The following is a 55,939-nucleotide window of genomic DNA, read 5'->3' on the forward strand; positions in this document are numbered from 1 at the left end:
TCGCGGAGGGGCCTGATGACCTGTTCATCGCTGGAGACACTCACCAGCGGATCTACGACAGCCGGGTGTCTCTCGGCTCCCTGGGCATCCATGTCGCCGGGCGGTCGACGCGTCTCACCGTCAACTACCGAACCACCGCCGAGATCCTCACATGGAGTTGCGCGATGCTGTCCGGCGAGCGGATCGAGGATCTGACCGGGGATCCTGCCTCACTCACCGGATGTCGTTCTGAGGTGCACGGCCCCGAGCCGGTTTCCTACGGCGCCGCCACCCGCAACGCCGAGCTGAACCGTCTGGTGGAGACGGTGCGGGAGTGGCTCGATGCGGGCGTACTGCCCGAAGAGATCGGAGTCGCGGCCCGATCGGCTCCGCTGGCGCAGGACGCGGCTGCAGCCTTGGAAAGGGCGGGCCTCCCGGTGGAGCACCTGAGTCGGGATCGGACCGGCGGCGAAGGTCGAGTCCGGACCATGACGATGCACAGGATGAAGGGGTTGGAGTTCCGCTGCGTGGCGGTCATCGGAGCGGGCTCCAATCTTCTTCCTCTTCCCGGTGCCGTCACTCCGTTGACAGAGGACGCCGTGACTCATCGGGCTGATCTGCAACGAGAGCGTTGCCTGCTCTTCGTAGCCTGCACCAGGGCCAGGGAAAGGCTGACGGTCTCCTGGCACGGCGAACCGAGTCCCTTCCTCGCCTGAGTCACAAACCTGTCGACAGCCCGTCGAGGACCGTCTTGATGTCGGTGTCGGAAACGACACCGACATCAAGCTTCCGTGGCCTCGACGCCGCCGTCGCCTTGAACAGTCCCTCGCCCAGCCTGAGAGATTCCGCACCCGATCCGTCGAGCATGCGAAGGCTCATGTCGTGCGAGGGGACTGCCAACCCCAGCCGCGCGGGTACGTAAGACCTGATATGCGGCGTGACCACCTGCTCCGTAGGTCGAGTGGTGCGCAGAACCAGATGGATGCCGGCAGCACGGCCGACCTTCGCGAGTGAGACGATCACGGCTTCCGCTGCCGCCCCTTCCGCGCGAAGGACTTCAGCCAACTCGTTGACGAGGACCACGATGACCGGGTAGGAGACGTCGTCGGCTCCGTCGAGGGAGCCTGTCGAGGGCGGCACGACTCCGCTCTGCATCTTCTCGTTGAGCTGGTGGACGTGGCGGCACTTCGCCTGCCGGAGAGCCGCGTAGCGGCGCTCCAGCTCGCTCGTCGCCCACTGCAGGACCTTCGGTCCCGCGATCGGCAGCACATGAGGAGCCTCCGCGAACCGGGAGAGTTCGCCAGCGTGAGAGTCGATGAGGGCAAGGCGAACCTGAGTCGAGGGCGTGCGAGCGAGCATGGTAGCCACGACCGCCCGAACGGGATCGGACTCGTGAGTTCCGATGGAACCCCCGATGAGGAAGTGAGTTGACTCCTGAAGATCCAGGACCACCATTGCGCCCTGGTGGTCCTGTCCGAGGGGAACTGTCAGTGGACCAATGCTGTCAAGCCGCCGGAGGAGGTCGGGAAGCCTGGCGCTGGACCGTGAATCCGTTGCCTTGGGCGGCGTCGCCATGACAGTGGGAAGTGGAGCCGGCCGGTCGTCGGTCGAATTCTTCCGCTCACTTGCCCGCAGGCCGCGGAACGCGCGCAGTCGTTCACTGACCTCCCCGGCGTGCTGTGGCCGCTCGGCGGGGTCCTTGGCCATCAGCTCAAAGATCAAGTCCTCGATGGCAGAGGGCAACGTGGGCCGAATCAGGCTTGGAGCTGTAGGCATTTGCGTCATGTGTTTGTACATGAGCTGGGCGGAGTCGCCCAGGAACGGTTGTTCGCCGGTGGTCATCTCGTACATCACGCATCCGAGGGCGTAGAGATCGGAGCGGGCGTCCACATGCCCCTCGAACTGCTCAGGAGCCATGTACGCAGCGGTGCCGATTCCCGAGGTCACCTGCTGTTGCGCCGACTGGATGACCCTCGCCACTCCGAAGTCGCAGATCTTGGGCCGATCGCCGGGCAGGACGACGATGTTGGCGGGCTTGATGTCTCGATGGATGATGTTCCGCTCATGGGCGACTGCGAGAGCGTCGGCCGTTCGTTCACCGAGTAGCGCAGCCCGGTCGTACGAGAGCCCCTGCCGGCGGTGGGATGCCATGACCTGAGCCAGGTTTTTGCCGTTGAGCAGCTCCATGACGAAGAACATCCGCCCCTCGTGCTCGCCCACGTCGAAGACCACGACGATGCCGGCGTGCTGGAGAGGAGCGACGATCTTTGCCTCGGCCAGCAGCCGGTCGATGTTGGACTGGTCCTCCGCCATGTGACTGAGCACGATCTTCACCGCGACGGGTCGTGCGAGAAGAGTGTCGAAGGCCTTCCAGACCTCACCCATACCGCCCGCGCCGAGCTTCTCCTCAAGTCGGTATCTGTCAGCCAGCGACACTCCGCTTCGCACTATGCCCTCCGCCGTCGATGCCGGAACCGCGACTCGACCACCTGATTGATGTCGGGATCCTACCCATTAGGGGCCTACCAGCACGAACCGCGTACTGCACCGTGAAGAGTATTCGAAAACAAGTTTGGCTTGAGAGCCCGCCCTGAAGAGCGCGCAGGCCTTTATGGTCCATGGTAAATCGAGAAGAATACTTTTCGTGTCGCATCACGGGAGAGCCGTAATGAATTCACGTTTCACCAGCCTGGAGGTCTGCGCAGGCGTCGGCGGCCAGGCATTGGGGCTCGAGCGCGCCGGATTCGACCCCGTCATGCTCGTTGACGACGACCCTCAGACGTGTGCGACCCTGCGTGCCAACCGACCGGACTGGCGGGTGCTGCAGGCCGATCTCAACGATTTCGTGGGGACGGAGCACGGCGGGGTGGCCGACGTGGATCTCCTGTCCGCAGGAGTGCCGAGCGCACCGTTCGCCACAGCGGGCCGACAGCACGGGATCTCCGACCGTCGCGACCTGCTCCGTACCGTGATCTTCCTTGTCATGGACGTACGGCCACGGGTCGTCATGCTGGAGAGCACACCCAACCTGCTGACGAATTCAAAATTCGAGGCCGTCCGACGCTTCGTGAGCAATGAGTTGGAACACATGGGCTATTGCTGGACGTCATCAGTTCTGGATGCGCAACATTTCGGTGTCCCTCAGACCCGGCGGAGTGGAATCATCATCGCCATGCGTCCCGACGACTTCGAACGGTTTTCTTGGCCCGTGGGGAATCGCCACGCCCCCACGCTGGGCGAGGCTCTCCGTGAGTCCATGGCAAGCCGAGGATGGTCAGGAGCGGACGAGTGGGCCCGTATCGCGAATCAGGTCGCTCCGACGATTGTCGGTGGATCGAAGAAGCACGGCGGCGCGGATCTGGGCCCCACCAGGTCGAAACGCTCCTGGCAGGCCTTGGGCGTGGACGGCGGGAGCTTGGGCGACCAGGTGCCCGGCCCCGAGTTCGTGTTGGCGCCCGAAGCCGGCCGCTCCGGCCTGCCCAAGCTGACCATTGCCCAGGTGCAGCTCCTGCAGAACCTTCCGACCGACTGGGAGGTGACGGGTCGGAAGACCGCCGCCTACCGCCAAGTGGCGCAGGCCATGCCGCCTGCTGTCTCGACCGCTGTCGGACGACACATCGCCCAGGCCCTCGCCCGCTGAGCATTTAGCTTGATTCACACCTCTCTCCTCCGGATAGTGTGAGGGTCATGCCCAGCCGCACCACCGACACCATCAAAGTCATGGACCTCTTCGCGGGGTGTGGCGGATTCACCGAAGGCTTCCATCAGTTTCGCGTCAACGGCGCGAAGACCTCCCCCTACCGCACCGTCGGTGCGGTCGAGTTCAACCTGGCGGCAGCGTCCACCTACGCCGCCAACTTCGGTTCCGAGGCGAAGGCGTTCGCCGGGGACATCAAGGACTGGACGCCCGATCCAGTGACGTCCCAGGTCGACGTCATCCTGGGTGGACCCCCGTGCCAGGGCTTCTCAGGGCTGGGCAAGGAAGATCCCGACGATCCTCGGAACAGTCTCTGGCGGGAGTACGTGAAGATCGTCAGGGCCTTACAGCCGAAGGTCTTCGTCATGGAGAACGTGGATCGGTTCCTCCGGTCCGTCGAGTACACCCTGTTGCAGAAGGCCACCGAGAAGGGCGGCGAGCTCAGCGACTACCGCGTCGAAACCCGCATCCTCAACGCAGCCGACTACGGGGTGCCACAGTTCCGCCGTCGGGTCATCGTTCTGGCGGTCCATCGCGACCTCGTCGCCAAGCACCCGAACCGGCTGTGGCTCACGCACCCCGAGCCGACTCATCGACGCCCGAGCAAGGTGAAGGAAACGGACGAGCTGGCTCTGTTCGAGACCGATCATCCGACGTGGCTCACCGCGCGGGCAGTCTTCGACCGGACACCCGCGATCACCGAGAGCACCACTCTGCCGAAACGAGAGATCGACCTTCTCGGGAAACTCGTGCCCGGAACCTTCAGGACCAGTGAGCTTCACATCGGGCGCATCCCGACAGAGCTCTCGATAGCCCGCTACGCCGCCATCCCGCCGGGCGGGAACCGTCACAGCCTCGCCGACAAGCCCGGACTGTCCACGGAGAACTGGCTGAGGCACCGCACCGGCGCAGGAGACGTCATGGGCCGCGTGCGGTGGGACGAGCCCTCGGTGACCATTCGCACGGAGTTCTACAAGCCGGAGAAGGGGCGGTATCTCCATCCTGAGGCCAACAGGCCGATCACGCACATGGAGGCGGCTCTCCTCCAGGGTTTCCCCGACGATTTTCTCTGGTGCGGGTCCAAGGTCGAGATCGCCCGGCAGATCGGCAACGCCGTACCTGTGGGGCTGGCTCGAGCAATCGCGGGGGCCTTGTACAACTATCTCGCGGAATGCGGCGAGGTTCAGCGGTGCGGTTTGGACGCGTAATGACGGCAGAACGGTGCCGATAGCTCCCAGCGGTCGAGTGGAAAGGCCCAGCCCGCCAGCAAGAGTCGTACTTGTCTGGCAGCAGGTGCGAAACTGGCTGGAAAATAGGCCTGAGCAGCAGAGCAGTGAACCACGCCGGTTTTGTCGGGAGCCGCGTTACCTGGCTGGGTGAAAGTAGCTGAGCTGTTCTCTACTCGGCAGAGGGCCTCGAATAGAGCGTTCGGGAGATATTGAAACCTGCTGCGAATTCGCTGGCTATTGTACCAACCGACCCATTCCGTTGTGGCGATCTCAAGGTCGTCTACCCTTTCAGGGAGCGCGGCGGTGGATCAGTTCCGCCTTGTACAGCCCGATGGTCCTCTCAGCCAGGGCATCGTCGTAGCCGTCCCCGGGCGAGCCCACGAAGCTGACCACGATGGCATCGGCAACCGATCGACGTAGCGGAGGGACACAGATATTGGCATCCGCGATCGGAGTGGTGCACCAACCCAGCCAGTACGTCGGCCTACCCGCCACGGCGCCAGATGGCATCTCCAGTGCGTCATGAGCGGGGGAGCGCCCAACGATCGCCATGCTGTGGCAGGTGTAAGGGACGTGGCTGGGGGCGATCGGCGCCGCAGGGCTTTCCGCACACCACAGAGGGAAGCTGAAGCCGCGTTATGGCCGTCATCTGGATAGACCCCGGTTACGAGGCTGAGGGGCAGTGGTGCGGGATATGCGTGGGATGATCTTACGCGTGGCTTGTCCCTCGTGAAGCGTTCACGCAGCTCACAGCATGAATGTCATCCGTACGACTCGCGCACTCCTAAAGCGGGTGCCGCAGGTTCGAATCCTGCCGGGGGCACCATGTGATGTCTCAGGACATCGGAAACCCTCGAACCTACGGTTCGGGGGTTTCGTCTTGATGGGGTTTGCCTGGCGTTGGTAGTCGCGGGTGGGGTCGAGGATCAGCTCGCGCAGGAGTTCTCCGGTGACGGCGTTGGCGACGCGGACGTGCAGGTCGTCTATCAGGAGGATGACGTGGGTTCGGGCGTGGGTTCGTCCGATGCCGATGTGGTGCAGCCGGCCGTTCATGCGCAGGGTGACCACACCGGAGGGGTCGTGGCGGACGCGGGGCGTGGGTGTCGGCGTCGCGGCTGCCGTCGGGCAGGGCCTTGGGCGAGGCGGCGTAGACGGCTGCCGGGGTGGCGCGGTGTGGCAGGGACCGGTGCGGGCGGTGGTGGTGGTAGGCGTCGCAGAAGCGGTCGAGCAGCGCTTGCAGGTCGGCGAGGGTGGCCGGCTGGCCGGGCTGAGCGCGTAGCCAGTTCTTCATCGTCTGCTGGAAGCGTTCGACCTTGCCGCAGGTGGTGGGGTGGTGGGGGGTGGAGTTCTTCTGCCGCACGTGCAGGCGGCGTAGCTCGTGTTCGAGGGCGTTGCGGCCGCCGCGACCACCGGCCAGCCGGGTGGTGAAGACCATCCCGTTATCGGTCAGTGTGGAGGCGGGCACGCCGTGGCCGGCGACAGCGGTGCGGAAGGTGTCGCGCACGATCGGGCCGGTGACGCGGGCGTGCGCGGTCACCGACAGGGCGTAGCGGGAGTGGTCGTCCAGCCAGGACAGGATCTCGGTGTCGGTGCCGTCGGCCAACCGGTAGTGGGTGAAGTCGGCCTGCCAGGTCTCGTTCGGCAGCGCTGCCTGGAAGCGGATGTAGGACGAGCGGGGCCGCTTCTTGGGCTCGGGCACGACCAGGCCGCGGCGAGTGAGGTAGCGGCTGATCGTGGCCCGCGACACCGTCCGCCCGTGATGGTGGGCAAGGTGCCAGGCGATCGTGTCCGGGCCGGCGTCCAGTCCCTGCTCGGCGAGTTCCTTGCGGAGCCGGACGATCAGCTCGACAGTGTCGGCGTCGATCGCGCTCGGTGAGATGTGCGGTCGTCGTGATCGGGGCTCGAACGCCGCCTCGCCCTCGGACCGGTAGCGCGCGACGAGCTTGGACACCCAGCCCTTCGACACCCCGTAGGCGCGGGCGACCTCCGCCTGGGAGCGGCCCTCGACGACAACGGCGGTGATGACAACTCTGGCCTTGGACACACCGCCCACGCTGTTGACCGCGGCAGTTGCCTATGTCCCGAGACACACTCTGTTGAAGTTTCCTATGTCCTGCGACATGGGTTTCCTATGTCCTGAACCAGCACACTGCCGGGGGCACCAGGTTTGACCAGCAGCGGAGCGCCCTTGACCAGCGGAAACGTTGGTCAAGGGCTTGTTCATGTGTCCGGTGATGTATCGTGCACGGCGACGCATGGACCGGCAACGTGGTGACCACCGACGACGGCGAAGCGGTGTTGCTCGACCTGGAACGCTGCTCGATCGGCCCGCCCGAGTGGGACCTGACCTCCACAGCAGTGAAAGCCTTCACACTGGCCGGCATCACCGCCGACGACTACAACACCTTCGTCGGGACGTACGAGCACGACGTCACCGCGTGGCCATGGTTCGAGACGCTCAGGGACATCCGCGAGTTCCGCATGACCTGCATGGCCGCCCAAGTGGCCAGCGAGAATCCCCAGCGGCATGACGAGGTGCTGCTGAGACTGGCCTGCCTGCGTGGCGAGCACGGCCCACGGCCGTGGCCCTGGACAGCCGTTCCGTAGTGACCTACTTCTGGTTCCTCACGTCGGCTCTTGGTGCCCCGAAGGGCCACCGCCATCTCGTCCAGGGTGCCGCCGAACATCTGCTCGAAGTTTCGACTCTCGGGCACCAGCGCTCCTACGATCATGTTGGGGACGACCGCGATGAACGGGATGAACATCTTCGGGAAGGACGCGATGATCGGCGTACTGCGCCAGCGGTCATCGCACGGGTGGCCATCGCCCGCTGCACCTCGACGAAGTTCGTGGTCCAGTACGCCGAAGGAGAGCACGAAGCCCAGGCCGAACATGATGCCGACGACTCACAGCACCGAGCTGCTGAATCCCGTCAGCTCGGTGCGCGGCCAGGAGTCGAGCTGCTCGGCGCCGCCGGCGACGGCCGTCCGCACCCTGTCGATCAGCCCGTTGAACACCGCCGACGCGGTGCAGCCCGATGAGGGTGAGCGGCAGCAGCGCGGCGACTATGACGAGTACTGCAGAACCTCGTTGTAGATGACCGCCGCGAGCCCACCGGAGATGATACGGCTGGGGACGATGGCCGCCGCGAGCAGCGGCGCCACCCACGGCGGCCAGCCGAGCAGGCCGTTGACCACCGTGGCGAGCAGGAAGAGGTTGATCCCCGCGATAAGCGCCTGGGCGAGCGCGAAGCTGATTGCGATCACCAAGTGCCTGCCGGGCCCAAAGCGGCGGCGCATGAACTTGGGGACGCTGCGCACCTTGGATCCGTATAGAACAGCAGCATCACGACGTCGCGGGGACCGCGTCGATCCAGTGGTAGATGATGGTCGGCATGCCGTACGCGGCGCCGTTGGCTGACATCCCGATGATCTCATCGGCGCCGAGGTGCGAGCACGGTGATCCAGGCCGGGCAACTAACTCCCTGAGAACAGGAAGTCGAGGCTGCCGGAGACCCTCCTGTGCGCGGCCACCCCGACCAGCAGGATCACCGCGAGGTAGACCGGGATCGCCACGTGGTCGACGACACCGGCGCGGATTCTCGCCGAGAGTCTCCGGCTTTCAAGGCGGTCTTGAGGACGTCGATGGCCTGGGCCATGGCGGCGCTGGTGGCCTCGGTGGCGCGGACGGGGTTGAGCATCATGAAGTCGTGCAGCGTGCCGTTGTAGCGGACGCTGGAGGTGGGCACCCCGGCCGCGATCAGCTTGCGGGCGTAGGCCTCGCCCTCGTCACGCAGCACGTCGTTCTCATCGACGATGACGAACGCGGGCGGCAGGCCCTCGAGGTCGTCCAGGGAGGCGCGCAGCGGCGACGCGGTGATCTCGGCGCGCTGAGCGGGATCTGTGGTGTAGGCGTCCCAGAACCAGGCCATCGCCTTGGCCGTCAGGTATGGCCCGTCGGCGAACTCTCGGTAGCTGTCGGTGTCCTGGCCGGCGTCGGTGACCGGGTAGTACAGGGACTGGTGCACGAAATGCACGTCACCGCGCTGCTTGGCCAGGATGGTCAGGGCCGCTGTCATGTTGCCTCCGACCGAGTCGCCCGCGACGGCCATCCGGGAGGGGTCCAGCCCCTCCTCGGCGCCGAACTTCACGATCCACTGGGCGGTGGCATAAGCCTGCTCGATGGCCACCGGGTAGCGGGCCTCGGGCGAGCGGTCGTACTCGACGAAGACGACGGCCGCACCCGCGCCGACCGCGAGCTCGCGCACGAGCCGGTCATGGGTGCCCGCGTTGCCGATGACCCAGCCGCCGCCGTGCACGTACAGGACGACGGGGAGCATGCCCGTCGAGCCGACGGGCATGACGATCCGCACCCGCACGTTGCCGACCCCGGCGGGGACGACGATCCACTTGTCGTCCACGTCCGGCTTGGCGATCGGGGCGGCCTGGAGGTCGTCGAGGACCTTGCGGGCGCCCTCGGGGCCGAGCTCGTACGGGAACGGCGGCTTCGAGGTGGCCTGCGCCAGTTCCCAGGCGGCGGGCTCGAGGATATGCCTGTTCATGCTGCGCCTTCTTTCGCCGTGGAGGAGCTACGTGCTTCGCGAGGCACGTAGGCGAACGTGGGACCGGCGCCGCCGGGCAGCGCCATCAGGGCCTGCGCCTGGGCCCTGAGCGTGAACATGGCGCGGGTGGCGTCCGTGAGCCGCTTCGGGTCGCCGTTGAATGCCTGCTCCAGCAGGTTCAGCAGGGTGCTGTAGGTGGTGTCGAACAGATCCTGCGCCGCCCGTACGGCACTGCCCGGCTCGGCGGCCCGCGGGTTGGGTGTCATCGGCAGCACGCCGTCCGGGTCGACGCCGATCTTCTCGCCGGTCGGGCCGGTTCTCGGGGTGTCGCCCCGCTGGTAACGGCGGCCGAGCTTGAGCTCCTGAAAGCGGTAGTAGTGGGCGACCTCTTTCCGCTCGGGGCGGAGGACGTCCTGGTCACCGTCCCAGACCTCGCCGCGGGCGTTGCCTTCCCCCTGCTCGACGATCTCCTTCAGCGCGCTGAGCGCGGACTCCAGATCCTCGACGGCGAACAGCGATCCGGCAGTGTGGCGGAAGTGGGCGCCGCTCACCTGCCGGGCCGGGTCGCCGCAGAACACCTCCTTCTCGCCGAGCGTTTCGCACAGGTGGCGCAACCCCTGCTCGATCGCGGCGTAGAACTGCCCGATGGTCTCGTAATCGTCGTCCTGCGGTGGTGCGCCGGGCGGCGCGGGCTGTTCCAGGCGCAGGAACATCTCCAGCGCCTGCGCGCCGAACGGCACCAGCGACACCTCCAGATCGCCGTGGGGCAGCTTGCGCGGGTGCGGCGGCAGCATCCCCGGCATGTCCAGACGCGGCGTGCCACCGACCGCATTGAGCAGGTTCGCCGCCAGCGCCAGATGCAGCATCTCCTCCACGAAGACACCGCTCACCACCTCCACAGCCGCCGGGTTACGCTCCGGATCCAGCGAGTACAGCGCCGTCAAGTACGGCGGCAGCGTCGCGTGCTCCAGCTCGACCGCCCACTGCAGGTGCTCACGCAGGCTGCCGAGCGTGCCGATCCGCGGCTCAGGCAATGTCGTCACCCGGCCGCGAGCCGTCCTCCAGCACCTCGACCGCGTCGCGCAGCCCCCGCAGAGCGATCTTCTCGCGCTCGACGTCCGTCGGGTCGTACAGCCACTCGGTGACCGGCTGCCCCACCTCCTCCTCCGCGTGGCTGGCCTCGGCGATGATCAGCTCCTCCGCGATCTCGACGTGGAGCTCGTACAGGAACTCGTTCTCACTGTTCGAGGTGCTCATGTCTCCTCCAAGGGATGTACAGTCGGCCGGCGGCCGGCATCGGCTCGATCAGGATTGGCCGGACCCCGAACCGCTCAGCCCGCCGGCCCGCCGACTCCCGCGCCCATGTGGTCCGATCGCCAGCTAAGACAGGACGGCCTCGGCATTTGTGACAAGATCCGGCTATTCGACGAGCTTTCCCATGGTTGAGACCTCGCGCATGAGGGCCGCGATCTCGGAGGGAATCGGCGGGATGCTCTCCCGCTCCACCGATCCGGGGCCTGACCACACGAGGTTTACCTGCAGTGCGGGGTCGAGTTCCGGGTAGTCGGAGCGGTTGTGGCAGCCACGGGTCTCGCGGCGCTCGATCGCGGTTTCGATGGTCGCGCGCGCGGCGAGCACCGCGGACTTCAGGTCGAAGGCGTGGGCCAGGTCCTGGAAGCCGGCGATGTCCGGGTGCACGCCCATCCCGGTGATGCGCGCCTCGACCGCGGCCAGCTCGGTAAGGCCTTTTCGCAGGCCGCCCTCGTCGCGTACCACTCCGGCGTGCTCCGTCATGATGTCGCGGAGCGCTCGCTGCAGCGAGCGCACGTTCTCCGGGCCGTCGGCGGACAGGAGTTCGTCCACTTCCTCCCGCGCTGCGGCGAGCGCCTCGGCGGAGCGGCGCTGCGCGTCGAGACCCGCGGAATACTCCGCCGCCGCCTGACCGACGATGCGGCCGAAGACGAGGAGCTCGATGAGGGAGTTGCCGCCCAGGCGGTTGGCGCCGTGCAGGCCGCTGGCCGCCTCCCCGATCGCGTACAGGCCGTCGATGCCCGTGCCGTGGTCCTCGGGGCGTACCCAGACGCCGCCCATCGAGTAGTGCGCGGTCGGCGCGACCTCGATCGGCTCCTTGGTGATGTCGAGCATCTGCAGTTCCAGGAGCGTCTGGTAGACGCGAGGCAGCCGCGTCATGATCGTCTCGCGCGGCAAATGCGACACGTCCAGCCACACGCCGCCGTCCAGGGTGCCGCGACCTTCCTTGATCTCTGTGTATGCGGCCAGCGCGACCCGGTCGCGCGTGGACAACTCCATCCGCTCTGGGTCATACCGGGACATGAACCGCTCGCCGAGCCGGTTGCGCAGGACCCCGCCCTCGCCCCGCGCCGCCTCGGAGACGAGCGTGCCCGCCGCGTTCTCCGGCGCGATGAGACCAGAGGGGTGGAACTGCACCAGCTCGGGGTCGCGGATGCGGCAGCCGGCCAGGACGGCCAGGCGGAAGGAGTCGCCGGTGTTCTCATCACGCCGGGAGGAGGTGCGCCGCCAGATCCGGGTGTGGCCCCCCGCGGCCAGGATCACCGCATCGGCATGGATGACGTAGTGGCTGCCGTCGGTCAGGTCGAACCCGTACGCGCCGAAGACCGCGTTGTCGCGCACGAGAATCCGCGTGATGTACACCGTGTCGAGGACGCGGACGTCGAGCTGGGCCGCCCGGTTGATCAGCGTGCGCTGGATCTCGAGTCCGGTGTAGTCCCCCGCGTACGAGGTGCGCCGGAAGGTGTGGGCGCCGAAGAAGCGCTGGGAGATCCGCCCGTCCTGCTCGCGTGCGAACGGCATGCCGTACCGCACGAGGTCCTCGATGCCACGCGCGGCCCCCTCGGTGACGATGCGCACCGTCTCGGGGTTGGCCAGCAGGTAACTCTCCTTGAGAGTGTCGGCCGCGTGCTGCTGCCAGGTGTCCTCGGGGTCCATCGTGGCGAGGGCCGCGTTGATGCCGCCTGCCGCGAGCGAGGTGTGTGCGTCCGCCTTCGGCCGTTTGCCGACCGCGAGGACATCCACCCCGCGCTCGGCGAGTTCGACGGCCGCCCGCAGCCCGGCCCCTCCCGTCCCGATGACCAGGACGGACGTGGCGATTCTGTTCTCTGACGCGTACATGATGCTCCTTCAGCTACGTGCCGCCCAGATGGCGACGGCGACCAGCGCGACGCAGGCGGCCGCGATCAGCGCGACCACGGCGGCCACCCCGATCCACGGCGCCGCGAGCGGCGACAACACGACGGCGCCGACGCACCCTGCCACGGCAGTGCGGGGGATGACGGAGTCCGCGTCGACCAGCGCATGCACCGCCCGGAGCAGGATGAGATACACCCCGACCGGGATGGCGACCGCGTAGCCGATCGCCATCGGCGATGCCGCCACCTGGCGCCCGCTCTGCTCCACCGCAACCTCGAGCCCGGCGCCGAGGGCCGCCAGCGCGGCGAAGACGCCGAAGTGGCCGTACCCCCACCAGTACGACCGGTGACGCCGCTCGCTGAGCCCCTCCCCTGCCTCGACCAGGAAGTACAGCCACCACAGGGCGAACAGCAGGACGAGACCGGATCCGGCGATGACGACGAGGGGAGCCGCTTCGAGCGCCTCTTCAACCCCTCTGCTCGCGGCCAGGACACTCTCGCCCAGCAAAATGATCGTGAACAGGCCGTAGCGCTCGGCGATGTGCTGCGGGTGCCAGGTGGTTGCCCTTACCCGCTCCGCCCACCACGGCACCGCCAGCTCCAGGACGACCAGGCAGGCGAAGAACGGCAACTGGAGTGAGGCCGGCAGGAGGTCGGCGTCCATGAGAGCGAGCCGGAGCAACCAGCACAACTCGACCAGACCTATGCCCGCGGCGTAGCGGAGCCCCGTACGGCGGCTCGCCGGGTCTTCGAACGCGGCCCTCAGCCATTGGGCGACGAGCCCGATCCTCATGATGAGGTAGCCCAGGGTGATGATCCCGTAGTCGGAGTGGCCGGCCGCGGCGGGCACGCCGACGGCGAGGACCAGCACCCCCGCCATCTGCACCATGGTCAGCAGCCGGTAGGGGACGTCGTCGGTGTCGTAGGACGAGGCGAACCAGGTGAAGTTCATCCACGCCCACCAGATGGCGAAGAACACCTGGAGGAACGGGACCAGCCCGGTCAGGCCATGACCTTCAGCGATGACGTGCGCGAACTGCGCCGTGACGGCCGCGACCGCGACCACGAAGGTGAGATCGAAGAGGAGCTCGAGCTGGCTCGACGCGCGATGCGGCTCGTCGACGGGCCGTGAGCTCATCCTGACCCGGATCCGGATGGTGGTCATGGTCGAGGGCACGCTCACGCTCCTGTCGCTCTTTCGGCGTCCGATTCACCCGAAAGACCGGACGGCGTCGTGATCTGTGACAGATCGCCGCAACAGCGATCGAACTCAGCGGGCGATGTCGGCGGCGAGCACTTCTTCCAGCTCGGCGAGGTCGCCGGACTGGGCGGCGGCGACGAACGTCCGTACGAGGCGCCGGTGCGCGGTGGTGCTCACCTGGTGGCGTCGCTCGGTGGCGAGGTGGTTGCGGGCGCGTCGCAGGAGTTGCCGCGCATGGTCTTCGCCAAGGTGGAGGAGCTCGGAGATCTGGCGGTAGGGGTAGTCGAAGGCCGTGCGCAGGAGATAGACGGCTCGTTCGGCGGGTGTCAGCCTCTCCAGCAGCAGCCGGATCGCGGTGTCGACCGCCTCTCGTCGTTCGGCTGCCGTCTCGGGCCCGGCGGAGAGGTCCACCGTCTCGGGGAGCCAGGGGCCGGCGGAGGTCTCTCGGCGCCTGCGGGCGGACTGGGCGACATTGATGGCGAGCCTCGTGGTGGTCAGCGCGAGGAACGCCGGCGGGCTGATGACGACCGACCGATCGGCACGGGCCCAACGCAGCCACGTCTCCTGCACCACGTCTTCGGCTTCGCCCACGTCCTGCAGGACGCGCAGACCGATCGTGAGAAGCCGGGGCGCGGCGCTGACGAACGCCAAATCGTCTCCGTCCCCATGTGTGATCGACCGGTCATGGGTCTGCTCCGCGTGGTCTTCGTACGCAAGTGGGCCGGCTCCTCCGGGCCGCAGAACGTCTTCTACGACAACACGCTGAGCAAGCAGACCACCGCCGGCGGCCCGTTCGAGCCGTACAGGCCGTACGGCGCCCAGGCCGGCACCGCCTTCCAGTTCGGATCGGACGACTCCGACCCACGCGCGTTCCTGCCCCTGAGCCAGAACAGGCAGGCGATCACGGACTGGACCGGACGGGAGACCCTGAACTACCAGGGCAACGGAGTGGCCGCCCTCGACGTGGGACACCGGCACTCGCTGTTCCTCCGCGACACCGGCGGCGAGCTTCCCCCACGCGACCCGAAGCTCGTCGAGATCAAGGCGGCCACCTGGAACATGGCCGGCGCGTCCTCGCCGCAACAGGGCGACAGGTACGCGACCGCGCTGCCCGCTTTGCACACCCGGGAGAGTCCTCCCAGGGAGAACGACATCCTGGCCCTGCAGGAGACCGGCTATCCCGCCGACCGGCACTATTGGGGCAAAGACACGATCGCGCAGGCCGACTACGTCAAAAGGATGCGCGACGGCAGCACGAACGCGCCTCCCGTCGAGGAGATCTGGCTCAGCCGAACCAGTGGAGGCCGCGGCGGAGGTTACCTCTACTGGCTGAACACGAACGTCGACACCGGTTCCGGCAACCCGGAGAAGATCAATCTGGCCGTCTGGACGCGGAGAAGTGTCCAGAGGGACGAGATATTCGTCGTCCCCGGAGCGACCCGGAACGGCGTTCACGAGGGCAAGTCCCGTCCCGCGCTCGGCGTCAACTTTTGCGGGGTCGTCTACTTCACCTGGCACGGGGCCGCAGCAGGCGGCACGGACAACGTCACGATGCTGAGAAACATCAGGAGTCATATGCAGACCGCCGGCCCGAACGGGCAACCGCTGCCCTGGGTGGTCCTCGGCGACTTCAATATGGAGGCTTATGGGCAGACAGGATTGTTGACCGCCCTCGGCGACGACTCCCGTCAGTTCGACGTACTGCCCTCCAGCGGACCCACCCGGCCCGTCACGGGACGCACCATCGACTACGCCGTCACCCAGAACGGCGTCACCCCGGCGCTCTACAGGGGGTACGGGTTCGGGACGCCGATGACCGACTTCGAAATGTCGGACCACCTTCCCGTCGAATACGACTTCTCCTATCTCACCGAGGACCAGCGGTGCACGGCGTCCCAACCGGCGCGGCAGGCGAAGGCCGTTCCGCGAACAACGCAGAACCTCAGAAGCGCCTCCAGCACCCGCTCTCCCTACCCTTCCGGTTCGGGGACGCGGCCCGGCAGCAGCCGCCTCAAGACCAAGACGTTCGCCCGGTCCGAGCAGAGCGCGCACAATTTCCGGTTCCTGGCCGCCAGTGACGACCCTGGACACTATCGCGTACTGCACAGCTTCACGCGTACCTACCTGGGCCAGGAATCCGGACTCGCCGACGCGCCGGTGATTCTCCAGGGCTCCGACGACGGCGACTCCCAGCTGTGGCGATTGCTCGACATGGGAGACGGCACCTGGATATTGCTGAACAAGGCCACCGGCCAGGCGTTGACCGCCCTGGATCGCGCTGACGGCGAAGAACTGGTGGATCGTGACCTCGCCGACGAATTCGATCCCGACCAGCGCTGGTTCCTCCAGGACGCCGAGAACGAGGCGCTGGACGTCGATGAGATCGTCACCGGCGCGGGATCGGCCATGACCGTGCAGGACTCCGATCCGGAACCCGGCACGCCGGTGGCGCTCGAACCCGAAAGCGACGATTCCGAAGAAGAATTCATTCCCATATCGGCCGACAAGACCGGGGATTATTACTGCTACTACCTGGTCCACAAGGGACTGTATGTCAATTCAACGGCCACCAACCCCGCGGTCGGCGACGGCAACCTGCTCACGCTGAACGAATTCCGTCCCAATGACGGCGGCTACATGTTCTGCACCCCGCCGGCCGACAGGCACGCCTCACAACTGACGGCGGTGGGCCAGTACGACGCGCAGGGCCGCTTCCTCAAGCTCGGCACTGTCGGCCCGGGTCTGCTGGCGCTGAGCGCGTCCTACGGGCTCAGCTGGACCTGGAAAGCCGTCGCAAGCTGACCGCCGGCGGCGTTCTACCGGCGGCATCGCGCCTGCCGATCACCACAACAGATCACGACCTATGACGGACGCCTTCGCCGGGCCGCGGACACAGCCCCCGCCAGTGCCGTACGCGCGCCTCGGCGAAGGCCCGGCATCTTCGTTTCTCGCCATGCCCTGGCGCGGGAGCGTGATCACAACGAGCAGTCCCGCTCCCGGTGCTCGTCGAGCGCGCGGAGCACGTCGGCGCATGCCTGCGCGAAACCGGCCAGCCGCTCGGGGCCCAGCACGTCGATGAACAGGGCGTACACCAGCTCAGTGTGCTCGGGAACGGCCTTGTCGATCGCCGCGTGGCCCTTGTCGGTGAGCCGCACGTCGGGATAGCGGCGGTCGTCGGTGTCCACCCGCTCGACCAGTCCGCGCTGCGCCATCCGGGTGAGCTGGTGGGACAGGCGGCTCTTCTCCCACTGGGTCGCGGCGGCCACCTCCGCGACGGGCATCTCCCGCCGCTCCGACTCCGTGAGCCGGACCAGGACCTCGAAGTCGGCCGCGGACAGGTCGCACTCGCGCTGCAGGTGCTGCTGCAGGTGTGAACCGAGGTGCTTGGCCATTTCGATGTACGTGCGCCACATCCGGTCGGCCTCGCCGATGTCCTGCTCCCATCCCATGACGCCCACCCTACCGGTTGCTTGACGTATCAACCTGGCGCTGTATGGTGGCCGGGTTGATACATCAACCTGAACACATGAGGGGACCGTTTCTGTGAGCGAGCAGCAGATCATCGCCGTGGTGGGCGCGACCGGAGCGCAAGGAGGCGGGCTGGTCCGCGCGATCCTCGACGACCGCGGCGGGCGGTTCGCCGCGCGAGCCCTGACCCGGGACCCGGGTTCGGCGCGGGCCGGGGAGCTGGCCGCTCTGGGGGTCGAGGTCGTGGGGGCCGATCTCGACGACGCGGGCAGCCTGCGCAGGGCGTTCGACGGCGCACACGGCGCCTTTGTGGTGACCAACTTCTGGGAGCCGCGCACGCCCGAGGAGGAGCGGGCACGGCCCGCTACCACCAAGGAGCGGGAGCAGGCCGGCAACGCCGCGCGGGCGGGCCGGGAGGCCGGCGTCCGGCATTTCGTCTGGTCCACGCTGTCCGACACCCGCGGCTACTTCCGGCCGGGCGACGGGACGCCGAGCTTCGAGGGCTCGTACAAGGTGCCGCACGCCGACGGCAAGGCCGAGGCCGACCGGTTCTTCCTGGAGTCGGGCGTGCCTACCACCTTCCTGCAGGCGAACGTCTACTACGAGGCTTTCCAGGACATGTTCGCGCCCCGGCGTGACGAGACGGGCGCGCTGGTGCTGCCGCTCGGGTTCGGCGAGGCGGGGGTGGCCGCGCAGGCCGCGGAGGACGTCGGCAGGACCGCGCTGGGGATCTTCCGCCAGGGGAACGGGATGGCCGGCAGGCGGGTGAGCGTCGCCGGGGCCGTGCTCACCGGCGCGCAGTACGCCGCCGCGCTGAGCCTGGCGCTCGGCGAGCCCGTCACGTACCAGGCGGTCAGCCCCGACATGATCCGGGCCGCGGGGTTCCCGGGCGCGGGTGAGGTCGGCAACATGCTCCAGTACCTGATCGCGGCCGCCCCCGACATCGCCGAGCTCATCGATTTCGAGCTGCTGCGCGAGCTCAACCCGCGGCTGCAGTCGTTCGACGCGTGGCTGGCCGTCCACCGCGACACCATCCCGCGCTGACCGGCACCCGTCCCTTCCCCGCGCGTGGTCACCCCCGGGTAAACGTCGCGGGAGATGAACGAGCTCCGTCGCATGGGACTCGCAGCGACCGCCGCCGCCGATGGCCTCGCCCTGATTCCCGGCACGGCGAACGCCCCCGAGCAGCGGTGCCAACGCCACGGTCCTCTTCCACAGGACGGTGGGTGACCAGGACTACGTCCGGCGCGAGATCACGGACGAGCCGGGCGGCGGCACCGGCCGGCACGCTGGGCTCGACGATGGTCTGCCCGGCCTTGTACACCCGGCACTCTCTCAGGTCGAGTACAACGCGATCGAGGGTGAAGCACCCAGGTTCCGCCGCCCAAAGTGAGCGTTGACTCCCACAGCCACGGTTGGCAATTCAGCCAGGACAAACACTATGTCCTTACAAACTCTCCGGCGGAGGAGTGGCATGGCTGCTAGGGTGGCCGACATCGTGCGCACGCGGGTCCACATCGAGGCGGCGAAGCGCCGCGTGCCGGCGTCTTCTGGGGTGGGGGAGCACGGCCTTGATGTGCCAGCACATTCAGGACGGCGTCCTGCACCGGCGCTCGCCGTCGGAAGCCTGCTGCACCCCACGGCGTGACGCCAGAAGCCACCCACCCCTAGTCAACTCGGCCCCCTACAGGGGCAAATGCACGGGCACAAGTGGACACGCACAGAGCGGCAACGGGTGACCATTCCCAATGCCTTCCCAACAGGGACCGTCTACGCCAGACACGGCTAGATAACCGCAGGTGGAAAGCATAGATCCGCTGCCTTGCTGTCCCGACTCCTAAAGCGGGTGCCGCAGGTTCGAATCCTGCCGGGGGCACTTACCTAGATAGGCCCTTCAGGCTCCTGACCTGCGATTTCTCAGCCGCGGGTCTTTCGCTTTCCGCACCTTGGTACAGCCAACGGTGCCCACATTCGGCCGTAAGACCGGACACATGGGTGATGATCTTGAAGGCGTTCCGCCAGGTCAGACCCTGATTCCAAGTTGTCCGGGCTGCCGACAACCCGCAACCGGCCGCGCATGCGACCAACACAGCCGTTGATTGTGCCAACTACGCGCTTACAATCCGAGCATCACCCCTCCCCGACCGTCCCTGGTGAGGACATCGGCACTTCTCTTGCCCGAGCCAGGCAAGGCTTGGATGCTGGCGGCGCGGTGTTCTCAGTACAGTGTCGGGGTGGCAGGTGAGCAGCTGAGTGTGCGAGTGGACAGCTGGATCTGGTCCGTGCGGCTCACCAAGACCCGTTCGATCGCCTCCGACGCCTGCCGGGGCGGTCACGTCCGGGTCAACGGGGTCCGGGTCAAGCCCGCCCACGCCGTACGTGTCGGAGACGAGATCCGGCTACGGCACGAGGGACGCGAACGCATCGTGGTCGTCTCCCGCGCCATCACCAAGCGCGTCGGCGCCGCCGTGGCCGCCGACTGCTACGTCGACAAGAGCCCTCCGCCCCCTCCTCGCGAGGAGACCGTGACGGTGGCCGTCCGGGCTCGTGGCGCGGGCCGTCCCACCAAACGCGAACGCCGCAGCATCGACAAGCTGCTCGCACGCCCGACGGTAGAGGGACAGCGGGGCAGTCGAGCGCGCCCGGAGTGATCGAGCACGATCGCATCGAACGGATGTGCGGAGGTGACCGGCCTTCGCAGCAGCACCCCGACACTGCACCGGTCCGCCCGGTCGGCTTCGACCATGTCATCGACCACACGCGTGGAGCACTACACGCGCGGCACAACCGGTACGGTCTGCTGCTGGACCGTCGCGAACCACGGCGTGCTCGCCGACAAGCGCGTGTTGCCGGCGCGATGGTGGAGTGCGCGTGCCTCCTTGTTGAGTACGGTGCCTCACGCCGTCCTCGCCAGCCCGCTGCCTTACACCGTGCCACCGTGCCGCTGAAGCCGACGCGGGGCCGGTAGGGAATGCCGGGTGTCGATGGCGAAGGGCGCGTTGGCAAGCAGGCGTGCCGGTAGCCGCGCGGGCTCGCAGGCCCGTACGGCCGAAAATCGTTTGCCTGACATGGCGGGGCTCAGAGAATGTGGTGTCCATGAGGCTCTGACGGACAACCCCCGCTACTTCGAGATGCCATGGCGCCGGCTCGCGCCGTGATGCCGCCCACCCATGCCCTTCTTCAGCGAAGAGAGCGTCTTTGTCTCAGCAACACTCCCGGCAGGAGTTTCCGCTGCCGTCCACTCCGGCCGAGGAGTCGGCCACCGTCACCGTGTTCGCCTCCCCCACCAGCTGGATCGAGTCCGATGCCGTCGCGCAATGCCATCAGGTGGCCGCTCTCGACGGCATGATGCACGTCGCCGCCATGCCGGACCTGCACCCCGGCAAGGGCGCCCCCATCGGCGCCGCCATGTCGTCGGCCATCCTGTATCCGTTCCTGGTGGGCTCCGACATCGGTTGCGGCATCGCCGTGTTCCCCGTCAAGCTCAAACGCGCCGTGCCCGAGAAACTCGCCGCCCGCTTCCCCGACCTCGACCGCGCGCTGCACCCTGAACGAGACGCCGACGATCCCGCCTGGGCCGTGGTGAAGGGCGACATACCGGCTGGTCACGTCGAAGGGCTCGGGACGGTCGGCCGGGGCAACCACTTCGTCGAGCTGGCCCGGATCGGGACCGTCTTCGAACCGGACCACGCCGGCCGTCTCGACCTCGCCGCCGGCGACCTGGTTCTCATCGTCCACAGCGGTTCCCGAGGGCTGGGCGAACGGATCCTGCGGGAGCACACCGAGGTCCACGGCGCGGGCCCCGCCCCTGATCCCGGCGCCTACCTGGCGATGCATGACGAGGCCGTACGGTGGGGGTCGCTCAACCGGCGGCTACTGGCCGCCCGGGTCGCCTACGCGCTCGGGTTCGAGCCCACCGAGCCGATCCTCGACCAGTGCCACAACCTGGTCGAGCTCCGCGACGGGATCTACCTGCACCGCAAGGGAGCGGCGCCGGGTGACGGCCGCGACGTGCTCATCGCGGGTACGCGCGGCACCCCCTCCTACCTCGTGGCCGCCCACGCCGGGCCGGACGCCGGCCACTCCGTGGCCCACGGCGCGGGCCGCAAGATGTCGCGCGCCGACGCCTTGCGCCGTGGGCGGGCCAAGCACACGGTCGAAGAGCTGCGCCGTACGCCGATGGGGTCGCTGGTGGTGTGCGGCGACCGCCAGCTCCTCTTCGAGGAGGCACCCGCGGCTTACAAGCGCATCGAGCAAGTGATCGCCGACCTCGTCGACCATGACCTGGCCACGCCCGTGGCCACCACGATCCCTCTGGTCACCTACAAGACACCCGACCTCGGATCGGCGTCCCAGCGGGACCACCGGGACCAGCGCCGCAAGCGAGGCCGGCCGTGAGCGTCCACCTGCTCCTGTCGGCCGGGCGCGGCCCGCAGGAGTGTGCCTGGGCGCTGGCCCAGCTGCTGCACCGCCTGGAACGCGACGCCACCCGGCGGGGCCTGCAGACCCATCGGGCCCACACTGTGCCCGGTGACCGGCCTGGCACCTACCGATCGGTCCTCGTCCGAATCGAAGGAGACGGCGCCGAGGCGTTCGCCGCCTCGTGGACCGGAACCCTGTGCTGGCAGGCCCCCAGCCCCTACCGGGCCACCACCGGCCGGAAGAACTGGTACGTCATCGCCCAACCGTGCCAGGTCGACATCCCCCGCACGAGATTCACCGACGCGGACGTCGACATCGTCGCCTGCCGCACCGGCGGCCCCGGCGGTCAACATCGCAACAAGGCCAGCACGGCCGTACGGGCGACCCACCGGCCCACGGGGATCGTCGTCGTGGTCGACACCGAGCGGCAGTTCAGCCTCAACCGCAGCATCGCCATGCGGCTGCTGCGACAGCGCATCGAACACGGCGACCAGGCGGCAGAGCGCGCCGTCACCACCGCCCGCTGGCGCATCCACGACGAGCTCGTACGCGGCAACCCCACCCGCATCGAACGCCCGGAACCGCCGAATCAGGACCTGGCTCCGCAGAAGCGGACGCGTCAGCGACGGCGGCAGTCCACCCGGCCCCGCCCACCGCGGGAGGAGAGTTTCATCCGACGGCCTGAGGATCGCTAGGACAAGAGCGGGCAGTGCCGCCGTCCGGCTGCACTGTTTTGCCCGCTGTAAGCCTCCTACGCTGGTCAGCCGTTCGGACTGCCGAAGGCAGGAGAGGCTGGACAAGGAGATCAGGCGGCGGACCGACTGGTGGGCATCTTCCCCAACCGGGACGCGGCCCCAGCCGTAGATCGCGGCCCACTTCGGGCCGTGCGATCGACCGCTCTGGTGCCCCTCGGCGCGGGTCATGGAGATCATCGCCGCCGAGTTCCTGCTGCCCGCCGAGCGCTGCCTGGACGACTGCATGACGCTCGCGCACGCCTGCGCCCAGCTTGGCATCCCCGCCCAGGCCGCGCGGTGGCACTCGCCATCGCCAATGCCTCGGACAAGACCACCATCAGCCGCGGCAGCCTGACCCCACGCTGGGAAGACGGCATGATTTACGGGCACACTGTGGTCTGGCTGCCGACCCTGGACCACCTGGTCTATGTCACGGTTGAGCAGTTTCCCGGGACTGCCGCCCGGGAGGAGGGGCCGGTCGTCGCCGGCCAGTGCGGCCGGTCGTCGCCGACCGCACTGGCCCCCATGCCGCGCAGGACCCCGGCGGAACGCGTCCCCCCCAAGCGCAAGCACCTACGCGTGACGTACACGCTGGCGCCGTTGGAGACCACCGTCGCTTTGTTGGACCACCCGGTGTCCCGGGCCTGGATGTCCGACTACCGCCAGGCGCGGCGTCAACGTCGCCACGACGGCCGGGACCATCCTGGCTGACTCGCTGCCGCGGGCGCACCTCCCACGGGTGCTGCACAAGCGGGCCGCCGCACTGATCGAAGCCGTGCGCGAGCTACCAGAACCCCACACTCCCGTCGACGACCGGCGCTTCCTGCTTCAAGGTCCAGATGGCACTCAGGTCGTGGCGCAGCCTGACCGGCGCGACCGACCTCGCCCAGCCATCCGACGCCTCTCCCGAGACGCCACCCGCACCCTGACCATCCTCGGCCTCACCTGATCAACCAACTTCGCCGGAGCCCTGGGGGTTGGTCCGGCGGGAAGCGACAGTCCCCCGTGGTCGCCGGTTACCGGTTCCTGCTCAGTCGGTGAGGTCGTCGTACCAACGGGGAGTGCCGACCTTCAGCGGGTCGGGGACAGGCCCCGCACCGGGGCCGGGAACGACGTAGAGGTCAACTGCGTCCGAGCTGTGGTCGCGGGAGCCGTCGACGATCCAGTCGTCCTTGACGCGGTCCACGGTGACGGGCTGGCCGAAGAAGCCGCCGTCGCGATAGCTCCACAGCAGGCGGTAGCCGGCCTTCAGTCCGCGCCGGTGCAGCTCCGCGCGCACCACCGCGACCGTCTTGCCGTGGACCTTGTAGCCCTCCAGAGACTCGTCGGCGGGACTGTAGTCATCGTCGTTGGCGTAGGGCTCTCCTGGTCTGGCGGGGCGACCGACCCCGAAGACGACCCGGCCTGGGAAGTCGGTGGGTATCCAGACCTTCCCGCAGAAGGCTGACGCGCAGGGCGTCACGGTCTGTACGCCTACGCTTCCGTGCCATTTGAAGCCCTCCGGAACGATCGGGCCGATCAGCTTGCCCACCTCGTCCGGCGCCACTGGGATGACCTTCACTCTCACGTTCAGCCCAATCGCGCGAAACGCCTCCTCAAACCGCCGGTAGTCGGCCGCGGGGTCGGTGATGGCGACGCTGAAGTGGTCGTCGGCCTTCTTGACGGAGACGGCCGCGTTGGCGTACTCGATGGCCGGACCACCGGACGGCAGGCCGACGCCGATCGCGACGGCCGCAGCCAGGGCGGTGACCGCGGAGATCAGTACGGGCCAGCGGGCACGCCCCAGGCCATGGGTCCCCCCGCCGGCGAGCCAGGACAGCCGGCGGCGTGGAAGCGAGGTCGCCGTGATCGCCGCGCGCAGTTCGCGCGCGCCGGGCCCCTGTTCCGGCGCGTGCGGTGCCGGGTCGATGGCCCTCACCAGGTTGTCGATGTCATTCATGCTTCCCCCATCACGATCATCGAGGACGCCTGCCGCTCCAGCGTCGCCGCCAGCCGTTTGCGCGCCCGGTGCAAGCGGGCCCGGGCCGCGATAGCCGTACATCCCACAACCTTGGCGATCTGCTCGCTGGTCAGCCCCTCCCAGCAGGCCAGAGCCAAGACCTCGCGATCCCGCTCGGGCAACCCGTCGAAGGCAGTGCGGACGTACGCCAGATCGACCGGTGTGGCTGGCCGGTCGGCCACCAGCTCGTCACGGAGCCGCTCGGCGAGCACGGCCCTGCGTGAGGCACCGCGTTTCTGGTTGGCCAGCACCCGGCGGGCCACGCCGTACAGCCACAGCAGCGCCCGCTCCCCCTCGGGCACCTCGCCGATCCGCCGCCAAGCGGTGAGGAACGTCTCGGAGATGACGTCGGCGGTGTCGTCGGGGGAGCCGGTACGGCGTGCGGCGTACTGATGTATGGCCGGGTAGTACGCGTCATAGACCGCTTCGAAGCGATCTCTCTGTGTCACAGAGTCTCCTTGCCGAAAGGTGGTGCCGGACACCTTGGTTAGTGTCCGGCACCCTTCGGTGTGTTGCAGGGCGCTATGAGCGGTTTGCGCTACTCGCCTCCAGCTCGGGCGCCCTACCGCTGGCGGAGCCGGTGACCCGGGCGCCGACGCCGTCCTTGGTCAGATGCCCCGTAGACCGTGCTGCGCGGCGCTCCGAAGCTGGACGGCCTTCTCCCGCGCGTCATGCGACTGCCTGCACGCGGCACAGGTCCGAGAGCCGGCCGAGACGCGGCGCGGCGTGTGGCTGCGCTGGAGTGGTAGCTCGCACCGCGGGTCCCGTGGCCACGAGAGCGTCAGGAAGCGTCGGGGGCTGGGGGTGGCTTCGGCAGATCGCGTCGAAGGCCATCCGGAGCATGGCGCCAGGCGGACCGGCGTCATCGCCGCGTCCTTCGCCATGGTGGCCGGGTCGGTCTCCACGCGCGCCGCAGCAGGGCGGTCGCACCACGAATCCGTACGGCTCGCTCGCGGTCGTCCGCCTTCGCACGGTGAGGATGCCCGCATGGGCGAGGTCGCCTTGCGTACCGCCCCGCGCGTCCTCTACCGGCACCATGTGATGCGGGCGGACCTGCAACGGAATAGGCGCATTCCTGTGGATCGGGTCGTCGAGTGCCGAACGGGGGCGGTGCGGGGTAGGCAGCGTATTGCGGCTCGGCCGGCGGTCTCGTCCTTGAGCGGGGAGCTATGCGCCGGTGATCAGACGTCGTTCCAGGGCGATGATCGGCTCGATGCTCTGCAGGTCGTAGTTGCTCAGGATGACGGCCGTCCAGTCCATGTCGAGGTAGACGGACCAACTCGTCGATATGCCGCCTGCGCCGCCTCCGTGGGTGATGATGCGCTGGCTGTTGTAGATGGAGGCCACCGGTCCGTACGCCTGGAAGTTCTCCCCGCGGACCGAGTTGCCCGAGCTGTCCTCCCTCAGCGGCTTCGCGGAGATCTTTCCGTTCACATACAACTCGGTGTAGGGACGGGAGGCGAGCTTGCCGCCTTGCAGCGCGACCGCGAAGCGGACGAGGTCCGGGGCGGTGGAGAAGCCGTTGCCACCGCCTGTTCCCATCCATCCCCGTGCCGAGTTGCTGCCCTGGCCGGCGTCGCCATAGACAGAGCCCTTGTCGAGGTTGCGGACGGCGTCCACCCGCGTGCCGTCCTTCTGGTACATGTACGGATGGGCGATGCGGTCGTTGGCCAGCCACTGGCGGCGGTCGTAGTAGGCGGAGTCCTTCATGCCGGCCGGGAGGAAGATGTTCTGGCGGATGTAGGCCTGGAGCGACGTGCCGGAGACCTTGGCCACGAGCTCGCCGAGCAGGGTGTAGCCCGTGCTGCTGTAGGCCTTCTTCGTCCCCGGGGCGAACTCCAGCTCGAATGTCCTCAGGTTCGCCCAGAAGTCCGCCATCTGCTCCTCGTAACTGTCGTAGACCTTCTCCGGCGGCGGCTTCTCGCCGGGGCGCCGGGCGTCGCCCAGACCGCTGGTGTGCGTGAGGAGATGATGAACGGTGATGTGTTCGGCCATCCCCGCCGGCAGGCCGTCCAGATGCTTGCTCACCAGGTCGTAGAACCTGAGCTTGCCCTGCTGGACGAGCTGCACGACGGCCAGCCCGGTGAACGGCTTGGAGGCCGAGGCCAGGGCGTAGATGGTGTCGATCTTGTTCGGGACCTTGCTCTCCTTGTCCGCCCAGCCGTAGGCGCGCGCCAGGACCGGGCGGCCGCGGTTTGCGATCATCACGGTCCCGGAGAACTGATCCTTGTCCGCCAGTTCCTTGACGTACCGGTCGAAGGCGCCTCCAGGGCGCAGGTCCTTCGGAATCCAGCCAGAACCTGACAGGACATCGTTCGCCTTGGCGGCTGCCGGCGCGGCCAGGAGACCACCGGCCGCCAGCGGGACTGCGCCCAGGAACCCAAGGGCTGAACGGCGCGAAGGGTCGTGGCCGGGTGCGGGATGCGGCAACGTCATGGAAGTCCTTTCCCTGAGAAGACGATCTGCGAGAGATGCAAGCAAGGAGGTCGTTTCCACGACGTTTCCGTAGCGCTCTCGATCGCGCCTGACGGGCGGGGCACCAAGGCGCTCGAGTGCGCCAGGAGGGATCTGGCAGGGGTCGGGCCGTGAAGCGTGCTCAGTCGTGACGGGTTCGCGATCCAGGACGTGGATCTAGATTGATCACCTGTCGGCTACCTGAGTCGCCGTCGCCGGCCGCCCGTGCTCGACTTCGTCGGGCATCAGCCCGAGCGGTTCCGCTTCGACCGGCGCTGCCGGGCGCTCGCCGGCGCCGGCCGTCCCGGGATCGCGCGGGAGAGGGCCGGGCTCAGTCCACGTCGACGTGATCGAGGAAGCGCAGCAGGTGCGAGAGCACGCGGACGCAGCCGGCCACGTCGGCGTCGGTCAGGCCGCCGCCGGCCTGGGCCAGCACCGCGCGCTCGCGGTCGATCACGGCGGTGATGGCGGCCCGGCCCTGGTCGGTCAGCCGGATGAGTGACGACCTCTTGTGCGCCGGGTTGGGGACGGACTCGACCAGACCGCGTGCGGCCGCGTCGTTGATCATGCGTTGCACGAACTGGCGGCTCAACGCCTGAGCGCGGCCCATCTGGGGGACGGTCATGGGCCCGTGCTCGCGGAGCAGGTTCAGGACGGCGCGCACCCCGACCGACAGCCCCTCGATGGGGGCGTCCTGTTCCACCTTGCGCTGCGCGCGCCGGTACAGGGGGCCCACCAGGTCGAACACCTCGGTGAGCCGGTCGGCCAACTCTGCGGACGCCGGGCTGCGGTCTGGTTCGGTCACCCCACCATGATGACACCTAGGTTGTCATCCGCTGCCGGAAATGACACCCTGGTTGTCATGAATGATCTGTTCTGGCTCGACATCGGCAGTGGCCGGCCCCTCGTCCTGCTGCACGGCGGCTTCCTCGACCACGGCATGTGGGACGACCAGGTTCCGGTCTTCGCCTCGCGGTACCGGGTCATCGCACCCGACGCCCGCGGCCACGGCCGGTCCGCCAACGCCAGCGAGCAGTACCGGCTCACCGACGACCTCGCCGCGCTGCTGCGCCACCTGGACACCGGGCCGGCGGTCCTGGTGGGGGTCTCCATGGGGGCGAGCGTCGCGATCGACACCGCGCTGGAACACCCGGAGCTGGTCAGCGCCGTGGTCGTCAGCGGCGCCGGGACCAGCGAACCCTACTTCACCGACCCCTGGACCACCCGGGCGATGACCGCGTGGCACTCGGCGATGGCCGCCGGCGATCTGGACGCCTCGGTGGAGGGGTTCGTGGCCCTGTCCGCGGGCCCGCACCGCAGCCTCGACGAGCTCGATCCCGTGGTCGTGAGCCGCCTGCGCCGGATGGCCAGGAGCACCATGGCCAAGCACACGGCAGGCGAGCCCAACCTGCTCGTCCCGGTCAGGGACACCTGGGAGCGGGTCGCCAAGATCGACGTCCCCGTGCTGGCCGTCAACGGCGCCCTCGACTCACCCGACCACATCGGCATGGCCGAGCGCCTCGTCTCCACGGTCGCCGACGGCCGGACGAGATCCGTCGAGGGGGCCGCCCACCACCCGAACATGGAGCGGCCGAACGTCTACAACGAGATCCTCGCCGACTTCCTGCGCGCCTTGTGACGGGCGCAGCGGGGTTCCAAGCGGGTCGCGCAGCGGGTTCCAAGCGGGTCACAAGGAGGGGGGCCTATTGATGGGAGTGTCCGATCGAATCTGTTCCGGAGTCCTCTCATGCGTCTGCTCGCCCTGCTCGCCGCCCTCGTCCTCCCGCTGAGCGTGGCCACGCCCGCCGCGGCCACCCCGGCCGTCTGGAAGTGGCGGACCGTCCACTCCGCCGACGGCCTGGCCGGCGCCTGGGGCAAGGTCGCGATCAGCCAGTTCGGTCATGTCGTGTACGGCAACCTGGAGGACACCCGCGGCAAGGGGTGCGCCTGGGCGGTGCTGCGGGCCCAGGACGCCGGCAACGGGCGCTGGAAGACGTTCGGCTTCTACAACTGCACGCCCGGCGTCGGCACGTTCCGCAGGGACTACGGCAGTGTGCTGCAGATCAAGGTCCAGGTGTGCCGCGGCACCTCCAAGCGGCCCACCGGAGACTGCTCGAAGCCGAAGACCATCCTCACCCAGGGCGGGTAGCCGATCGTCAGGCCGGGTCGCCTGCCGGGGGCGCGCCGCCGAGCGAGTCGAGCCAGGCGAGCAGGCGTTCGCCCTGCGTGGTCATGACGTCGGGGTCGCGCAGGGCGTTGGCCAGCAGGGACATGCCCTGGTACGCGCCCACCAGCGTCAGGGCCAGCCCGCCCGGGTCGGCCAGGCCGAGTTCGCGGAACTGCTGCTCCACCCAGTCGAGCAGCAGCCGGATGACCCTGCCCGCCTCCGCGTCGAGACCGCCGTCGTCGCGTTTGTCCAGCTCGACGGCCAGCGTCCCGGTGGGGCAGCCGTAGCGGGCCGCGAGGTCGCGCTGGCTGACCCACGCCCGCACCAGGCCCTTGAGCCGCTCGCGCGGGTCGGCGAGACGGTCGAGGCCGTCGGTGAGCGTCCGCAGGTGGCGAGCGTGCTCGCCGAGCGCGGCCACGACGAGCTCGTCCTTGGTCTTGAAGTAGTAGTAGACGTTGCCCACCGGGACGTCGGCCGCGCGGGCGATGTCGGCGATGGTGGTGCGCTCCACGCCCTGCCGGTGGACGACCTGGGCGGTGGCGACCATCAGCCGTTGCCGCTTGGAGCCGACCGTCTTCGTCCGGGAGCCCTTCGGGTCAGTCACCTGACTCACTATAGCCGAGCCGCATGGGCGTACCGTGATCCGCGACGACTCAGGAGGGTTGATGAACCACAGGACCGTTGTCGCGTCGTTAGCCGCCGCCCTGCTGGTCACCGGGTGCTCGGTGACCATCCCGGAGCCCGACCAGAAGGGCATCGTGTACGACGCGGGCATGTTCTCCGACACCACGTTCCAGAACTGCGTCGAGCCGGGGGTGCGCGACGTGTCCGGCTGGGGTGACAAGGGCTACGTCTACCCGGCCGGGCAGCGGACGTTCGAGTTCGCCGCCGACCCCAACGACCCGTCGGGCGTCAGGACGAAGCCCGACGCCGAAGCGGGACCACTGACGATGTGGACCAAGGACCCGCTGGAGATGCGGGTGTCCGGGGTGGTGACGTTCTCCCTCACCAGCGACTGCAAGACGTTGCGGCAGTTCCACGAGCAGATCGGGCTGAAGTACGAGGCCGACACCGACGCCGGCTGGAGCAAACTGCTCAGCGTCTACATCGGCCAGCCGCTCGACCGGGCCCTGGACGCGGCCAGCAAGGAGTTCGCCTGGCGCGACCTCACCTACGCCAACCCGCAGGCCAAGCAGCAGTGGGAGACGAAGGTCGCCGAGTACATGGGGCAGTTCCTGCGCGAACAGGGCGGCACGGCGTTCTTCGACAGGTTCTCGGTCACGCTGCAGCAGCCGCAGCCGCCGCTGAAGGTGCGCGAGGCGATGGCCGCCGTCCAGCAGGCCCAGGAGGAGAACACCGCGCAGAAGGCCAAGAACGAGAAGGCCCGCACGGAGCTGGAGGCGATCAAGGCGCTGAAGGACGTGCTCGGCGCGCAGGGGGCGGTCATGTGGCAGGCGGTCAAGGACGGGCGGATCCAGATCATCGTCTCGGACAGCGGGCAGATCAACGTCACCCCTAACCGGAGCGGCGGCAACTGAGACGAGACCCCGGCGGCGGGACGGCCGGAGCCCCGGCCGTGGCCGGCGACCACGGCCGGGCTCGCGGCCGGGCTCGCGGCCGGTCTCGCGGCCGGTCTCGCGGCCGGGGCGGTAGGCGGTGCCGGGGTCGCCGGTCCAGGGTCGGTCAGGGCACCGCGTACGCGCTGTCGCGGACGTCGGTGATCGCCATGGAGCCGGGGGCGTGGCTGATGGCGAACGCCGGACGCGACCGCATGACCGCGGCCTGGGACGTCACCCCGCAGCACCAGAAGACCGGCAGCTCCCCCTGCCGCACCTCGACCGGGTCGCCGAAATCGGGCTTGTCCAGGTCGGTGATGCCGAGCAGGGCCGGGTCGCCCACGTGGATCGGGGCGCCGTGCACGGCCGGGTAGCGGGAGGTGACGCGTACGGCGGCCGGGACGAGGTGGGCGGGCACGGGCCGCATGGTCACGACCGTCGGGCCCCACAGCTCACCGGCGGAGCGGCAGGGCAGGTTGGTGCGGTACATGGGCACGTTCGTCCCCGCCTCGATGTGGCGGACCGGCACGCCGGCCTCGATCAGCGCCGACTCGAAGGTGAAGCTGCAGCCGAGCAGGAAGCAGACCAGGTCGTCGCGCCAGTACGACGTCACGTCGGTCGTCTCGGCGACCTGCTCGCCGAGCTCGTACACGCGGTAGGCGGGCAGGTCGGTGCGCAGGTCGCCGTCGAAGATCGACGCGGCGACGTCGCCGGGCTCGGTGACGTCCAGCACCGGGCAGGACTGGGCGTTGCGCTGGGCGAACAGCAGGAAGTCGTACGCGCGGTCCCTCGGCAGCGCGATGAGGTTGGCCTGCGTCCAGCCGGCCGACCAGCCGGACGTGGGGGTGACCAGTCCGGCGCGGAACAGCGCACGGGCCTCGCGCGGGGTGAGCCGGGCCGGGTCCTGAGGTGGTGTCATGTCGCAACCCTCTCTCTGATCAGATCAGCCGGAAACGGACGCGCTGGCCGGGCCGGGCCTGGGCGGCCCGGTCGACGTCGCGGGAGCAGACGACCGCGATCACCGGGTAGCCGCCGGTGAGGGGATGGTCGGCGAGGAAGAGCGTGGGCTGCCCGGAGGGCGGCACCTGCAGCGCGCCGGGGAGGACGCCCTCGCTGGGCAGCTCGCCCCTCATGGCACGTTCCAGGACCGGCCCGCGCAGCCGCATCCCGACCCGGTCGCTCTCGGTGGTCACCGTGTACGGCTCGGCGCACAGCCGGTCCAGCGCCACGGGGGCGAACCAGTCGTCGCGCGGGCCGGCGAGCACGTGCAGGAGCAGGTCACCGCAGGCGGGGTCGGCGACGGGCGCGAGGTCGAGCGCCGGGAACCCCGCCGGGGCCGGTCCGACCGGCAGCAGCGCGCCCTGGACCGGGCGCGGCGGGCCGAGCCCGGCGAGCGTGTCGGTGGCCAGCGAGCCGAGCACGGGCGGCAGGTCGAGGCCGCCCCGCACGGCCAGGTAGGTGCGCAGGCCCCGGCCGGGCACGCCGAGCCGGAGCGTGGCGCCGTCGGGCAGTGGCTCGACGGCGTTGTGGCCGAGCTGCCGCCTGCCGCCGTCACGGCGGGTGACGGTCGCCGGGCAGGGCGCGCCGGTGAGCGCCACGAGCAGGTCGCCGTGGGCGGTCACCCGCAGCCCGCCGAGCGTGACCTCCAGGGCGGCGGCTCCCTCGGGGTTGGCCAGCAGCCGGTTGGCCAGTCGCAGCGAGCCCCGGTCGGCCGCGCCGGACCGGCCGACGCCGAGGTGGCCGTGGCCGGGCCGGCCGAGGTCCTGCACCGTGGTCATGGGGCCGGAGGCCAGCACCTCCAGCAGGCGCGGGTCACCCATCGCACACCTCGGTGAACCGTACGCGGGTGCCGGGGCGCAGGAGGGCGGGCGGATCGGCGGCGAGGTCCCACACCGCGAGCGCGGTGCGCCCGATGAGCCGCCAGCCGCCGGGCGACTCGCGCGGGTAGACGGCGCTGAACTCGGCCGCCAGCGCCACCGACCCGGCCGGCACCCGGACGCGCGGCTCCGGGCGGCGCGGCACGACCAGCCGAGGGTCACCGCCGGAAAGGTAGCCGAACCCGGGGGCGAACCCGCAGAACGCCACCGTCCACGGGGTCCCGGTGTGCGCGGCCACCACCTCCCGCTCCGACAGCCCGGTCAGCGCGGCCACGCCGGCCAGGTCGGCGCCGTCGTACACGACCGGGATCTCCACCTCGCCCGCCCGCGCCGGCCGTCCGGCGGCGGGCCGGGCGGCGTGGACCGCCGACTCGGCCGCGCCCAGCCCGGCGGGCGAGTCGCAGCGGATCAGCAGGGTGCGCGCCGCCGGGAGGACGTCGGTGACGCCCGGCACGGGCTCGGCGGTCAGCGCCTCGTACAGCGCGACGACCTCCTCCAGCCGGCCGAGCTCCACCAGGAGCGCGGTGTCCCCGCAGCGGCGCACCCTCCTCACCGGGCCTGCCCCGCGAGCGGCGGCCGCCCGGTGCCGTGCTCGTGCGGGGCCGCGCCGGGTCGCCGGCGCGGCGCGGGGGTGTCCCCCGGCGCGCGCCGGATCGCGGGCCCGGCGGCGGGGGTAATGGCGGCGTGGGTCATGGCGAACCTCGCTGACAGCGATGTGTCGATACGTTCAACGTAAGTATTGTTGAACGATGAGACAAGCCTTGGGACGCCAGCTTTTCGGGACGGACGGCCCGAGGCTCTATCGTGAGGGGATGCTGACGGTCGGCGTGGATCTCGCGGCGGAGGCCGCGCGGACCGCGGTGGCATGGCTCGACTGGCAGGCAGGCCGCGCCCGGCTCGACAGGGTTGTGGTCCGGGCGGACGACGACCTGGTCGTCGAGGCGGTCCTGGGCGCCGGCAAGGCCGGGCTCGACTGCCCGCTCGGCTGGCCCGACAGGTTCGTCGACTTCGTCAGCGCCCACCGGGCCGGGCACGTCCGGGTGCCGGAGGGGCTGGCGGGGCGGGTCTGGCGTCGGGACCTGGCGCTCCGGGTCACCGACCAGGTGGTGCACGAGCAGACCGGGCTGACGCCGCTGAGCGTGTCCGCCGATCGGATCGGGCACGCCACCATGCGCTGCGCCGGGTTGCTCGCCGAGCTGGCGCGGCGGGGCCGGACGGTCGACCGGCGGGGCGGCGGGGCCGTGGTGGAGGTCTACCCGGCGGCCTGCCTGAAGCGGTGGGAGCTCCCGTACTGGGGGTACAAGCGCGCCGCCGACCTGGCCGCGCTCGGCCGGCTCGTCGACCGGCTGCTGGAGGCGGCGCCGTGGCTGGACCTGGGCGGCTACGAGCAGGTGTGCCGTGCCTCGGACGACGCCACCGACGCCGTCGTCTGCGCCCTCGCCGCCCGCGCGGCGGCCCTCGGTCTGGTCACCGTGCCGACGGCGGACCAGGCCGGCGCGGCGGGCACCGAGGGCTGGATCGCCCTGCCGACCACGCCCCTGGACCGGCTCGTCACAGCCGGGTGAGGAACCAGTCGCACGCCAGGCGGGCGACCTCCTCCAGGGCGCCCTTCTCCTCGAACAGGTGGGACGCGCCCGGCACGATCTCCATGCGGGCCTCACCGGCCAGCAGCCGCAGCGCCTGCCGGTTCAGCTCGATGACCACCGTGTCGTTGCCGCCGACGACGAGCAGCGTGGGCTGGCGCACCTCGGGCAGGACGGCGCAGGCCAGGTCGGGCCGCCCGCCCCGCGACACGACCGCCCGCACCTCGGAGGGGCGGCGGGCGGCGGTCACCAGCGCGGCGGCCGCCCCGGTGCTCGCGCCGAACAGCCCGATGGCCGGCCTGCCGTCCGGGGCGTCGCCGCCGGGCGTGCCCGCCGGGAGCCAGTCGACGCCCCCCGCCCAGTCGACCAGCTCGGTCATCCGGTCGGAGAGCAGGCCGATGTCGAACCGCAGCTCGCGGCTCACCGTGTCGATCCGTTCCTCGGCCGGGGTGAGCAGGTCGGCCAGCACGGTCGCCAGGCCGGCCGCCTGTAGACAGGCGGCGACGTAGCGGTTGCGCGGGCTGTGGCGGCCGCTGCCGCTGCCGTGCGCGAACATCACCACGCCCCTCGGCCGAGCGGGCGTGGCGACATCCGCGTCCAGGACCGCGTCGGCCACGGGAACGCGCAGACTCTCCTCGACGACTGTCATGACCGTCCCGTCGGGCGCGCGTGGTCGGTCGCGAGGATGCCCGCACCCTCGCGACCTGCCGATACACCCAGCGTACGCCTTCACCTTCCGGCGTCTCCTACAGCGCCAGCAGGGCGCTGACGGGCATCCGGCCGTCGGACAACGGCCGGATGGCGATGCGCAGCAGGGCGAGCGCGTTGTCGTCGCCCGCGATGCGGTTGGCGCTCAGCACGCCGCACGCCTCGCAGTGGTGGATGATCAGCCACTCGCCGTCGCCGCGCACGGTGACACTGAGCGCCACCATGCGCCCCCGGCAGCCCGCCCGCCGGTCACCCGGCACCCGGTGGTCGACGTGCAGGCTGGTCAGGCAGTGCGGGCAGTGGTTGCGGTGGGCCGTGCCAGGTGCGTCGACCGGCACGTCGAGCCGGCAGCCGACGCACCGGAACGCCTCACGGGGCTCGCCCCGCCGCGGGTCCTTGCGCCGTTGCGGCCGGGCCGCGACCGGTTTGCGGCGCGGCATCACAGGTCTCCGAACGCTTCCAGCGGGAACGGCGGCTGGGCCAGCGGACGCACCGCCATCCGCATGAGGATGAGCTGGTTGTCGTCACCGGCGATCGGGTTGGAGGTGAGCTCGCCGCAGCGGGCGCACCGGTGGATTACCATCCAGGCGCCGCTGCGCAGCACCGCGATGGAGATCGGGTTCATCCGCGACCGGCACTCCGACGGCCCGCCCTCGACCCGGTCGAGGACGTGCAGGGAGTGCAGGCAGCTCGGGCAGTGGTTGCGCCGGCCGCCGTCGGGAGCGGTGACGGTGACGGTGAGTCCGCAGCGGACGCAGGTGAAGGTAGCAGTGATGGTACGGGTCTTGTCGTTGGTGGACACCCTGGGTTACTCCTTGCCGGGATTGTGCTTGTGAACAGCAAGGAAGCCCGAGCGGACCTCGCGCGATCATGCGTGACCGGGCAGGCCTGGCACGGTGGGCGCCCCGGGTCCGTCAGAGACGACGGCGGTGGGACGAGTCCACGGTGGGGCGAGGCGCGCCGGGCGCGGGGCGGGTCATAAACCACCACTCTCCTGGGGGCGCACAGCCACCCATGGGATAGACGACAGGACAACCGCGAGCGTAACAACGTGCCGCTCGCGGTCGCCAACAGTTTTCGGTCGCGGTCGCGGTCGCGGTCGTGACGCGGGTCGCGGTCGTGACGCGGGTCGGTCATTCGGTGAGGGCGGTGCTCCTGACACGGTCGTCGTGCGGGCGGTGGTGCCGGATGCGGGCACCCACCCGCCTGAGCCTGATCCCGTCCCGGCGGTGGGCCGGTTCCAGCACGATCGAGCGCGCTCCCCGCGGCACGTGCCGCAGGTCGTGCGTGATGAGGATCGTGGTCCGCCCAGCCATCAGCCGTCGCAACGGCTCCATGACGCGCCCGGCCGTCACCTCGTCCAGCCCGGTCATCGGCTCGTCGAGCACCAGCACCGGCGCGTCGCGCACCAGCGCTCTGGCGATGGCGATGCGCTGCCGCTGCCCGCCCGACAGGAGCCTGCCTCGCTGCCCGACCGGCGTCTCGTACCCCCGGGGCAGCGTGCTGACGAAGTCGTGCACCCCGGCCAGCTCCGCGGCGCGGATCACCTGGTCGAGCGTGGCCCCCGGACGGCCGTAGGCGATGTTCTCCCGCACCGTGCCGGAGAACAGCATGCTCTCCTGGTGCAGGACGGTGACGTTGTCGCGGAGCGAGGCCCGCGTCAGGTCACGGATGTCCACGCCGTCGAGCAGGATCCGCCCCGAGTCCGGTTCGTAGAACCTCAGCAGCAGCTTGGCCAGGGTCGACTTGCCCGCCCCGCTCGGTCCGGTGCAGACGATGAGCTGCCCCGGCTCGGCGGTGAAGGACACCTGCTGGAGCGTCGGCCGCCGGCGGCCCGGGTAGGTGAAGTCGACGTCCTCGAACTCGACATGCCCGCGGCTGCGCGAGACGAGGGTGATGGCGGTGCGGCGGTCGGTGACGGCCGGCCGCGACCGCAGGACCTCCATGACCCGGTCGGAGCCTGCCGCGGCCTCCGACACCGACAGCGCGATCTCGCCCAGCCCCTGCACGGCCGGGTAGAGCAGCGCCAGGTACGCGGCGAAGGCCAGCAGGCCGCCCAGTGTCAGGCGCCCGGCGGCGATCTCCCACGCGCCGAAGCCGAGGATGACGATCATGCTGACGGTCTCGATGACCTGCACGATCGGGCCGTACAGGCCGGACAGGCGGGCCTGCGACATGTTGGCGCGCAGCCAGCCGCGCCCCTCCACGTGCAGCCGCCTGGACTCGGTGGCCTGGCGGTTGTACGCCTGCACCAGCGACTGGTTGGCCAGGCTCTCCTCGATGACGCTGTTCATCGCGCCGTTGCTGAGCCGCTCGCTGGCGGCGGCGGTCCTGAACCGGCCCGCGAACACCTTCGACACCACGAGGAAGCAGGGGATCAGCGCCATCGTGATCAGCGCGAGGTCCCACCGGACGAAGAAGGCCGCCCCGGCGAAGAAGATGACGCTGGCCACGGTGGTGAACACCTTGACCAGCCCCGATCCCACCAACTGCTCGATCGACTCGATGTCGTCGGTGAGCCGGGCCATCAGGTCGCCCAGCCTGCGGTTCTCGAAGTAGTCCGGTGACAGCGTCTGGACGTGGGCGTAGATCCTGTCGCGCAGCTTGAGCAGGAACCGTTCGGCCGCGAGGGCGGTGACGTACGCACCGCCGAACGCGCTCGCGCCGGCGAGCGCCGCGAGGCCCAGCCAGGCCGCCGCGGGCCGCCAGAAGGCCCCCAGGTCCCGTGTCACGAGCACCTCGTCGGTGATGTGCCCGAACAGGGCGATCGCGGCGACCTCGCTGAGGGCGGCCGCGATCGCGAACACCCCGCCGACCGCGAACAGCCAGCGCAGCCCCCGCGTGTCCGGCCAGAACTCCCGGAAGGTACGGCGGATGGACACGGCCGGCGCGAGCGCCGCCCGGTCCGCCCGGTCCCTGGCAGAGAGCGAGAGCCGGCGGGTAGCCCGCCGGCTCTCACTTGGGGCTTCTACCACCACCAGCCCCGGCGGCGCCATCCGCCGCCCCATCCGCAGCCGCCACCGCCCCACCAGCGGCGGCGACAGCCTCCCCATCCGCCGCATCCGCAACGGCGTCGTCCGCAGCCGCCCCAGCCGGCCTTGAATCCGTTGAGCGTCATCGCGCTCTCCCCCCCGTGATCGGGATTTTCATTTCAAAACGGGACGTTAGCACCCACATCCACATAAATCACTACTAATCCCGGTCATTAAATGAGACTTGACCGGACACGCCGCCGAAAGCCCTGGTTGCGCACTTGCGGTAAATGACCAGCAAATATTCGTGTACGCGTTCTTACTCCTACGTTGGTTTAACCTTCAACACGCGGTTCGACCAGCGAGGATGCCTGCCACACAGCAGCGCCGGCGGCCCCGATCCGGCATTTCGCGCAAATGCCGACTCATGCCCGCCGAGGCTCTGACCAGCGGCGGCGAACGGCCGATGAAGTGAACTCCGGAGTAACGTCGCCGGGGCCGTCCCGTCCATCCGCAGCGATTGCGCTCTCACCCGACCGGGCGACGGACTCCCTCTTGAGAGGGAGCCGACAGATCGCCCGGCTCGGCGATCCCTCCGGACCAGGGCGAACGCCAGGATTGCGGCACGACCTCAGCCCCCCCTGAAGGAGCCACCGCAGATGAACGTCCGCACCGCCTTCGTCGCCGCCCCGCTGCTGATCCTGGCCTACGGGCTGATCAGGATCGCCGACGGTTTCGACGGCGAACGGGGTCCGGGTCTCGCCTGGACCACCGGCCATCTCGCCTTCCTCGCCGCCCTGGTGCTCTTCGTCCCGATATTTCGTGAGATGAGGCGGATGCTGGGCGGCACCCCCTTGGCCACCGCCGGCCTCGTGATCGGCGTCGCGGGCCTGGCCTGCGCGGGCACCCAGTTCGTGATCGACATCGTCGTGGGCTTCATGGCCGCCGACCACGCCGGGATGGGCGTGCTGTTCGACCAGGTGAAGGCCGTACCGGGCGTCCAGCTCGCCGTCTACGACGCCGGGCCCTTCCTCTTCTACGCCGCCCAGCTCATGCTCGTCACCCACCTCGCCGCGCGCCGCCTGGTCAAGGCGTGGACGCCCCTGCTCGTGCTGCTCGACCTCGCGCTGCCGATCATCGACCGCGACTTCATCCCCGTGGGCGCGCTGCTGCTGCTGGTCTCGTTCCTGCCGCTGGCCCGCCGTTCCGCGCCCGCGCCCAGGCACATCCCCGTCCATGCGTGAGACCGGGCGTCCGGCTGCCGCCCGGTTCACGGAAAGATGGGACGCCGTGCCCCATCCGACACTGGTCGACATGGCCCTCCGCCGCTTGCGAGCGCTCCCCACCCTGCTGGTGGACGGGGCGCTCGCCGCCGTCATCCTGGTCGTCCAGATGTGGCCGCTGCTGACGGCCGACGACCGCACCGGCCTCCCGTGGGACTGGTGGGGCTACGTGGTCGTCGTCGCTGCGTCGGCGCCGCTGGTGTGGCGGCGCCGCGCACCCGCCGTCGTGCTCGTCGCCAGCCTCTGCGCCGGCTCCCTGTACGACCTCGCCGACCACGTGGCGCGCCAGCCCATCTGGTACGGCGCCCTCGTCGCGTTCTACACGGTCGCCTCCCGCTCGGTCCGCTGGCTGCGGCTGACCATGCTGGTCTTCACCCTCACCGGCGGCCTCGCGACGGTCGGCTCGTCCGAGACCGCCCTGCGCGGAGTCGTGCTGTTCGTCGCCGCGTACGCCATCGGCCGGGCCGCCGCCACCTCCCGCGCGCACGCGGCCGCCCTGGAGGAACGCGCCGAACAACTGGAGAGGGAGCGTCAGATGGAGGCCGAACGCGCGGCCGAGCGGGAGCGGGCCAGGATCGCCCGCGACATGCACGACATCCTCGCCCACGCGGTCAGCCTCATGGTCGTCCAGGCCGAAGCCGGGCCCGTGGTGGTCAGGAGCGACCCGGCCCGGGCCGAGGCGGCCTTCGACGCGATCGCGGCCACCGGACGTGACGCGATGGGGCAGCTCAGGCGGATGCTCGGCCTGCTCAAGGAGGACGAGGCGCCGCGCGCGCCGCAGCCGACCGTGGACGACCTGCCCGCGCTGGCGCGACAGGTCTCGGGCGCCGGGCTCGAGGTGGGCTTCAGCTCCTCCGGCACCCCCCGGGCACTCGCCCCGGACAGCGCCGTCGCCGCGTACCGCATCACGCAGGAGGCGCTCACCAACACCGTCAAGCACGCCGGGGCCCGCCACGCGGACATCCGGCTGACCTGGGAGGACGGCGGCCTCCTGATCGACATCACCGACGACGGCCGGGGCTCGGGCCACGGGCTGCCCTCCGGCGGGCACGGCCTCATCGGCATCCGCGAGCGCGCCGCCGCCTGCGGCGGCACCGCCACGGCCGGGCCGCGCCCGGACGGCCCGGGGTTCCAGGTGTCGGCACGGCTGCCGGTGGCGGGGCCGTGCCCGTGAGCAGGAGCGTGAACATGAGGGACAGGAAGGGGAGGGTGTGGCTGTGAGCGTGCGCATCGTGGTGGCGGACGACCAGGAACTGGTCCGGGGCGGGTTCGCGATGATCCTGGACGCCCAGCCCGACATCGACGTGGTCGCCGAGGCGGACGACGGCGTCGCGGCTGTGGCGGCCGTCCGCGAGCACGAGCCCGACGTGCTGCTGCTGGACATCCGCATGCCCAGGATGGACGGCATCGAGGCGGCCAGGATCGTGTGCGCCGAGACGGGCTGCCGGGTGCTCATGCTGACCACGTTCGACCACGACGACTACGTCTACGACGCGCTGCGGGCGGGCGCCAGCGGGTTCCTGCTCAAGGACGTGCGCCGCGACGACCTGGTGAACGCCGTCCGCGTGGTGGCGGCCGGCGAGGCGCTGCTGGCGCCGACGGTGACCCGCAGGCTCATCTCGCAGTTCGCCGCGGGTCCGGCGGCCCGGCCCCGGCAGACCCGCGCCGAGGCGCTGGAGGTGCTGACCGCCCGGGAACGCGAGACGTTGCAGCTCATCGCCCGCGGACTGTCCAACGCGGAGATCGCCGAGGCCATGGTGGTGAGCGAGCACACGGTGAAGACGCACGTCAGCAACCTGCTGGCCAAGCTGGGGCTGCGCGACCGGGTGCAGGCCGTGATCGCCGCGTACGAGGCGGGGCTGGCCGTGCCGGGTGCGTAGGCCCGAGAGCGTCGGGCAGGCGGGCCCTCATGACCACGGCGATCGAGGAGTGCGACGCCGAGCGCGGCGGCGGCTCCCGGCGGGCCACGACCCGCTGAGAGCCGCCTGAGGCGGGCGGTTCGCGGCACGAATGGCACGATGGGTGGATCGGGCACGACTCCAGGTGATCCAATGAGCCGTGCCGTCACCATCCGAGGAGGCCCGTTGACCGACAACCTCGACCTCGCCGCGAGTGCCCAGGAGCTGGCGGACGCCGCACCCGCGGGATCGCTCGACCGCGCCGCGGCGGCGTCCGTGGCCATCACCCTGGCCACGACCCGCGACACGGCCCAGGCCAGGCAGACGCTCGACGGGCTGGCTCCCGACGACGTGCGGCGGGCGGCGCTGCGGCTCTTCGACCGCCTGCAGGACTCCTGACGCCAGACCGTAGCCCTCGTCGCGGAGCGCGGCGAGGGTGACCGCGTCCTAGGCGGTGGGCCGCTCCTGGCCCGGGGCGCGCAGGTGAGTCACCAGCCGTTCCACCTGCTCGGCGTAGTGGGCGCCGAACTCGGGTGAGGCCGGATCGAGGCCCATGGCCGCCCGGACGAGCTGCGGGAAGGAGACGCCCGCCGAGGCCACGGCGAACAGCATCACCAGCAGCGCGGCCGGGTCGACGTCGGCGGGGATCTCACCGGCCTCCTGCCTGGCCCGCAACCGCTCGACGTTGCTTCGCATGTCCTCCTCCAGCGCCGGGTCCGGCCGCCCGTCGTCGGCTAGGCCCTGCCAGATCATGACCTTGCCGAAGTCGCGGTGGGCCGTGGTGGCCCGGACGTAGTCGGCGACGAGCCGTCCGAGCGGGGCGTCCTGGTCGGCGAAGGCGCTCTCCTGGCTCTGCCAGCGTCCGGTCAGCGCCTCGTACAGGCCCTCCTTGCCGCCGAAGTAGTAGGAGATCAGCTGCTTGTTGACGCCGGCGCCGGCGGCGATCTCGCTCACCCGCGCCCCGGCGAAGCCCTTCGCCGCGAACTCGCGCAGCGCCGCGTCCAGGATGCGCGCCTTCGTGCGCTCGGGGTCGCGCTGCTTCTCCTCTGGTGCTCGCCTCATGCCGCCCCACACTATCAACCATCCGGATGGTTGACAGAATCATCCGTCTGGATGATAGTTGCCTCATGACCTACGACATCGCGATCATCGGCGGCGGTATCGGCGGACTCTGTCTCGCCCAGGGGTTGCGCAGGGCGGGCCGCACCGTCACCGTCTACGAGCGTGACCGCACGCCAGCCGACCGGCTTCAGGGCTACCGCGTGCACATCGACCCGCAGGGCGCCCGTGCGCTGCACGACTGCCTGCCGCCCCGCCTGTGGCGGGCGTTCCTCGACACGACCGGCAGGGGCGGCCAGGACTTCGGCTTCCTCACCGAACGGCTGGAGCTGCTCACCCTGCTCGAAACGCGTCCCGCGGCCGATCCGGCCGACGACCACCATTCGGTCAGCCGCATCACGCTCCGGCAGGTGCTGCTGTCCGGTCTTGAGGACACCGTGCGGTTCGGCAGCACGTTCGAGCGCTACGAGCGGCGGCCGGACGGGCGGACCGAGCTGTTCTTCGCCGACGGCTCCAGCGCCACGGCCGACGTCGTGGTCGCCGCCGACGGCGGCAACTCCCGGGTGCGCCGGCAGTACCTGCCGCACGCCGAGCGCGTCGACACCGGCATCACCACCGTGGCCGGCAAGTTCCCGCTGACCGCCGAGACGAGGAGGCTCGTCTCTCCGCGCCTCACGGCCGGCCCGAACAGCGTCATCCCGCCGGCCGGCATGGGCATGTTCTGCGCTCCCCACGACGTGGACGGCCGCACCCCCGTGGCCGGCATCGGGGTGACGGAGCAGGCGGGCGCGCTCATGGACAACACCGCCGGCTACGTCCTGTGGGCGGTCGGCGCCGCGGAGGGCCGCTTCCCCAGCGACGTCTCCGACATGACGGGCGAACAGCTCAAGGCCACGGTGGCGCGGATGATCGGGTCATGGCATCCCGACCTGCGCGAGCTGGTCGCCAGGAGTGACCCCGAGTCGGTCTCGCTGCTGCCGATCCGCACCTCGGTCCCGATCGAGCCATGGCAGCCCACCGCCGTCACCCTGATCGGCGACGCCATCCACAGCATGACGCCGATGCGCGGCATCGGCGCCAACATCGCGCTGCGCGACGCCCGCCTGCTCAGCGGGGCGCTCACCAGCGGTCTCGACCCGATCACCGCCATCTCCCGGTACGAGGCCGAGATGCGGCGGTACGGCTTCGCCGCCGTGCGCGACTCGCTGCAGGCGGCCCACCAGTTCGTCGGCGGCAACCGGTTGGCCAGGACCGGATTCAAGACGTTCCTGCGCGCCACGCGGCGCTTCCCCTCGCTCAAGGCCAGGGCCTTCGCCTAGCCCCCGCGGGCGCTCCGGCTGACGTCGTGGGGTGAAAGATCGCCCGGACGGGCTCACGGACGCGCCTCCCAGCGGGCCGATCGCCGGTAGGCGACCAGCAGCACGACCGCGACCAGCGGCTGCAGGACGTCGGTGGGGATGGTCCAGACGTTGTTCGGGGCGGTGTTGCCGTGCGCCACCCACTGCATCACGTGCCCGATGGCGTCGCCCCAGTAGAGGACGGCCGTCGCGATGACGGCGGCGGTCATGAACGACCCGCGGTTCCAGATGCTGAGGAAGCCGATGAGGCCGACCGCGATGTCCGCCCAGCCCACCTCCCACTGGAACGGGCTGTGCGCGAACCCGATGCTGTCCGCCACCTCCGGCGCGTACGGGCCGATGTGCGACAGCCCGCCGATGATGGACAGCATCCCGCCCCCGGCCACGAACCACAGCAGCGCCAGCTCCACCACGCGGCGGCGGGTGCGTCGCTCGGGCGCGCGGTCGACGAGCGGGTGCAGCAGCGCCCCGGCCACCAGCACCAGGAAGGTGACCACGAAGAAGCCCATGGCCGCACCCTAGGAACGGTTCGCCCGATCACGGCGGACCCCCGCCGGTGTGTCCCCCGGCGGGTCAGGGGCGCAGCTCGTGGAACAGGGCGAGCCGGTCGTGGTGGTAGGCGAGGGCGTCGTCGTCGTGGGTGTCGCCCCTGCTCACGGCCTTGCGGAAGTACGCGCACTCGCGGCGGATCTTGTGCCGGACGAGCTGGGCCGTCGTCTCGTCGTCCAGCTCACCGGCCGTCCCGCCGGCCTCGTGGTAGGCGGCCGCGAACTCCTTGGCCGGGCCGGGTTCGTAGTCGGCCCATTCGGCCGCGGCGGCCGCCAGCTCCACCTCCGGGGCGCCCGTGAACACCTCGTCCCAGTCGAGCACCGCGACAGGTGTGCCGTGCCGGAACAGGACGTTGCCGGTGTGGTAGTCGCCGTGCAGCGGGTGGCGCCTCGGGTGGGCGACGTGGAAGGCCGCCAGCCAGCGGTCCAGCTCCGGGTCGGCGAGTTCGGGGGCGTCGGCGGGCGGCTCGCCGTACAGGCCGGTCTCCTGGAACGCGGGCCGCGGGCGAACCGGCGGACGCAGGCCGGCCAGCGCGCGGTGCAGACGGGCGAGCAGCCGGGCACCTCCCACCAGCTCGGCGGCGGTGGGTTCATCGGCCGCCGAGCCCGCCACGTACGGCCACACCGACACCGACCGGTCGCCCACCCGGACGAGCGTCGCACCGGCGGGGGTGGGCAGCGGCGCCACGGCCTCCGGCACCGCGCGGGCGGCGTGGGCGGCGATGGCGTGGCACCACTCGGCCTGCGCCGGGTCGTGCCCCGCCGGGCCGATCCTGACCACGTACTCGCCCAGCCGGTAGGCGGCCGACTCCTCGCCCCCGCGCAGCCGTTCCGCCCGGCCTGAAAGGCCCCACACCTCGGTCACGACCCGCACCGCCGCCTCGGTGAGCGGCTCCTCCTCCTCGATCACCTCTGCAGGGTAGCGACCCGTCCGCGGCCCATTGCCGTGGCGTGCTACCGCGGGCGGGGAGAATGCGCCAGGGTTGGGGGGAAACCGCACCGCAACGAGAGGAGACCAGTGGCAGAGCCCGTCACGCTGGAGGCCCGAGGCAGCGACTTCGCCCGGCTGGCCAGGAAGATCAACGACGCCGGTCTGCTGAACCGGCGCCCCGTCTACTACGCGGTTCGGCTGAGCCTGGTCCTGGCGGCCTACGCCGGCTGCTGGGCGCTCTTCTGGTGGGTCGGCGACTCGTGGCTCCAGGTCCTCGTGGCCGTGCCACTGGCCGTGATCTTCGCCCAGATCGGGTTCCTGGCCCATGACCTCGGCCACCGGCAGGTCTTCCGCACCCGCCGGCCGAGCGACGTGGTAGGACTCCTGATCGGCAACCTCGGTGTGGGCCTCGGCTGGGGCTGGTGGAACACCAAGCACAACCGCCACCACGCCAACCCCAACCACGAGGACCACGACCCCGACGTGTCCCCCGCGGTGATCGTCTGGTCCACCGAGCAGGCCGCGCGCAGCCAGGGCCTGCCCAGGTTCGTCGCCAGGTGGCAGGCGTTCCTGTTCTTCCCGCTGCTCACGCTGGAGGCCTGGCACCTGCACATCGCCAGCTTCCGGGCGCTCGCCGACCCGACGACGAAGCGCCGTCCCGTGGAGGGGGCGCTGCTGGTGGCGCACTTCGCGCTCTACCTCGGTGCGATCTTCGCCGTGCTGTCACCCGGCAAGGCCCTGGTGTTCCTGCTGGTGCACCAGGGCCTGTTCGGCGTCTACCTGGGGTCCACGTTCGCGCCCAACCACAAGGGCATGCCGATCCTGACCAAGGACGACAAGCTCGACTTCCTGCGCAAGCAGGTGCTGACCTCGCGCAACGTGCGGGGCGGGCTGTTCACCGACGTCCTGCTCGGCCAGCTCAACTACCAGATCGAGCACCACCTGTTCCCGAACATGCCGGCGCCCAACCTGCGGCACGCCCAGCCGATCGTCCAGCAGTACTGCGAGGAGATCGGGGTCAGCTACCTGGAGACAGGACTGATCGACTCGTACGGCCAGGCGCTGCGGCACCTGCACGAGGTGGGTGCGGCGCTGCGGACCTGACGGGCGGCGGCGCTCAGCTCTGGGTGAGCCGCCGCCGCAACTCGTCGCGGCGGCGTTCCAGCTCGTTGATCAACTGCTCCTGCTCGTCGGCCATCGCGATCATCGCGCCGATCTCGATCGGGTCGGTGGCGCCGATGTCACCGATCTGCTCGCGGACCTCCTTGTTCTGGGCCCGCAACCTGGCCAGATCCTCTTCGACCTGTCGCAGTTCGTCGTCTGTGCTCATGCCCGGCCTCTACCCACGAGGGGCCGGGCCGCACCAGGGGCCGGGCACAATGGGCGCATGCGCAGGTTGCCGGCCACCACGGTCGTCTCGTTCGCGATGGTCGTCATCGTGCTGGCCGGCACGGTCGTCGCCTCGCTGCTGGAGCAGGACCGGACGCCCAACGTCCTCGACGTCGTCCTGCCACTGGTGGCGGCGGGCGGCGCGCTGCTCCGCGAGCGCTATCCCCTGGCGGCGCTGATCACCGTGGTGGCGGCGGTCGACGTCTACTACCGGTTCGCGGGATACGACGGACCGCTGATCGTCCTGTCGTTCCTCGCCCTCTACACCGCCGCCGACAAGGGCCACCTGGTCGCCGCCATCGCGACCGGCGGCGTCTCGGTGCTGGCCATGGCCATCGGCGAGACCGGCGGGGTCCGGCACGTGGACGACAGCATGTTCCTGGCCATCACCGGCTGGGTCGTGGCCTGCATCGCGTTCGGCGGCGTCACCCGCAACCGCCGCGCCTACCTCCAGGAGGCCGAACGCCGCGCGCACGACGCCGAGCACACCAAGGAGGAGGAGGCCAGGCGGCGGGCGAGCGAGGAACGGCTGCGCATCGCCCGGGAGCTGCACGACGTGATCGGGCACAACATCTCGATGATCAACGTCCAGGCCGCCGCCGCGCTGCACGGCCTGCAGAGACGGCCCGAGAAGGCCGAGGCGGCCCTGCGCACCATCAAGGACACGAGCAAGGAGACGCTGCGCGAGCTGCGCACCACGCTCGGCGTGCTGCGGCAGGTGGACGAGGACGCGCCGACCGCGCCCACCGACAGCCTGGCCCGGATCGACGCGCTGGTGGCCGCGAGCGGCCTGCGGGTGACGACCGAGTTGTCCGGCTCGCTCGACGAGGTGCCGGTGGAGGTCGATCTGGCGGCGGCCCGCATCATCCGCGAGGCGCTGACGAACGTCTCGCGGCACTCCGGCACCGCCGAGGCTACGCTGAGCGTCAGCAGTAAGTCCGGACATATCGTGATCCAGGTGGAGGATGACGGCCCCGGAGCGACCTACGCCGAAGGCAGCGGCTACGGGGTGCGCGGCATGCGCGAGCGGGCCGCCGCGCTCGGCGGCACGCTGGAGGCGGGTCCCCGCCCCGAGGGCGGCTTCCGCGTCGTGGCCGACCTCCCCCTGCGCCCCCCGGCAGACCCCAAGTGATCGGAGTCCGATGATCCGCGTACTGCTCGCCGACGACCAGACCCTCGTCCGTGCCGGGTTCCGGTCCATCCTGAGCGACGAGGACGACATCGAGGTGGTGGCCGAGGCCGCCAACGGCGAGCAGGCCGTGGCCAGGGCCCGCGAGCTGCGCCCCGACGTGGTGCTCATGGACATCCGCATGCCCGAGCTGGACGGCCTGGAGGCGACCCGCCGGATCGTCGCCGACCCCCGGCTCGACGGCGTCAGGGTGATCATCCTGACCACGTTCGACCTCGACGACTACGTGTACGGCGCGCTGCGCTCCGGCGCCGGCGGCTTCCTCGTCAAGGACACCGAGCCGGCCGAGCTGATCCACGCCGTCAGGGTCGTGGCCAGGGGCGACGCGCTGATCGCGCCGTCGATCACCCGCCGGCTGATCGCGGAGTTCGCCGGCCGGGTCAAGCGGCCGGAGCCGGGCCCAGAGCTCAACTCCCTGACCGAGCGCGAGCGGGAGGTCATGGCGCTCGTCGCGAGCGGCCTGTCCAACGACGAGATCGCCGCGCGGCTGGTGCTCAGCCCGGCCACGGCCAAGACGCACGTCAGCCGCATCATGACCAAGCTCGGCGCCCGCGACCGGGCGCAGCTCGTGGTGTTCGCCTACGAGGCCGGCATGATCACCCCGGGCTGGCTCACCTCCTGATACACCCGGGGTTGTACGCGGGGCGGCCCTGGTACGCCGGAGGTGTACGCCAGGTACCCGCCCCGGGCTGACGCGGCCCGGCGAGCCGTACCCGGATGCTCTCTGGCATGGAAACCGTGGACCTCGCCCGCCTGCAGTTCGCGCTCACCGCAGGGGCGCACTTCCTGTTCGTCGCGCTGACCCTGGGACTCGCGACGCTGGTGGCCGTCATCCAGACCTGGGCGACGATCACCGGCAGCCCCGTGCACGAGCGGATGACGAGGTTCTGGGGCCAGCTCTACATCATCAACTACGCCATGGGCATCGTCACCGGGCTCGTGATGGAGTTCCAGCTCGGGCTGTCGTGGAGCGGGCTGACCGAGTACGCGGGCAATCTGTTCGGCGCCGCGCTGGCGATGGAGACGCTGGTGGCGTTCTTCGTCGAGTCCACCTTCCTCGGCCTGTGGATCTTCGGCTGGAACAAGCTGAACCGGTGGGCGCACCTGGCGCTGATCTGGGTGGTCGTGCTGACGGCCTACGCGTCGGCGTTCTGGATCCTCATCTCCAACGGCTTCCTGCAGAACCCCGTCGGGTACGCGCTGGAGGGCGACCGGCTGCGGATGACCGACTTCGGCGCGCTGGTGGCCAACCCCACCGCCCAGGTCGCCATCTTCCACGTGCTCGGCGGCGCGATGGTCGTGGGCGGGATCTTCATGGCCGGGGTGAGCGCCTACCACCTGCGCAGGCGCACCGCCGAGCAGGACTTCTTCCGCAAGTCGCTGCGCGTCGGGATCGCGGTGGCGCTGCCCGCGACGCTGTTCACGGCGACGTTCGGCGGCCTCGGCTTCCAGACGCTGCAGCCCGCCAAGTCGGCCGCGTGGACGAACGACGCCGAGGGGCTGGCCGCGGCCCAGGCGGAGATGGTCGCCGCGCACGGACCCGGCGACTACCTGCCGCCGGTCGAGTGGGTGCAGGCCGGCGGGATGACCATGATGCTGGCCTTCGCGGTGCTGTTCTTCTTCTCCGGGGCGAGCTTCCTGCTCATGCTGTTCCGGCCGCTGGTGCAGGGGTTCCGGCTGTGGCACCGGCTGCTGACCGCGATGATCCCGCTGCCGTTCGTCGCCATGATCGCCGGGTGGATCTTCCGCGAGATGGGCCGCCAGCCCTGGGCCGTGTACGGCCTGCTGACGACGGCCGAGGCAATGTCGCCGGTCTCCGCCGGCCAGGTGCGGTTCTCGCTGGCCGCGTTCGTGACGGTGTTCGCCGTGCTCATCGTGATCAACTACTGGCTGCTGGCCAGGACCGCCCGCCGCGGCCCCGACGCCGTGGCGCTGGGCGACCGCCCGCTCGACGCCCCCTCCCCCGCCCTGACCTTCTGAGGAGCCCGTCATGGAGATCTTCATCCTGGCCTTCTTCGCGATCGGCTACCTCGTGCTGGCCGGGGCCGACATCGGGGTCGGCATGCTGCTGCCGTACCTCGGCCGCTCCGGGGGCGAGCGGCGCGAGGTCATCGCCGCCATCGCGCCGTTCTTCCTCGGCAACGAGGTGTGGCTGGTCGCCACCGCCGGGGTGCTCGCAGGGATGTTCCCCGAGCTGGAGTCCGAGCTGCTGCACGGCAACTACGCGCTGGTCGTCTGCCTGCTGGTGGCGTGGGTGGTGCGCGACATGGGGCTGTGGCTGCGCGGACGCCTGCCGGGCGCCCGCTGGCGGCTGTGCTGGGACGGCGCCGTCGTCGCCGGGAGCTGGGGGCTCGCGCTGAGCTGGGGCGCCCTGCTGAGCCACGTGCTGCTCGGCCTCGGCGGGCCGGCCGCCGTGCTGCCCGCGCTGGTGCCGGCCGCGCTGTTCGCCGTGCACGGGCTGGCCTTCGCCACGCTGCGGCTGCGCGGCGAGCTGCGCCGGCGGGCGGCCGTGCTGTCCGGCGGCGCCGGCGAGGGCCGCACCTATGCCCTCACGGCCGGCGCGCTCGTGGTGATCGGCGTGCTGGCCGGGGCGCGGCTGCCGCTCACGGCGGGGTCCACGGCGTCGTTCCTGGCGCCGGTGATCCTCGCGCTGATCCCGCTGCTGGTCGCCTCCCAGGCGTGGGTGTGGTGGACGTTCCGGCACCGCGTGACCGGCCCGTCGTACCTGTGAGGCCGGCACGGGAATGCCGGGCGGCCGCGCGCGTGCTGTGACCGGCATGACGGTACGTGAGCTACGGCTGGTCGTGACGGCCGAGGACTACGAGCAAGCGCTGGCCTTCTACCGCGACACCCTAGGCCTGCCCCAGCGGGCCGCGTTCGCCTCCGAGGGCGGCCGGGTGACGATCCTGGAGGCGGGCCGGGCCACCCTGGAGATCACCGACCCGCCCCACGCGGCCTTCATCGACGAGGTCGAGGTGGGCCGCAGAGTGGCGGGCCACATCCGGGTGGCCTTCGAGGTGGACGACTCCACGGAGGCGACGGCCCGGCTGGCCGGGGCCGGGGCGACGGTGGTGGCCGAGCCGACGCGCACCCCGTGGAACTCGCTCAACTCCCGCCTGGAGGGCCCGGCCGGGCTCCAGCTCACCCTCTTCGAGGAACTGGGCGACTGAGGCCCTACCGGGAGTGCTCCCACTTGGCCGAGGCGTCCTCCGGGGGCACCTCCGGCGCAGAGGCGCGCAGCCAGCGGCAGCCGTGCGGGCCCAGCGGCAGGGTCACCTTCCCGCCGTCCGGCACCTGGACCGAGCCGTCCTCCAGCAGGTCGGTGAGCAGGCAGCCGTCGAGGCCGTCGAGCTTCAGCTCGGCGTCCCGGGCGGTGTCCGACAGGTTGTGCAGGATCACCACGGTGGCGCCGTCGGCGTCGCAGCGGTGCGCGAACACGGCCGGGTGCCCCGGGTCGAGCACCTCGTAGGAGCCCCACGCCAGCTCGGGGCACTCCCGGTAGCGCTCGATCAGCAACTGGAACCACCGCAGCAGCGAGCCGGTGTCGCGCTTCTGGTCGGCCACGTTCACCCGGTCCGGGGCGAACGCGCCGTCCGGCATGGCCCGCTCGGGCTCGCCCCTGCCGAACCCGCCCTCGGGCGACCACTGCATCGGCACGCGGACGGCCATCCGGCCCTCGGCCTTGAGGTTCTCGCCGAGGCCGATCTCCTCGCCGTAGAACAGGACCGGCGTCCCCGGCAGGGAGAACAGCAGGCTGTAGGCCATCTTGATCCGCCGCAGGTCGCCGCCGAGCATCGGCGGCAGCCGCCGGCGCAGTCCCCGGCCGAACACCTGCATGTCCTCGTCCGGGCCGAACGCCTGGAAGACCTCCTGACGCTCCTCCTCGGTGAGCTTGTCCAGGGTCAGCTCGTCGTGGTTGCGCAGGAACGAGGCCCACTGGCAGTCCTTCGGCGGCTGGGGCCGCTCCCTGAGCGCCGAGGCGAGCGGTTCGGCCTCGCCCCGGGCCAGCGACAGCCAGGCGCGTTGCATGCCGATGAAGTCGAAGCACATGGTGACCTGGTCGCCGAGGCCCTCGCCGAAGTAGGTCACGAGCTCCTCGTACGGCACGTTGACCTCGCCGAGCAGCACCGAGTCGCCCTTGCGCCGCGTCATGAACGCCCGCAGGTCGGCCAGGAAGTCGTGCGGGTCGGCCAGCTTCGGATCGACGTTCTCGATGAGGAACGGCACCGCGTCCACCCGGAACCCCGACAGCCCCAGCTCCATCCAGAACCCGAGCACCCGGGTGATCTCGTCGCGCACGGCCGGGTTGGCCACGTTCAGGTCCGGCTGGTGGCGGTAGAAGCTGTGCAGGTAGTACTGCCCGGTCTTCTCGTCGAGCTCCCAGACGCTGTCCTCCTTGTCGGGGAAGACGATCTGGCTCTTGTCGTCCGGCTCCGGCACGTCCGACCAGACATACCAGTCGCGCAGCGGCGACTCCTTGCTGGACCGCGCCTCCTTGAACCACGGATGCCGGTCGGAGGTGTGGTTGACGACCAGGTCGGCGATGACGCGCAGCCCGCGGTCGTGCGCGGTCCGCATGAACTCCACGAAGTCCCCGAGCGTCCCCAGCCGGGGGTCGACGCTGTAGAAGTCGGTGGCGTCGTAGCCGTCGTCCTTGCCCGGGCTCGGATAGAACGGCATCAGCCACAGGCAGGTCACACCCAGCCCGGCCAGGTAGTCGATCTCCTGTGTCAGGCCGCGGAAGTCACCGATCCCGTCGCCGTTGCCGTCCTTGAACGTCTCCACGTCCAGGCAGTAGATGACCGCGTTCTTCCACCACAGGTCCGAGGTGTAGGTGAGTCGCATCGCGGCCTGCTACCCAGCGGACGCGGCCGCATGCCGCCCGGGGGGCTACAGCAGCGTGCCTCCCGTCACCTCGATGCCGGCCAGCGCCTGGTCCACGCGGGCCAGCGTGGCCGGGTCCAGCGTGATGCCGGCGGCGGCCGCGTTCTCCCTGATGTGGGCGGGGGTCCGGCTGCCGGGGATGGCGACCACGTGCTCGTCCTGGTGCAGCAGCCAGGCGAGCGCGAGCTGCGCGGGCGTGATCTCCAGCTCGCCGGCCAGCGCCCGGATCGGGGCGTAGCGGTCGTTGTTGCGGGCCAGGTTCTCGGTGGAGAAGCGGGGGGCGTGGTGCCGGAAGTCGCCGGCGCCGAGCCCCTGCACGGTGCCGGTGAGGAAGCCGTTGCCGAGCGGGCTCCAGGCCACGACGCCGATGCCCAGCTCGCGGGTGGTCGCGAGCAGCTCCGGCTCGATCGGCCGCCACATCGACCACTCGTTCTGCACGGCGGCCACCGGGTGCACCGCGTGCGCCGCCCGCACCTGGGCGGCGGTCACGTTGGACAGCCCGATGTGCTTGACCAGCCCGTCCTTCACCAGCTCCGCCATCGCCCCGACCGTCTCCTCGATCGGCACCCCCGGGTCCGGGTAGTGCGCGTAGTAGAGGTCGATCGCGTCCACGCCCAGGTTGCGCAGGCTTCGCTCGGCGTAGCGGCGGACCAGCCTCGGCTCGGCGTTGACCCGCAGCTCGCCGAACGCGTACCCCACCGGCTGCGACCTGCCGGCCTCCCCCTCGAACAGGGCCAGCCCGAACTTGGTGGCCACCACGACCTCGTCGCGGCGTCCCTTGATCAACCGGCCGACGAGGCGCTCGTTGTCCCCGTCGGCGCCGTAGGCGTCACTGGTGTCCACGTGGACCGCCCCGGCGTCCAGCGCGGCCGTCAGCGCCGCCTCGGCGCGGGCGTCGTCGACCTCGCCGTAGACGCCGGACAGCACCATGGCGCCGAAGCCGAGGGCCGGCACCCGCAGGGCGCCGAGGTCGCGTGCAGTCATGTCCGTCTTCATGCCGTCGATCGTGCCGTCCGGCCGTGCCCGGCGTCCAAGACTTCCGTTGATAACCCTCGGTTATGGGAGGGCGGGATATATGTCCGGCGTTCGGGGCATTCATCATCGCGCTGTGACAGAACACCACTAAGGTCTGACCGACACGGACACCCGCGGGAGGGCGATCATGAGTGACCACGCCATCACCTTCGACCTGATCGACGCCGACAAGGACGGCCGCATCTCGGCCGTGGAGCTGGTCCGGCTGATGGAGGCCCTCGGGCAGCCGATCACGCTGGAGCGCGCCCAGGCCGGGGTCGCCAGGCTCGACCAGGACGGCGACGGGCTGATCGACCTGGAGGAGTTCGGCTCCTTCTTCCACGACTGAGTCATACGATCCCCCATGCCCACCTTCTCCGCGCCCGACGGGACCGTCCTCGCCCACCACGTGTACGGCACGGGCAGGCCGCTGGTCTGCCTGCCGGGCGGCCCGATGCAGGACTCCGCCTACCTGGGCGAGCTCGGCGGCCTGCCGGCCCACCGCCGGCTGGTCATGGTCGATCCCCGGGGCACCGGCGGGTCCGCGGCCCCTCGGGATCCCGCCTCCTACCGCTGCGACCGGCTCGTGGACGACGTCGAGGCCCTGCGCGAGCACCTCGGCCTGGACCGGCTGGACCTGCTCGCGCACTCCGCCGGCGCCAACGTCGCGACGCTGTACGCGGCCCGGTACCCCACCCGCGTCGCCCGGCTCGCCCTGGTCACCCCGAGCACGCGGGCCGTCGGCCTCGACGCCACCGGAGCGGCCCGGCTGGACGTCGCCCGCCTCCGCGCGGAGGCGGGCGAACCGTGGTTCGCGACCGCCTTCGCGGCCCTGGAGGAGATCGTGGCCGGCAACGCCACCGACGAGCGCTGGAAGGCCATCGACCCCCTCTTCTACGGCCGGTGGGACGCGGCGGCCCAGGCCCACCAGGCCGCCCAGCAGGGCCGCCGGAACGACGAGGCGGCGGCGGTGTTCGGTGCCGAGGGCGCCTTCGACCCGGACGCGACCCGCGCGGCACTGGCCGCCCTCCACGCGCCGGTCCTGCTGCTGGCCGGAGAGGTGGACCCGAACTCGGTGCCGGTCGTCATGGCCGAGTTCGCCGCGCTGTTCCCGAACGCCGAACTCGTCGTCCAGCCGGGAGCGGGCCACTTCCCGTGGCTCGACGACCCGGCCGCGTTCACGGCGGCGCTCGCGGCGTTCCTCGGCTGAGGACCGGGCGGTCGGACGCGTGGTCCTTCGTGCCGAGCCGCGCCCGCGCCCGGCGGACCGCGTCGCCGATCACCACAGGCCGGTCCGGTGACGGGGACGCCCGCCCCGGTGTGCCGGGACGGGCGTCGGCGAGGTCGGGAAGAGCGTCAGGAGGTGTGGACGTACACCTGGCCGAAGACCTCCGACAGGGCCTTCAGGTCCGTGGCGGCGTCGACCTCGGGATGGGCCGGGTCGTAGACGGTGGCCAGGCGGGGGCGGACCTCGTTCAGCTTCTTGAGCTGGTCCCACGTGGCGTTGGCCGCCCACTTCTCGCCGTACATCCGGCTGACCTGCCCCTGGGCGTTCTGCCAGCGGCTCCACAGGGTGACGGTCTCGGCGGCGTCGTTCTGCAGCGGCGTGGCGACCCGCTCGGTGATGGCCTTGGTGGCCTGCTCGGCGGTGAGCTGGGGGGATCCGGCGGCGGTGAAGCCGGCGTCCTCGGCGGCGAGGTGGGCGTAGGCGTCCCAGGCGCGGGCCTTGACCTGCGTCCACTGGTTGCGCTGCGCCGTGGCGGCGTCGATCTTCCAGGTGGCGTACGTGCCGGCCAGGTGGCCGCTGTCGAGGGCGAGCTGGTCGATGAGACCCTTGGCGAGCCAGGCGCCGATGCGGTCGGGGTCGAGCAGCGGGTACTTCGCGCTCACCGCGGTCTTGCACGCCTCCTCGGCCCCGCAGCCGAACACCGGCACGACCGTGTGCGCCGCGAGCTTGCGGCCCGGGAGGAGCTTGCGCAGCTCGGTCGTCGCCTCGGTGACGAACTTGTCCATCTCGTCGGCGTTCTGGAACGTCTGGCCGACGCCGATCTGCCGGGTGAACCTGACGCCCACGACGCCCTCCTGCGCGGCGACCGCGGCGATCTTCCTGGCCGCCTCGGGCAGCTTGCCGGCCTTCCAGTCGTCGGACAGCTCGGTGTCCACCCAGACGCGCATGCCGGCGGCGACGGCGGTCTTGACGGTCTGCCCGGCGGCCGTCTTCTCCGCCTCGGAGACCTGCGCCGCGGTGAGGCCGTGCGGGTCGACGTAGCACTCCTCGCCCGCCGCGCACTCCGGCGTGCCGCCGTCCTCGGCGCCCTCGACATCGGGCTCGCCGACGTCGTGCAGCTCGCCGTCACCGTCGCCGGGGCCGGGGGCGGCGGGGGTGCACTCGTTCCCGTCCTCGGCACAGTCGATGAGGATCGGCGGGATCGGGACGGCCGCCTCCAGGTTCTCGCCGTCGTTCTGCAGCCAGAAGTTGGCGATGGCCAGCGCCTCCTCGGGCGTGGCCAGCCAGCGGCAGCTCACGTACGACGGGGTGCCGGCGGGCAGCTCGTCGTTGCAGCTCCGTGGATCGTCCTGGGCCGAGGCAGGGGCGGCGATGCCGAGCAGGG

56 protein-coding genes (2 of these 56 only partly in view) are annotated in these 55,939 nt (G+C 70.3%); 27 read left to right on the plus strand and 29 right to left on the minus strand.

Annotation, left to right across the window (positions count from 1 at the left end; genetic code table 11):
• Positions 1-695, plus strand: partial view of a UvrD-helicase domain-containing protein gene (locus FHU36_RS08710; RefSeq protein WP_185084696.1) — the final stretch only. It extends 1,384 nt beyond the left edge of the window; the window shows 695 of its 2,079 coding nt (coding positions 1,385-2,079); its start codon lies off the left edge, out of view; its stop codon occupies positions 693-695.
• Between the two features lies 1 nt (position 696).
• On the opposite strand, the gene FHU36_RS08715 is transcribed toward FHU36_RS08710, so the two are convergent.
• Positions 697-2,415 carry a serine/threonine-protein kinase gene (locus FHU36_RS08715; protein WP_185083234.1) on the minus strand — a complete coding sequence of 573 codons (1,719 nt, stop codon included), beginning with the start codon at positions 2,413-2,415 and terminating at the stop codon, positions 697-699.
• Positions 2,416-2,647: 232 nt separating this feature from the next.
• On the opposite strand from FHU36_RS08715, the gene FHU36_RS08720 reads away from it, so the two are divergent.
• Positions 2,648-3,619 (plus strand): DNA cytosine methyltransferase, encoded by a 972-nt coding sequence (locus tag FHU36_RS08720; RefSeq protein WP_185083235.1) that lies wholly within the window; start codon positions 2,648-2,650, stop codon positions 3,617-3,619.
• 47 nt (positions 3,620-3,666) lie between these two features.
• Complete coding sequence (locus FHU36_RS08725) at positions 3,667-4,884, plus strand: DNA cytosine methyltransferase (protein ID WP_221495810.1); 1,218 nt, start codon at positions 3,667-3,669, stop codon at positions 4,882-4,884.
• An 880-nt stretch (positions 4,885-5,764) separates the two neighbouring features.
• Here the strand turns inward: FHU36_RS08725 and FHU36_RS08735 are convergent.
• Positions 5,765-6,949: an IS481 family transposase gene (locus tag FHU36_RS08735; protein WP_185083236.1), complete on the minus strand. Its 1,185-nt coding sequence runs from the start codon at positions 6,947-6,949 to the stop codon at positions 5,765-5,767.
• A 197-nt stretch (positions 6,950-7,146) separates the two neighbouring features.
• Here FHU36_RS08735 and FHU36_RS08740 point away from each other — a divergent pair, with 197 nt between their 5' ends.
• Positions 7,147-7,512 carry a phosphotransferase family protein gene (locus tag FHU36_RS08740; protein WP_312891498.1) on the plus strand — a complete coding sequence of 122 codons (366 nt, stop codon included), beginning with the start codon at positions 7,147-7,149 and terminating at the stop codon, positions 7,510-7,512.
• A gap of 458 nt (positions 7,513-7,970) precedes the next feature.
• Here FHU36_RS08740 and FHU36_RS08745 read toward each other — a convergent pair whose 3' ends face one another.
• The 7 genes from FHU36_RS08745 to FHU36_RS08775 form a co-directional block, all read right to left on the minus strand.
• Positions 7,971-8,225, minus strand: a complete 255-nt coding sequence (locus FHU36_RS08745; protein WP_185083237.1) for a hypothetical protein — start codon at positions 8,223-8,225, stop codon at positions 7,971-7,973.
• A gap of 227 nt (positions 8,226-8,452) precedes the next feature.
• The gene (locus tag FHU36_RS08750; protein ID WP_185083238.1) at positions 8,453-9,466 is read right to left on the minus strand and encodes an alpha/beta hydrolase; all 1,014 of its coding nucleotides are present in this window, start codon (positions 9,464-9,466) and stop codon (positions 8,453-8,455) included.
• The gene (locus FHU36_RS08755; RefSeq protein WP_185083239.1) at positions 9,463-10,509 is read right to left on the minus strand and encodes a ferritin-like domain-containing protein; all 1,047 of its coding nucleotides are present in this window, start codon (positions 10,507-10,509) and stop codon (positions 9,463-9,465) included. The genes FHU36_RS08750 and FHU36_RS08755 overlap by 4 nt, the downstream gene beginning before the upstream one ends.
• Entirely contained in the window at positions 10,493-10,723 is a 231-nt protein-coding gene (locus FHU36_RS08760) for a hypothetical protein (RefSeq protein ID WP_185083240.1), read from the minus strand. The genes FHU36_RS08755 and FHU36_RS08760 overlap by 17 nt, the downstream gene beginning before the upstream one ends.
• Positions 10,724-10,885: 162 nt before the next feature.
• Positions 10,886-12,616: an L-aspartate oxidase gene (locus FHU36_RS08765; RefSeq protein ID WP_185083241.1), complete on the minus strand. Its 1,731-nt coding sequence runs from the start codon at positions 12,614-12,616 to the stop codon at positions 10,886-10,888.
• A gap of 9 nt (positions 12,617-12,625) precedes the next feature.
• Positions 12,626-13,816, minus strand: coding sequence for a low temperature requirement protein A (locus FHU36_RS08770; RefSeq protein WP_312891499.1), 1,191 nt, complete (start codon positions 13,814-13,816; stop codon positions 12,626-12,628).
• A gap of 87 nt (positions 13,817-13,903) precedes the next feature.
• Positions 13,904-14,485 (minus strand): sigma-70 family RNA polymerase sigma factor, encoded by a 582-nt coding sequence (locus tag FHU36_RS08775; RefSeq protein WP_246502001.1) that lies wholly within the window; start codon positions 14,483-14,485, stop codon positions 13,904-13,906.
• Positions 14,486-14,518: 33 nt separating this feature from the next.
• On the opposite strand from FHU36_RS08775, the gene FHU36_RS08780 reads away from it, so the two are divergent.
• The gene (locus FHU36_RS08780) at positions 14,519-16,636 is read left to right on the plus strand and encodes an RICIN domain-containing protein (RefSeq protein WP_246502002.1); all 2,118 of its coding nucleotides are present in this window, start codon (positions 14,519-14,521) and stop codon (positions 16,634-16,636) included.
• Positions 16,637-16,809: 173 nt separating this feature from the next.
• Here the strand turns inward: FHU36_RS08780 and FHU36_RS08785 are convergent, their stop codons facing one another.
• A complete protein-coding gene (locus tag FHU36_RS08785; RefSeq protein WP_185083243.1) occupies positions 16,810-17,283 on the minus strand; it encodes a MarR family winged helix-turn-helix transcriptional regulator in 474 nt (157 codons plus the stop codon).
• A gap of 94 nt (positions 17,284-17,377) precedes the next feature.
• On the opposite strand from FHU36_RS08785, the gene FHU36_RS08790 reads away from it, so the two are divergent.
• The 5 genes from FHU36_RS08790 (at position 17,378) to FHU36_RS08810 (ending at position 23,169) form a co-directional block, all read left to right on the plus strand.
• The gene (locus FHU36_RS08790; protein ID WP_185083244.1) at positions 17,378-18,346 is read left to right on the plus strand and encodes an NmrA/HSCARG family protein; all 969 of its coding nucleotides are present in this window, start codon (positions 17,378-17,380) and stop codon (positions 18,344-18,346) included.
• Between the two features lie 1,190 nt (positions 18,347-19,536).
• Entirely contained in the window at positions 19,537-19,953 is a 417-nt protein-coding gene (locus FHU36_RS08795) for an Hsp15 family ribosome-associated heat shock protein (protein WP_312891500.1), read from the plus strand.
• Positions 19,954-20,500: 547 nt separating this feature from the next.
• Positions 20,501-21,700, plus strand: a complete 1,200-nt coding sequence (locus tag FHU36_RS08800) for an RNA ligase RtcB family protein (protein WP_185083246.1) — start codon at positions 20,501-20,503, stop codon at positions 21,698-21,700.
• A complete protein-coding gene (gene prfH / locus FHU36_RS08805) occupies positions 21,697-22,419 on the plus strand; it encodes a peptide chain release factor H (RefSeq protein ID WP_185083247.1) in 723 nt (240 codons plus the stop codon). Before FHU36_RS08800 ends, prfH begins: the two co-directional genes overlap by 4 nt.
• 336 nt (positions 22,420-22,755) lie before the next feature.
• Positions 22,756-23,169 (plus strand): hypothetical protein, encoded by a 414-nt coding sequence (locus FHU36_RS08810; RefSeq protein ID WP_185083248.1) that lies wholly within the window; start codon positions 22,756-22,758, stop codon positions 23,167-23,169.
• A 319-nt stretch (positions 23,170-23,488) separates the two neighbouring features.
• On the opposite strand, the gene FHU36_RS08815 is transcribed toward FHU36_RS08810, so the two are convergent.
• From FHU36_RS08815 to FHU36_RS08830, 4 genes are all read right to left on the minus strand, one after another.
• The gene (locus FHU36_RS08815) at positions 23,489-24,499 is read right to left on the minus strand and encodes a hypothetical protein (RefSeq protein ID WP_185083249.1); all 1,011 of its coding nucleotides are present in this window, start codon (positions 24,497-24,499) and stop codon (positions 23,489-23,491) included.
• Entirely contained in the window at positions 24,394-24,906 is a 513-nt protein-coding gene (locus FHU36_RS08820) for an RNA polymerase sigma factor (RefSeq protein ID WP_185083250.1), read from the minus strand. Before FHU36_RS08820 ends, FHU36_RS08815 begins: the two co-directional genes overlap by 106 nt.
• A gap of 718 nt (positions 24,907-25,624) precedes the next feature.
• Positions 25,625-26,893, minus strand: coding sequence for a serine hydrolase domain-containing protein (locus tag FHU36_RS08825; protein WP_185083251.1), 1,269 nt, complete (start codon positions 26,891-26,893; stop codon positions 25,625-25,627).
• Positions 26,894-27,242: 349 nt separating this feature from the next.
• Positions 27,243-27,716 (minus strand): MarR family winged helix-turn-helix transcriptional regulator, encoded by a 474-nt coding sequence (locus FHU36_RS08830; protein WP_185083252.1) that lies wholly within the window; start codon positions 27,714-27,716, stop codon positions 27,243-27,245.
• Between the two features lie 57 nt (positions 27,717-27,773).
• Here FHU36_RS08830 and FHU36_RS08835 point away from each other — a divergent pair, with 57 nt between their 5' ends.
• Complete coding sequence (locus FHU36_RS08835; RefSeq protein WP_185083253.1) at positions 27,774-28,550, plus strand: alpha/beta fold hydrolase; 777 nt, start codon at positions 27,774-27,776, stop codon at positions 28,548-28,550.
• Positions 28,551-28,658: 108 nt separating this feature from the next.
• Positions 28,659-29,060 carry a hypothetical protein gene (locus tag FHU36_RS08840; RefSeq protein WP_185083254.1) on the plus strand — a complete coding sequence of 134 codons (402 nt, stop codon included), beginning with the start codon at positions 28,659-28,661 and terminating at the stop codon, positions 29,058-29,060.
• A gap of 7 nt (positions 29,061-29,067) precedes the next feature.
• Here the strand turns inward: FHU36_RS08840 and FHU36_RS08845 are convergent, their stop codons facing one another.
• Positions 29,068-29,682 (minus strand): TetR/AcrR family transcriptional regulator, encoded by a 615-nt coding sequence (locus FHU36_RS08845; RefSeq protein WP_312891501.1) that lies wholly within the window; start codon positions 29,680-29,682, stop codon positions 29,068-29,070.
• Positions 29,683-29,743: 61 nt separating this feature from the next.
• Here FHU36_RS08845 and FHU36_RS08850 point away from each other — a divergent pair, with 61 nt between their 5' ends.
• A complete protein-coding gene (locus tag FHU36_RS08850; protein WP_185083255.1) occupies positions 29,744-30,616 on the plus strand; it encodes an SPFH domain-containing protein in 873 nt (290 codons plus the stop codon).
• A 145-nt stretch (positions 30,617-30,761) separates the two neighbouring features.
• Here FHU36_RS08850 and FHU36_RS08855 read toward each other — a convergent pair whose 3' ends face one another.
• Genes FHU36_RS08855 through FHU36_RS08865 form a run of 3 tightly spaced genes read right to left on the minus strand, consistent with a single transcriptional unit; the run spans position 30,762 to position 33,064 of the window.
• Entirely contained in the window at positions 30,762-31,553 is a 792-nt protein-coding gene (locus FHU36_RS08855; protein ID WP_185083256.1) for a putative hydro-lyase, read from the minus strand.
• A gap of 19 nt (positions 31,554-31,572) precedes the next feature.
• The gene (locus tag FHU36_RS08860) at positions 31,573-32,454 is read right to left on the minus strand and encodes a 5-oxoprolinase subunit C family protein (protein WP_185083257.1); all 882 of its coding nucleotides are present in this window, start codon (positions 32,452-32,454) and stop codon (positions 31,573-31,575) included.
• Entirely contained in the window at positions 32,447-33,064 is a 618-nt protein-coding gene (locus tag FHU36_RS08865; RefSeq protein WP_185083258.1) for a 5-oxoprolinase subunit B family protein, read from the minus strand. Before FHU36_RS08865 ends, FHU36_RS08860 begins: the two co-directional genes overlap by 8 nt.
• Before the next feature lie 259 nt (positions 33,065-33,323).
• Here FHU36_RS08865 and FHU36_RS08870 point away from each other — a divergent pair, with 259 nt between their 5' ends.
• On the plus strand, positions 33,324-34,076 hold the full coding sequence (locus FHU36_RS08870) for a DUF429 domain-containing protein (RefSeq protein ID WP_185083259.1): 753 nt from the start codon (positions 33,324-33,326) through the stop codon (positions 34,074-34,076).
• Here FHU36_RS08870 and FHU36_RS08875 read toward each other — a convergent pair.
• From FHU36_RS08875 to FHU36_RS08890, 4 genes are all read right to left on the minus strand, one after another.
• Positions 34,063-34,743, minus strand: coding sequence for a dienelactone hydrolase family protein (locus FHU36_RS08875; RefSeq protein ID WP_185083260.1), 681 nt, complete (start codon positions 34,741-34,743; stop codon positions 34,063-34,065). The two genes, FHU36_RS08870 and FHU36_RS08875, sit on opposite strands and share 14 nt — an antisense overlap.
• Positions 34,744-34,840: 97 nt before the next feature.
• Positions 34,841-35,242: an RNHCP domain-containing protein gene (locus FHU36_RS08880; protein WP_185083261.1), complete on the minus strand. Its 402-nt coding sequence runs from the start codon at positions 35,240-35,242 to the stop codon at positions 34,841-34,843.
• Positions 35,242-35,604 (minus strand): RNHCP domain-containing protein, encoded by a 363-nt coding sequence (locus tag FHU36_RS08885; RefSeq protein WP_185083262.1) that lies wholly within the window; start codon positions 35,602-35,604, stop codon positions 35,242-35,244. Before FHU36_RS08885 ends, FHU36_RS08880 begins: the two co-directional genes overlap by 1 nt.
• Before the next feature lie 331 nt (positions 35,605-35,935).
• Complete coding sequence (locus FHU36_RS08890) at positions 35,936-37,855, minus strand: ABC transporter ATP-binding protein (RefSeq protein ID WP_185083263.1); 1,920 nt, start codon at positions 37,853-37,855, stop codon at positions 35,936-35,938.
• Positions 37,856-38,433: 578 nt separating this feature from the next.
• Here FHU36_RS08890 and FHU36_RS08895 point away from each other — a divergent pair.
• The 4 genes from FHU36_RS08895 (at position 38,434) to FHU36_RS08910 (ending at position 41,354) form a co-directional block, all read left to right on the plus strand.
• Positions 38,434-39,018, plus strand: a complete 585-nt coding sequence (locus FHU36_RS08895; protein ID WP_185083264.1) for a hypothetical protein — start codon at positions 38,434-38,436, stop codon at positions 39,016-39,018.
• 70 nt (positions 39,019-39,088) lie between these two features.
• Positions 39,089-40,231: a sensor histidine kinase gene (locus FHU36_RS08900; protein WP_185083265.1), complete on the plus strand. Its 1,143-nt coding sequence runs from the start codon at positions 39,089-39,091 to the stop codon at positions 40,229-40,231.
• Between the two features lie 43 nt (positions 40,232-40,274).
• Positions 40,275-40,937, plus strand: coding sequence for a response regulator (locus tag FHU36_RS08905; protein WP_185083266.1), 663 nt, complete (start codon positions 40,275-40,277; stop codon positions 40,935-40,937).
• A 204-nt stretch (positions 40,938-41,141) separates the two neighbouring features.
• On the plus strand, positions 41,142-41,354 hold the full coding sequence (locus FHU36_RS08910) for a hypothetical protein (RefSeq protein ID WP_185083267.1): 213 nt from the start codon (positions 41,142-41,144) through the stop codon (positions 41,352-41,354).
• 48 nt (positions 41,355-41,402) lie between these two features.
• Here FHU36_RS08910 and FHU36_RS08915 read toward each other — a convergent pair whose 3' ends face one another.
• Positions 41,403-42,017 carry a TetR/AcrR family transcriptional regulator gene (locus FHU36_RS08915; RefSeq protein WP_185083268.1) on the minus strand — a complete coding sequence of 205 codons (615 nt, stop codon included), beginning with the start codon at positions 42,015-42,017 and terminating at the stop codon, positions 41,403-41,405.
• A 65-nt stretch (positions 42,018-42,082) separates the two neighbouring features.
• Here FHU36_RS08915 and FHU36_RS08920 point away from each other — a divergent pair, with 65 nt between their 5' ends.
• The gene (locus tag FHU36_RS08920; RefSeq protein ID WP_185083269.1) at positions 42,083-43,333 is read left to right on the plus strand and encodes an FAD-dependent oxidoreductase; all 1,251 of its coding nucleotides are present in this window, start codon (positions 42,083-42,085) and stop codon (positions 43,331-43,333) included.
• A 53-nt stretch (positions 43,334-43,386) separates the two neighbouring features.
• On the opposite strand, the gene FHU36_RS08925 is transcribed toward FHU36_RS08920, so the two are convergent.
• Together FHU36_RS08925 and FHU36_RS08930 are read right to left on the minus strand one after the other, a co-directional pair.
• Positions 43,387-43,881 carry a DUF6790 family protein gene (locus tag FHU36_RS08925; RefSeq protein ID WP_185083270.1) on the minus strand — a complete coding sequence of 165 codons (495 nt, stop codon included), beginning with the start codon at positions 43,879-43,881 and terminating at the stop codon, positions 43,387-43,389.
• Between the two features lie 64 nt (positions 43,882-43,945).
• The gene (locus FHU36_RS08930) at positions 43,946-44,830 is read right to left on the minus strand and encodes a phosphotransferase enzyme family protein (RefSeq protein ID WP_185083271.1); all 885 of its coding nucleotides are present in this window, start codon (positions 44,828-44,830) and stop codon (positions 43,946-43,948) included.
• 108 nt (positions 44,831-44,938) lie between these two features.
• Here FHU36_RS08930 and FHU36_RS08935 point away from each other — a divergent pair, with 108 nt between their 5' ends.
• Entirely contained in the window at positions 44,939-45,955 is a 1,017-nt protein-coding gene (locus FHU36_RS08935) for a fatty acid desaturase family protein (protein WP_185083272.1), read from the plus strand.
• A 13-nt stretch (positions 45,956-45,968) separates the two neighbouring features.
• Here FHU36_RS08935 and FHU36_RS08940 read toward each other — a convergent pair whose 3' ends face one another.
• Positions 45,969-46,181, minus strand: coding sequence for a hypothetical protein (locus tag FHU36_RS08940; RefSeq protein ID WP_185083273.1), 213 nt, complete (start codon positions 46,179-46,181; stop codon positions 45,969-45,971).
• A 57-nt stretch (positions 46,182-46,238) separates the two neighbouring features.
• On the opposite strand from FHU36_RS08940, the gene FHU36_RS08945 reads away from it, so the two are divergent.
• The 5 genes from FHU36_RS08945 to FHU36_RS08965 all read left to right on the plus strand — a co-directional run bounded on the left by FHU36_RS08945 (position 46,239) and on the right by FHU36_RS08965 (position 50,599).
• Positions 46,239-47,372: a sensor histidine kinase gene (locus FHU36_RS08945; RefSeq protein ID WP_185083274.1), complete on the plus strand. Its 1,134-nt coding sequence runs from the start codon at positions 46,239-46,241 to the stop codon at positions 47,370-47,372.
• Between the two features lie 10 nt (positions 47,373-47,382).
• Positions 47,383-48,051 (plus strand): response regulator, encoded by a 669-nt coding sequence (locus FHU36_RS08950; protein ID WP_185083275.1) that lies wholly within the window; start codon positions 47,383-47,385, stop codon positions 48,049-48,051.
• A 107-nt stretch (positions 48,052-48,158) separates the two neighbouring features.
• Positions 48,159-49,409, plus strand: a complete 1,251-nt coding sequence (locus FHU36_RS08955) for a cytochrome ubiquinol oxidase subunit I (RefSeq protein ID WP_185083276.1) — start codon at positions 48,159-48,161, stop codon at positions 49,407-49,409.
• Positions 49,410-49,419: 10 nt separating this feature from the next.
• Complete coding sequence (locus FHU36_RS08960; RefSeq protein ID WP_185083277.1) at positions 49,420-50,160, plus strand: cytochrome d ubiquinol oxidase subunit II; 741 nt, start codon at positions 49,420-49,422, stop codon at positions 50,158-50,160.
• A gap of 46 nt (positions 50,161-50,206) precedes the next feature.
• Positions 50,207-50,599, plus strand: coding sequence for a VOC family protein (locus FHU36_RS08965; RefSeq protein WP_185083278.1), 393 nt, complete (start codon positions 50,207-50,209; stop codon positions 50,597-50,599).
• 4 nt (positions 50,600-50,603) lie between these two features.
• Here the strand turns inward: FHU36_RS08965 and FHU36_RS08970 are convergent, their stop codons facing one another.
• Together FHU36_RS08970 and FHU36_RS08975 are read right to left on the minus strand one after the other, a co-directional pair.
• Complete coding sequence (locus FHU36_RS08970; protein WP_185083279.1) at positions 50,604-52,274, minus strand: alpha-amylase family protein; 1,671 nt, start codon at positions 52,272-52,274, stop codon at positions 50,604-50,606.
• Between the two features lie 45 nt (positions 52,275-52,319).
• The gene (locus FHU36_RS08975) at positions 52,320-53,297 is read right to left on the minus strand and encodes an aldo/keto reductase (RefSeq protein ID WP_185083280.1); all 978 of its coding nucleotides are present in this window, start codon (positions 53,295-53,297) and stop codon (positions 52,320-52,322) included.
• Positions 53,298-53,475: 178 nt separating this feature from the next.
• Between FHU36_RS08975 and FHU36_RS08980 the strand changes: the two genes are divergently transcribed.
• Positions 53,476-53,676, plus strand: coding sequence for an EF-hand domain-containing protein (locus FHU36_RS08980; protein WP_185083281.1), 201 nt, complete (start codon positions 53,476-53,478; stop codon positions 53,674-53,676).
• A gap of 15 nt (positions 53,677-53,691) precedes the next feature.
• Positions 53,692-54,537, plus strand: a complete 846-nt coding sequence (locus FHU36_RS08985) for an alpha/beta fold hydrolase (RefSeq protein ID WP_185083282.1) — start codon at positions 53,692-53,694, stop codon at positions 54,535-54,537.
• A gap of 146 nt (positions 54,538-54,683) precedes the next feature.
• Here FHU36_RS08985 and FHU36_RS08990 read toward each other — a convergent pair whose 3' ends face one another.
• Positions 54,684-55,939, minus strand: partial view of a hypothetical protein gene (locus FHU36_RS08990; RefSeq protein WP_185083283.1) — the 3' portion only. The gene runs 40 nt beyond the window's last position; the window shows 1,256 of its 1,296 coding nt (coding positions 41-1,296); the start codon falls outside the window, past its right edge; the stop codon is at positions 54,684-54,686.

It is taken from the genome of Nonomuraea muscovyensis, assembly GCF_014207745.1.
Lineage (GTDB): Bacteria > Actinomycetota > Actinomycetes > Streptosporangiales > Streptosporangiaceae > Nonomuraea > Nonomuraea muscovyensis.

Excerpts from the sequence above, each read along its gene's own strand:
- FHU36_RS08870 (WP_185083259.1), top strand. The coding sequence starts at position 33,324 with ATGCTGACGGTCGGCGTGGATCTCGCGGCGGAGGCCGCGCGGACCGCG.
- FHU36_RS08815 (WP_185083249.1), bottom strand. The coding sequence starts at position 24,499 with ATGTACGGCTATCGCGGCCCGGGCCCGCTTGCACCGGGCGCGCAAACG.
- FHU36_RS08725 (WP_221495810.1), top strand. The coding sequence starts at position 3,667 with ATGCCCAGCCGCACCACCGACACCATCAAAGTCATGGACCTCTTCGCG.
- FHU36_RS08960 (WP_185083277.1), top strand. The coding sequence starts at position 49,420 with ATGGAGATCTTCATCCTGGCCTTCTTCGCGATCGGCTACCTCGTGCTG.
- FHU36_RS08970 (WP_185083279.1), bottom strand. The coding sequence starts at position 52,274 with ATGCGACTCACCTACACCTCGGACCTGTGGTGGAAGAACGCGGTCATC.
- FHU36_RS08850 (WP_185083255.1), top strand. The coding sequence starts at position 29,744 with ATGAACCACAGGACCGTTGTCGCGTCGTTAGCCGCCGCCCTGCTGGTC.
- FHU36_RS08840 (WP_185083254.1), top strand. The coding sequence starts at position 28,659 with ATGCGTCTGCTCGCCCTGCTCGCCGCCCTCGTCCTCCCGCTGAGCGTG.
- FHU36_RS08780 (WP_246502002.1), top strand. The coding sequence starts at position 14,519 with ATGGGTCTGCTCCGCGTGGTCTTCGTACGCAAGTGGGCCGGCTCCTCC.
- FHU36_RS08855 (WP_185083256.1), bottom strand. The coding sequence starts at position 31,553 with ATGACACCACCTCAGGACCCGGCCCGGCTCACCCCGCGCGAGGCCCGT.
- FHU36_RS08915 (WP_185083268.1), bottom strand. The coding sequence starts at position 42,017 with ATGAGGCGAGCACCAGAGGAGAAGCAGCGCGACCCCGAGCGCACGAAG.
- FHU36_RS08720 (WP_185083235.1), top strand. The coding sequence starts at position 2,648 with ATGAATTCACGTTTCACCAGCCTGGAGGTCTGCGCAGGCGTCGGCGGC.
- FHU36_RS08750 (WP_185083238.1), bottom strand. The coding sequence starts at position 9,466 with ATGAACAGGCATATCCTCGAGCCCGCCGCCTGGGAACTGGCGCAGGCC.
- FHU36_RS08965 (WP_185083278.1), top strand. The coding sequence starts at position 50,207 with ATGACGGTACGTGAGCTACGGCTGGTCGTGACGGCCGAGGACTACGAG.
- FHU36_RS08825 (WP_185083251.1), bottom strand. The coding sequence starts at position 26,893 with ATGACGTTGCCGCATCCCGCACCCGGCCACGACCCTTCGCGCCGTTCA.
- FHU36_RS08980 (WP_185083281.1), top strand. The coding sequence starts at position 53,476 with ATGAGTGACCACGCCATCACCTTCGACCTGATCGACGCCGACAAGGAC.
- FHU36_RS08985 (WP_185083282.1), top strand. The coding sequence starts at position 53,692 with ATGCCCACCTTCTCCGCGCCCGACGGGACCGTCCTCGCCCACCACGTG.
- FHU36_RS08835 (WP_185083253.1), top strand. The coding sequence starts at position 27,774 with ATGAATGATCTGTTCTGGCTCGACATCGGCAGTGGCCGGCCCCTCGTC.
- FHU36_RS08860 (WP_185083257.1), bottom strand. The coding sequence starts at position 32,454 with ATGGGTGACCCGCGCCTGCTGGAGGTGCTGGCCTCCGGCCCCATGACC.
- FHU36_RS08880 (WP_185083261.1), bottom strand. The coding sequence starts at position 35,242 with ATGCCGCGCCGCAAACCGGTCGCGGCCCGGCCGCAACGGCGCAAGGAC.
- FHU36_RS08875 (WP_185083260.1), bottom strand. The coding sequence starts at position 34,743 with ATGACAGTCGTCGAGGAGAGTCTGCGCGTTCCCGTGGCCGACGCGGTC.
- FHU36_RS08785 (WP_185083243.1), bottom strand. The coding sequence starts at position 17,283 with ATGGGATGGGAGCAGGACATCGGCGAGGCCGACCGGATGTGGCGCACG.
- FHU36_RS08950 (WP_185083275.1), top strand. The coding sequence starts at position 47,383 with ATGATCCGCGTACTGCTCGCCGACGACCAGACCCTCGTCCGTGCCGGG.
- FHU36_RS08765 (WP_185083241.1), bottom strand. The coding sequence starts at position 12,616 with ATGTACGCGTCAGAGAACAGAATCGCCACGTCCGTCCTGGTCATCGGG.
- FHU36_RS08920 (WP_185083269.1), top strand. The coding sequence starts at position 42,083 with ATGACCTACGACATCGCGATCATCGGCGGCGGTATCGGCGGACTCTGT.
- FHU36_RS08955 (WP_185083276.1), top strand. The coding sequence starts at position 48,159 with ATGGAAACCGTGGACCTCGCCCGCCTGCAGTTCGCGCTCACCGCAGGG.
- FHU36_RS08895 (WP_185083264.1), top strand. The coding sequence starts at position 38,434 with ATGAACGTCCGCACCGCCTTCGTCGCCGCCCCGCTGCTGATCCTGGCC.
- FHU36_RS08900 (WP_185083265.1), top strand. The coding sequence starts at position 39,089 with ATGGCCCTCCGCCGCTTGCGAGCGCTCCCCACCCTGCTGGTGGACGGG.
- FHU36_RS08940 (WP_185083273.1), bottom strand. The coding sequence starts at position 46,181 with ATGAGCACAGACGACGAACTGCGACAGGTCGAAGAGGATCTGGCCAGG.
- FHU36_RS08945 (WP_185083274.1), top strand. The coding sequence starts at position 46,239 with ATGCGCAGGTTGCCGGCCACCACGGTCGTCTCGTTCGCGATGGTCGTC.
- FHU36_RS08760 (WP_185083240.1), bottom strand. The coding sequence starts at position 10,723 with ATGAGCACCTCGAACAGTGAGAACGAGTTCCTGTACGAGCTCCACGTC.
- FHU36_RS08975 (WP_185083280.1), bottom strand. The coding sequence starts at position 53,297 with ATGACTGCACGCGACCTCGGCGCCCTGCGGGTGCCGGCCCTCGGCTTC.
- FHU36_RS08925 (WP_185083270.1), bottom strand. The coding sequence starts at position 43,881 with ATGGGCTTCTTCGTGGTCACCTTCCTGGTGCTGGTGGCCGGGGCGCTG.
- FHU36_RS08890 (WP_185083263.1), bottom strand. The coding sequence starts at position 37,855 with ATGGGGAGGCTGTCGCCGCCGCTGGTGGGGCGGTGGCGGCTGCGGATG.